The organism is Acaricomes phytoseiuli DSM 14247 (assembly GCF_000376245.1).
GTDB lineage: Bacteria > Actinomycetota > Actinomycetes > Actinomycetales > Micrococcaceae > Renibacterium > Renibacterium phytoseiuli.
Genome location: NZ_AQXM01000050.1, coordinates 1 through 57,671, shown reverse-complemented (window position 1 = coordinate 57,671; position 57,671 = coordinate 1). Strand labels below are relative to the sequence as shown.

The 57,671-nt window shown below is 62.2% G+C and carries 48 protein-coding genes (1 of these 48 running past the window's edge); 18 read left to right on the top strand and 30 right to left on the bottom strand.

The features are described 5' to 3' along the window. From C501_RS0104370 to C501_RS0104350, 5 genes are all read right to left on the bottom strand, one after another. Positions 1-1,381 carry the start of an aconitate hydratase gene (locus C501_RS0104370; RefSeq protein ID WP_026174602.1) on the bottom strand. The gene continues 1,478 nt to the left of window position 1, outside the view, so the window shows 1,381 of its 2,859 coding nt (coding positions 1-1,381); it begins with the start codon at positions 1,379-1,381; its stop codon lies beyond the left edge, outside the window. A gap of 113 nt (positions 1,382-1,494) precedes the next feature. Then, positions 1,495-3,993 carry an HAD-IC family P-type ATPase gene (locus tag C501_RS0104365; RefSeq protein ID WP_245532404.1) on the bottom strand — a complete coding sequence of 833 codons (2,499 nt, stop codon included), beginning with the start codon at positions 3,991-3,993 and terminating at the stop codon, positions 1,495-1,497. Positions 3,994-4,070: 77 nt separating this feature from the next. Further along, positions 4,071-4,760: a class I SAM-dependent methyltransferase gene (locus C501_RS12495; RefSeq protein WP_043568215.1), complete on the bottom strand. Its 690-nt coding sequence runs from the start codon at positions 4,758-4,760 to the stop codon at positions 4,071-4,073. A 39-nt stretch (positions 4,761-4,799) separates the two neighbouring features. Continuing rightward, entirely contained in the window at positions 4,800-6,188 is a 1,389-nt protein-coding gene (locus C501_RS0104355) for a class I SAM-dependent RNA methyltransferase (protein ID WP_018134412.1), read from the bottom strand. Then, positions 6,185-8,209 (bottom strand): APC family permease, encoded by a 2,025-nt coding sequence (locus tag C501_RS0104350; RefSeq protein WP_018134411.1) that lies wholly within the window; start codon positions 8,207-8,209, stop codon positions 6,185-6,187. Before C501_RS0104350 ends, C501_RS0104355 begins: the two co-directional genes overlap by 4 nt. A 28-nt stretch (positions 8,210-8,237) precedes the next feature. Between C501_RS0104350 and C501_RS0104345 the strand changes: the two genes are divergently transcribed. Both C501_RS0104345 and C501_RS0104340 read left to right on the top strand, forming a co-directional pair. Continuing rightward, the gene (locus tag C501_RS0104345; protein ID WP_026174599.1) at positions 8,238-8,915 is read left to right on the top strand and encodes a potassium channel family protein; all 678 of its coding nucleotides are present in this window, start codon (positions 8,238-8,240) and stop codon (positions 8,913-8,915) included. Further along, on the top strand, positions 8,912-9,649 hold the full coding sequence (locus C501_RS0104340; protein ID WP_018134409.1) for a potassium channel family protein: 738 nt from the start codon (positions 8,912-8,914) through the stop codon (positions 9,647-9,649). Before C501_RS0104345 ends, C501_RS0104340 begins: the two co-directional genes overlap by 4 nt. A gap of 7 nt (positions 9,650-9,656) precedes the next feature. On the opposite strand, the gene C501_RS0104335 is transcribed toward C501_RS0104340, so the two are convergent. Genes C501_RS0104335 through dut form a run of 4 tightly spaced genes read right to left on the bottom strand, consistent with a single transcriptional unit; the run spans position 9,657 to position 12,215 of the window. Continuing rightward, complete coding sequence (locus tag C501_RS0104335; protein WP_018134408.1) at positions 9,657-10,451, bottom strand: DUF3159 domain-containing protein; 795 nt, start codon at positions 10,449-10,451, stop codon at positions 9,657-9,659. Next, on the bottom strand, positions 10,448-10,837 hold the full coding sequence (locus C501_RS0104330; protein ID WP_245532403.1) for a hypothetical protein: 390 nt from the start codon (positions 10,835-10,837) through the stop codon (positions 10,448-10,450). The genes C501_RS0104335 and C501_RS0104330 overlap by 4 nt, the downstream gene beginning before the upstream one ends. 9 nt (positions 10,838-10,846) lie before the next feature. After that, positions 10,847-11,632, bottom strand: a complete 786-nt coding sequence (locus C501_RS0104325; protein ID WP_043568197.1) for a DUF3710 domain-containing protein — start codon at positions 11,630-11,632, stop codon at positions 10,847-10,849. A 55-nt stretch (positions 11,633-11,687) separates the two neighbouring features. Next, entirely contained in the window at positions 11,688-12,215 is a 528-nt protein-coding gene (gene dut, locus C501_RS0104320; RefSeq protein ID WP_018134405.1) for a dUTP diphosphatase, read from the bottom strand. Positions 12,216-12,288: 73 nt separating this feature from the next. On the opposite strand from dut, the gene C501_RS0104315 reads away from it, so the two are divergent. After that, positions 12,289-12,804, top strand: a complete 516-nt coding sequence (locus C501_RS0104315; protein WP_018134404.1) for a DUF3093 domain-containing protein — start codon at positions 12,289-12,291, stop codon at positions 12,802-12,804. A gap of 67 nt (positions 12,805-12,871) precedes the next feature. Here C501_RS0104315 and C501_RS0104310 read toward each other — a convergent pair whose 3' ends face one another. Beyond that, positions 12,872-13,171 (bottom strand): DUF4193 domain-containing protein, encoded by a 300-nt coding sequence (locus tag C501_RS0104310; RefSeq protein ID WP_018134403.1) that lies wholly within the window; start codon positions 13,169-13,171, stop codon positions 12,872-12,874. Between the two features lie 546 nt (positions 13,172-13,717). Here C501_RS0104310 and sepH point away from each other — a divergent pair. Continuing rightward, positions 13,718-15,262: a septation protein SepH gene (gene sepH / locus C501_RS0104300; protein ID WP_018134401.1), complete on the top strand. Its 1,545-nt coding sequence runs from the start codon at positions 13,718-13,720 to the stop codon at positions 15,260-15,262. A 38-nt stretch (positions 15,263-15,300) separates the two neighbouring features. Here sepH and C501_RS0104295 read toward each other — a convergent pair whose 3' ends face one another. From C501_RS0104295 to C501_RS0104280, 4 genes are all read right to left on the bottom strand, one after another. Then, the gene (locus tag C501_RS0104295; protein ID WP_018134400.1) at positions 15,301-15,981 is read right to left on the bottom strand and encodes a thymidine kinase; all 681 of its coding nucleotides are present in this window, start codon (positions 15,979-15,981) and stop codon (positions 15,301-15,303) included. Continuing rightward, complete coding sequence (locus C501_RS0104290) at positions 15,974-17,227, bottom strand: alkaline phosphatase family protein (RefSeq protein ID WP_018134399.1); 1,254 nt, start codon at positions 17,225-17,227, stop codon at positions 15,974-15,976. The genes C501_RS0104295 and C501_RS0104290 overlap by 8 nt, the downstream gene beginning before the upstream one ends. Positions 17,228-17,244: 17 nt before the next feature. Further along, on the bottom strand, positions 17,245-17,913 hold the full coding sequence (locus tag C501_RS12490; protein WP_156807620.1) for a DUF5998 family protein: 669 nt from the start codon (positions 17,911-17,913) through the stop codon (positions 17,245-17,247). Between the two features lie 113 nt (positions 17,914-18,026). Beyond that, entirely contained in the window at positions 18,027-20,789 is a 2,763-nt protein-coding gene (locus C501_RS0104280; RefSeq protein WP_018134397.1) for a bifunctional acetate--CoA ligase family protein/GNAT family N-acetyltransferase, read from the bottom strand. 161 nt (positions 20,790-20,950) lie between these two features. Between C501_RS0104280 and C501_RS0104275 the strand changes: the two genes are divergently transcribed. Further along, positions 20,951-23,536 (top strand): DNA gyrase/topoisomerase IV subunit A, encoded by a 2,586-nt coding sequence (locus tag C501_RS0104275; protein WP_018134396.1) that lies wholly within the window; start codon positions 20,951-20,953, stop codon positions 23,534-23,536. Between the two features lie 35 nt (positions 23,537-23,571). Here the strand turns inward: C501_RS0104275 and C501_RS12485 are convergent, their stop codons facing one another. The 5 genes from C501_RS12485 to C501_RS0104250 all read right to left on the bottom strand — a co-directional run bounded on the left by C501_RS12485 (position 23,572) and on the right by C501_RS0104250 (position 30,917). Beyond that, positions 23,572-24,114, bottom strand: coding sequence for a GNAT family N-acetyltransferase (locus tag C501_RS12485; RefSeq protein WP_018134395.1), 543 nt, complete (start codon positions 24,112-24,114; stop codon positions 23,572-23,574). 45 nt (positions 24,115-24,159) lie between these two features. Continuing rightward, entirely contained in the window at positions 24,160-24,633 is a 474-nt protein-coding gene (locus tag C501_RS12480) for a DoxX family protein (RefSeq protein WP_018134394.1), read from the bottom strand. Positions 24,634-24,729: 96 nt separating this feature from the next. Next, positions 24,730-28,119, bottom strand: coding sequence for a thiol reductant ABC exporter subunit CydC (gene cydC, locus C501_RS0104260; RefSeq protein WP_245532405.1), 3,390 nt, complete (start codon positions 28,117-28,119; stop codon positions 24,730-24,732). A gap of 46 nt (positions 28,120-28,165) precedes the next feature. Further along, positions 28,166-29,194 carry a cytochrome d ubiquinol oxidase subunit II gene (cydB, locus tag C501_RS0104255; protein ID WP_018134392.1) on the bottom strand — a complete coding sequence of 343 codons (1,029 nt, stop codon included), beginning with the start codon at positions 29,192-29,194 and terminating at the stop codon, positions 28,166-28,168. A 58-nt stretch (positions 29,195-29,252) separates the two neighbouring features. After that, a complete protein-coding gene (locus C501_RS0104250; protein ID WP_018134391.1) occupies positions 29,253-30,917 on the bottom strand; it encodes a cytochrome ubiquinol oxidase subunit I in 1,665 nt (554 codons plus the stop codon). A 218-nt stretch (positions 30,918-31,135) separates the two neighbouring features. Here C501_RS0104250 and C501_RS0104245 point away from each other — a divergent pair, with 218 nt between their 5' ends. Both C501_RS0104245 and C501_RS0104240 read left to right on the top strand, forming a co-directional pair. Further along, a complete protein-coding gene (locus C501_RS0104245; protein ID WP_018134390.1) occupies positions 31,136-31,516 on the top strand; it encodes a BlaI/MecI/CopY family transcriptional regulator in 381 nt (126 codons plus the stop codon). A gap of 84 nt (positions 31,517-31,600) precedes the next feature. Beyond that, positions 31,601-32,587 (top strand): M56 family metallopeptidase, encoded by a 987-nt coding sequence (locus tag C501_RS0104240; RefSeq protein ID WP_018134389.1) that lies wholly within the window; start codon positions 31,601-31,603, stop codon positions 32,585-32,587. A 51-nt stretch (positions 32,588-32,638) separates the two neighbouring features. Here the strand turns inward: C501_RS0104240 and C501_RS0104235 are convergent, their stop codons facing one another. Continuing rightward, the gene (locus C501_RS0104235) at positions 32,639-34,750 is read right to left on the bottom strand and encodes a DNA gyrase/topoisomerase IV subunit B (protein ID WP_026174596.1); all 2,112 of its coding nucleotides are present in this window, start codon (positions 34,748-34,750) and stop codon (positions 32,639-32,641) included. A gap of 259 nt (positions 34,751-35,009) precedes the next feature. Here C501_RS0104235 and C501_RS0104230 point away from each other — a divergent pair, with 259 nt between their 5' ends. Both C501_RS0104230 and C501_RS12475 read left to right on the top strand, forming a co-directional pair. After that, positions 35,010-35,243, top strand: a complete 234-nt coding sequence (locus C501_RS0104230; RefSeq protein ID WP_026174595.1) for a DUF7455 domain-containing protein — start codon at positions 35,010-35,012, stop codon at positions 35,241-35,243. Between the two features lie 174 nt (positions 35,244-35,417). Beyond that, positions 35,418-36,113 carry a VOC family protein gene (locus C501_RS12475; protein WP_018134386.1) on the top strand — a complete coding sequence of 232 codons (696 nt, stop codon included), beginning with the start codon at positions 35,418-35,420 and terminating at the stop codon, positions 36,111-36,113. 60 nt (positions 36,114-36,173) lie between these two features. Here C501_RS12475 and C501_RS0104220 read toward each other — a convergent pair whose 3' ends face one another. From C501_RS0104220 to C501_RS12470, 3 genes are all read right to left on the bottom strand, one after another. Continuing rightward, positions 36,174-37,703 carry an RNA polymerase sigma factor gene (locus tag C501_RS0104220; protein WP_083906535.1) on the bottom strand — a complete coding sequence of 510 codons (1,530 nt, stop codon included), beginning with the start codon at positions 37,701-37,703 and terminating at the stop codon, positions 36,174-36,176. 223 nt (positions 37,704-37,926) lie between these two features. Then, positions 37,927-39,426, bottom strand: a complete 1,500-nt coding sequence (locus tag C501_RS0104215; RefSeq protein WP_083906534.1) for a DUF4192 family protein — start codon at positions 39,424-39,426, stop codon at positions 37,927-37,929. Positions 39,427-39,596: 170 nt separating this feature from the next. Then, a complete protein-coding gene (locus tag C501_RS12470) occupies positions 39,597-40,586 on the bottom strand; it encodes a proteasome assembly chaperone family protein (protein ID WP_051064465.1) in 990 nt (329 codons plus the stop codon). A gap of 188 nt (positions 40,587-40,774) precedes the next feature. Between C501_RS12470 and C501_RS0104205 the strand changes: the two genes are divergently transcribed. The 4 genes from C501_RS0104205 (at position 40,775) to C501_RS0104190 (ending at position 46,374) form a co-directional block, all read left to right on the top strand. Beyond that, positions 40,775-42,379 carry a leucyl aminopeptidase gene (locus C501_RS0104205; RefSeq protein ID WP_026174594.1) on the top strand — a complete coding sequence of 535 codons (1,605 nt, stop codon included), beginning with the start codon at positions 40,775-40,777 and terminating at the stop codon, positions 42,377-42,379. Between the two features lie 215 nt (positions 42,380-42,594). Then, positions 42,595-43,995, top strand: a complete 1,401-nt coding sequence (gene lpdA / locus C501_RS0104200; RefSeq protein ID WP_018134381.1) for a dihydrolipoyl dehydrogenase — start codon at positions 42,595-42,597, stop codon at positions 43,993-43,995. Between the two features lie 62 nt (positions 43,996-44,057). Beyond that, on the top strand, positions 44,058-45,860 hold the full coding sequence (gene sucB, locus C501_RS0104195) for a 2-oxoglutarate dehydrogenase, E2 component, dihydrolipoamide succinyltransferase (RefSeq protein ID WP_018134380.1): 1,803 nt from the start codon (positions 44,058-44,060) through the stop codon (positions 45,858-45,860). Between the two features lie 160 nt (positions 45,861-46,020). Beyond that, the gene (locus C501_RS0104190; RefSeq protein WP_018134379.1) at positions 46,021-46,374 is read left to right on the top strand and encodes a hypothetical protein; all 354 of its coding nucleotides are present in this window, start codon (positions 46,021-46,023) and stop codon (positions 46,372-46,374) included. A 141-nt stretch (positions 46,375-46,515) separates the two neighbouring features. On the opposite strand, the gene C501_RS14810 is transcribed toward C501_RS0104190, so the two are convergent. Beyond that, the gene (locus tag C501_RS14810; protein WP_281098854.1) at positions 46,516-46,638 is read right to left on the bottom strand and encodes a hypothetical protein; all 123 of its coding nucleotides are present in this window, start codon (positions 46,636-46,638) and stop codon (positions 46,516-46,518) included. A 213-nt stretch (positions 46,639-46,851) separates the two neighbouring features. Between C501_RS14810 and C501_RS0104180 the strand changes: the two genes are divergently transcribed. Continuing rightward, positions 46,852-47,781: a TIGR01777 family oxidoreductase gene (locus C501_RS0104180; protein WP_018134377.1), complete on the top strand. Its 930-nt coding sequence runs from the start codon at positions 46,852-46,854 to the stop codon at positions 47,779-47,781. A gap of 37 nt (positions 47,782-47,818) precedes the next feature. On the opposite strand, the gene C501_RS0104175 is transcribed toward C501_RS0104180, so the two are convergent. The 4 genes from C501_RS0104175 to C501_RS0104155 all read right to left on the bottom strand — a co-directional run bounded on the left by C501_RS0104175 (position 47,819) and on the right by C501_RS0104155 (position 52,090). Further along, positions 47,819-48,931 carry an ABC transporter permease gene (locus C501_RS0104175; protein WP_018134376.1) on the bottom strand — a complete coding sequence of 371 codons (1,113 nt, stop codon included), beginning with the start codon at positions 48,929-48,931 and terminating at the stop codon, positions 47,819-47,821. After that, positions 48,928-49,881, bottom strand: coding sequence for an ABC transporter ATP-binding protein (locus tag C501_RS0104170; protein ID WP_018134375.1), 954 nt, complete (start codon positions 49,879-49,881; stop codon positions 48,928-48,930). The genes C501_RS0104175 and C501_RS0104170 overlap by 4 nt, the downstream gene beginning before the upstream one ends. A gap of 106 nt (positions 49,882-49,987) precedes the next feature. After that, positions 49,988-50,707, bottom strand: coding sequence for a response regulator (locus C501_RS0104160; protein ID WP_018134373.1), 720 nt, complete (start codon positions 50,705-50,707; stop codon positions 49,988-49,990). Positions 50,708-50,749: 42 nt separating this feature from the next. Continuing rightward, entirely contained in the window at positions 50,750-52,090 is a 1,341-nt protein-coding gene (locus tag C501_RS0104155; RefSeq protein ID WP_018134372.1) for a sensor histidine kinase, read from the bottom strand. Between the two features lie 139 nt (positions 52,091-52,229). Between C501_RS0104155 and lipB the strand changes: the two genes are divergently transcribed. The 3 genes from lipB to C501_RS0104140 all read left to right on the top strand — a co-directional run bounded on the left by lipB (position 52,230) and on the right by C501_RS0104140 (position 54,895). Then, positions 52,230-52,937 carry a lipoyl(octanoyl) transferase LipB gene (gene lipB, locus C501_RS0104150; protein WP_018134371.1) on the top strand — a complete coding sequence of 236 codons (708 nt, stop codon included), beginning with the start codon at positions 52,230-52,232 and terminating at the stop codon, positions 52,935-52,937. A gap of 56 nt (positions 52,938-52,993) precedes the next feature. Continuing rightward, positions 52,994-53,986: a lipoyl synthase gene (lipA, locus tag C501_RS0104145; protein ID WP_026174591.1), complete on the top strand. Its 993-nt coding sequence runs from the start codon at positions 52,994-52,996 to the stop codon at positions 53,984-53,986. A gap of 117 nt (positions 53,987-54,103) precedes the next feature. Then, positions 54,104-54,895 carry a DUF4191 domain-containing protein gene (locus tag C501_RS0104140; RefSeq protein ID WP_018134369.1) on the top strand — a complete coding sequence of 264 codons (792 nt, stop codon included), beginning with the start codon at positions 54,104-54,106 and terminating at the stop codon, positions 54,893-54,895. A 33-nt stretch (positions 54,896-54,928) separates the two neighbouring features. Here C501_RS0104140 and C501_RS0104135 read toward each other — a convergent pair whose 3' ends face one another. Beyond that, entirely contained in the window at positions 54,929-55,381 is a 453-nt protein-coding gene (locus C501_RS0104135; RefSeq protein ID WP_026174590.1) for an RDD family protein, read from the bottom strand. Positions 55,382-55,553: 172 nt separating this feature from the next. Here C501_RS0104135 and glnA point away from each other — a divergent pair, with 172 nt between their 5' ends. Beyond that, the gene (glnA, locus tag C501_RS0104130) at positions 55,554-56,978 is read left to right on the top strand and encodes a type I glutamate--ammonia ligase (protein ID WP_018134367.1); all 1,425 of its coding nucleotides are present in this window, start codon (positions 55,554-55,556) and stop codon (positions 56,976-56,978) included. Between the two features lie 458 nt (positions 56,979-57,436). Here the strand turns inward: glnA and C501_RS0104125 are convergent. Further along, positions 57,437-57,671 (bottom strand): integrase core domain-containing protein (locus C501_RS0104125; protein WP_018133936.1); only part of this gene is annotated, 235 nt, incomplete at its 5' end.

Below are 57,671 nucleotides of genomic sequence, written 5' to 3'. Positions count from 1 at the left end.
TGACCTTCACCGGGTCGGAGTGCCGGCCGAAGGCGCCGCTCGCAGCGGATTCCTTGGGGTTGGCGAGCCGGGGCTCCTCAGCATCGTGCGCTTGGCTGTCCGCGCTGAAGGCCGGTGCGTCGGACGCCGGGAAGCTCTCCTCCAGCGCCTCATCGATGCTGCCCGCGGCCGGAACGCTCTCGCCCTGCCGGACATAATTGTGCAGGTCCTTGCGGAACTGCTCTTTGGCGTCGGTGAGCTCGATCCGGTCCTGCGGGCGCTTCGGCCCCGCGATGGAGGGCACCACGGTGGAGAGGTCGAGTTCGAGGTACTCGGAGAACCGGGGCTCATTGGCGGAATCGTGCCAGAGGCCCTGCTCCTTAGCGTAGGACTCGACGAGCGCGATGCTGTCTTCGCTGCGGCCGGTGAGCCGCAGGTAGTCCAGGGTCACGTCATCGATCGGGAACATTGCCGCAGTGGAGCCGAATTCCGGGCTCATGTTGCCGATGGTGGCCCGATTCGCGAGCGGAACTGCGGCAACGCCTTCGCCGTAGAATTCGACGAATTTGCCCACGACTCCGTGCTGACGCAGCTTCTCGGTGATGGTCAGCACGACGTCGGTCGCCGTGGCCCCTGCCGGGATCGAGCCGGTGAGCTTGAAACCGACGACCCTCGGGATCAGCATGGATACCGGCTGGCCGAGCATCGCGGCTTCGGCTTCGATGCCGCCGACGCCCCAGCCCAGCACGCCGAGGCCATTGACCATCGTGGTGTGCGAGTCGGTGCCGACGCAGGTGTCCGGGTAGGCCCGGAGGGTTCCGTCTGCATCTCTGGTCATCACCACGCGGGCCAGGTATTCGATATTCACCTGGTGCACGATGCCGGTTCCCGGAGGCACGACCTTGAAATCATCGAAAGCCGTCTGGCCCCAGCGCAGGAACTGATACCGCTCGCCATTGCGCTGGTATTCGATCTCCATATTGCGCTCGACCGCATCGGCATTGCCGAAGACATCGATCTGGACTGAGTGATCAATGACGAGTTCCGCCGGCGCTAGAGGATTGACCCGAGTGGGGTCGCCGCCGAGTTCCGCGACTGCTTCGCGCATCGTCGCCAGATCGACGACACAGGGCACGCCGGTGAAATCCTGCATGATCACGCGAGCCGGCGTGAACTGGATCTCGGTGTCCGGCTGGGCGTTCTGATCCCAGTTGGCCAAAGCCCTGATATGGTCCGCCGTGATGTTGGCGCCATCTTCGGTGCGCAGCAGGTTCTCCAGCAGCACTTTCAGGCTGAACGGGAGGTCCTGCGCGCCCTCTATCTCGTTGATCCGGAAAATCTCATAATCGGTCCCGGCGACTTGCAACACGCCTTTGGATCCGAAGCTGTCCACAGTACTCACTACGGGACTCCTCTCGCCTCAGCTTTTATCTTTGTCTCGCGAGTCCCCAGTTGCCAGTTAGGCAAACCTAAAAAGCGACCTCTCCGGTATTTATTAACGAATCCGGGGCCGGTTCATTCCCGTTCCGAGACAGCACCCCGGCGCTTCAGTATCCGGTAAAGGATCTCTATCGCGATACCACCCAGGGCGACGATGCCCAGAGTTACCGCTAGCAGCTGGCCACCCGGCACCTCCAGGGCGAAGAACCTCCGGGCGAAGGGCGCGAGGAAGACCAGGATGGTCAGCAGCAGCATGGAGCCGACGATCAGCAGCCGCCAGCGGTCGAAGGGCCTGGCCAGAACCGACAGCACCCAGAGCGAGAGCAGCAGGATCGCCAGCGTGCTCGCGGTTCTCGCGGTGTCCAGCTGAACCTCCGCGCTCAGTTCCGGAGCCAAAGAGTATCTGGCATAGCTGTAAACGCCCATGATGCAGGCCGAGATGATCATGCCGGCCGGAATAGAGAACCACAGCACCCTGCGCAGGAAACCCGGCTGGTAACGCCGTTTATTGGGCAGCAGTGCCAGGAAGAACGCCGGAATGCCGATAGTCAGAGCACTCGTGATCGAAAGCTGCCGCGGCAGGAACGGGTACTGCCAGAGCAGGATGCCGATCACCAGGGAGATCGTAATCGCCTGGGCCGTTTTAGTCAGGAAAAGATTGGCAACGCGCTCCACATTGGCGATGACCCTGCGCCCCTCGGCGACGACCCCGGGCATCCGGGAGAACTGGCCGTCCAGCAGTACCAATCGGGAAACCGCTTTCGTGGCAGCGGCGCCGGAACCCATCGCGATGCCAATATCGGCATTCTTCAGCGCGAGCGCATCGTTGACCCCGTCACCGGTCATCGCAACGACATGTCCGCGTTTCTGCAGAGCCAGGACCATGGATTTCTTCTGCTCCGGAGTGACCCGCCCGAAGACCTGCTCGCGTTCCAGCACCTCCCCCAGCGCATCGATATCTTCGGGCAGCTGGCGGGCATCATAGCCCTGGCTCACATCTTCGAAACCGACCTCGCGCGCTACTGCGGCAACGGTTCTGGGGTTATCTCCGGAGATCACTCGCAGGCTCACGCCCTGCTCCCGGAAGTAGGCCAGGGTCTCCACCGCATCCGGCCGTACTTTCTCACGGAAAGTCAACAGCGCCACCGGAACCAGTCGAGCCGGAAGAGTTTCCGTTCCCTCGGCTCCGGCGAGCGAATTCTCGGTATGCGCCAGCACCAGGACGCGCAAGCCGCGTTCAGCGAGTTCGCTCCCCTCGGTCAGAGCCGCCGTGTGACCCGGGCCGGTTTCATCGAGCACCATCTCCGGGGCACCAAGAACCCAGCTCCCCGGGGCGATCGAGCCAAACGATACCGCACTCCATTTCCGGGCGCTGTTGAACGGTATGGAAGCGACGGGCTCGGCGGGGACCCCCTCCTGATAGGCGGAGGCCAAGCATGCCGCCGTAGCGTTGGCGTTCTCATCCGCGCCGATCCAGGCCAACACCCGGCGCCAGCCTTCGCGCTCGGCGAGCGGACGCTCCGTATCGAAGATGATTTCGCCCTCAGTGAGCGTGCCGGTTTTGTCCAGGCAGACCATATCGACCCGGGCCAGGCCCTCAACTGCGGGAAGCTCCTGGACCAGTACCTGGCGCCGCGCCAGCGAGACTGCAGCCAGGCCGAAGGAGATGCTGGTCAGCAGCACCAGCCCCTCAGGGATCATCGCGACGATGGCCGCTATCGCGGAGACCACGGCCTCTTTCCAGAGGCCGTTCTGCAGGGCGTTGCCCCAGCCTCCTTTGGCCTGCATCTGGCTGTTCATCACCAGGAGGATGATCGGGATCAGCGCCCAGGTGATGTACACCACGATCTTGTTGAGCGAATTGCGGATCTCAGAATTGACCAGCGAGAACCGCTTGGCTTCAGCGGTGAGTTTCGCGGCGAAAGACTCGACGCCGACCCGATTGACCCGCACCCGGGCCGATCCGGCCACGACCGCAGAACCGGAGAGCACTTCGGCTCCGGGATCCTTGGCGATCGGATCCGATTCTCCCGTCAGCAGAGACTCGTCGATTTCCAGACCATCGACGCTGAGCACCACAGCGTCCGCCGGGACCTGGTCCCCGGTGCGCAGCACCAGGACGTCGTCGTAGACCACTTCGGCCACCGGGATCTCGCTGATCTCCCCGGCACGGACTGCTCGAGCCCGCGGCGCGTTAAGTACCGCGAGCCGGTCCAGAGTGCGTTTCGCCCGGTACTCCTGGATGACGCCGATGGCTACATTCGCGATCACGATGAAACCGAAGAGCGCATCCCGCCAGCTACCCACGATGAGCACCACGACCAGGCAGATGCCCAGCACAATATTGAAGAGGGTCAACAGGTTGGCCCGCAGGATCTGCCCGAGGGTACGGCTGGAATCGTTGGGGATTTTATTGCCCAAGCCAGCGGCATGGCGTTCAACCACCTGTTGGGCATCGAGGCCGTGATCAATGAGATCGGCATCTGCCAACGGAGTAAGACGGGTTTTGGCTGCGGTGATCTCGGCGAGCTGGGCTTGATTCTTCGCCTCAGCATGGCTCAGTGAATTGGTCATGATGATCACTACTTTAGACAAGCTCTCGGGTGTTGCTGTCATCCCCCGGGATGAACTTCTGGTGGGGGAACTCAGACCTAGAGTGGTGAGGCTACGGCCGAGCCCCGCCGGGCGATCATCGCACCGTGCGAACGCTGGCCCGGGTCTTTCCTGATGCTGGTCTGACACAGCTCGAGACCGGAAGCGGTGAGCTCTTCGTGAAGCTCGGGCATCGACCACCGATATGCGGTGATGACGGCGTGTTGGAAAGACTCTGTTTGTTCCCCGTCGAAATAACCCAGGAGAAGCAAACCTCCTGGCCGTAATGCACGCGCGAATTCGGCGAACACGAGATAGAGCTGCGGTGGCGGAGTATGGATCAGTGCGTACCATGCCAGGATTCCACCTAAGGATCCGCTAGGAACGCCCAGCTGCTGCGCCGAGGCCAAGCGGAAACCGACCTCGGGGTATTGCGCGCGGGAATGAGCCAGGAACTCCGGGACGATATCGACTCCGCACACCTGAGTCACCGGCTGCCCCGCAGCGGTCTCTGAAATGTTCTCTGCAACACCGCTGCCATGCTGCTCCTCCAGTGGACGGCGCAGCGCACGATGCAGGAAAGCCGTCCAGTGTCCCGGCCCGCAGCCGACGTCAAGCACCGGACCGTGCAACTGTGCCGCCCAAGTCGATATCAGCGAGATATCGGCCGGATGCATCGCCGTCACGGCACCGAGCTTCTCGACATATTCCTCAGCCCGCGCAGCATACGCGCGCTGCACGCGATCCATGGATTCATCCTGAGAGGCGATCGGTGACACATCCTCGGTTCAGTCGCCCGGCACCAGCAGGGCGACGGTCTCCAGATGATGGGTGTGCGGGTAGAGATCGAAGGCCCGCAACTGCTTCAGCTGCCAACCAGCCTCAGCGAAGTACTTCACATCCCGGGCGAAGGAGGCCGGGTCACAGGAGACATAGACCACCCTTCCGGGCTTGCTGGAGGCGATTTGGCGGACCACGGCGCGGCCCGCACCCGCTCGTGGCGGATCCAAGATCACGGCGTCCAGACGGCCGCCGAGCTCGCTGACAGCGCTGCGCAGCACCCGGTCGACCCGCCCGGGGCGGACCATCACCTGCGTTTCAGCGCGGAAATTGCCCCGCGCATCCTTGCTGGTCACCGGTGAGCCTTCGATCGAGAGCACTCGCCCTGCAGGGCCCACAAGATCAGCGAGCAAGGCAGTGAACAGGCCCGCACCCGCATACAGATCCGCGGCGCGCTGACCGGCTCCCAAGCCGTCAGTAAGCATCGATCGCACGGCTTCGCTGAGCAGTTCCGGTGCGGAGCGATGAATCTGCCAGAACCCCTCTCCGCTGACCCGGAAATAACGTCCGCCAACGTTTTCGGAAACCCAGCTCCGTCCGCGCAGCCGGTGCATCCCGCGGCTCGCCGATTTATGCGCAGCAGAAGTACCATCCGGCAGTTCCGCTGCCACCCGGGCTGCGGCGGAGCGCTCCCCGGCGAGCAGCACGAAGGCCTCGCCGCCGGCCTCCCCTCCGGGGGCCGTGAGATCGATACGCTGCACGCCATGCAGATCGAGGCCGTGCAGATCTCTGGCCAGCTCCCGGATCGCCGGAACCGCCAGCGGCATATCGTCAACCGGCAGGATCCGCTCCGAGCGATGCGCATACATCCCCAGGCGACCCGCCGGGCTCACCGTGAATCCGGCTCTGGTGCGCCAGCCGAGGCCATCGGTCGGCCCGGGATCCGGCACTGGTTCAACCGACGCACCTGCAACCGGGACATCTTCAACCGGAATATCCCATTCCTGGCCGGCCAATCTGCGCAGCTGCTCGGCAAGCACCTGCGCTTTGAGCCGGTGCTGTTCCAGCAGCGCGATATGGCCGAATTCAGCACCACCCACCGGCACACCGCCGGCGGCGTAAGCCAGCTGGGCATCGGCCGCGGGCCAGAAATGCGGTACCCGATGCGGTGAGCTCTCCAGAATCGTCGCCGCATCGGCACGCCAGAAGGCGGCCCCGGGGTCGGCCTCGGTCACAGCCGCCAGAACCCGCTCCCCCGGCAGAGCATGCCGGACGAAGACCACTCGGCCTTCATAACGTGCCACGCAATGCCCGCCATGGGCTACTGGGCCGACGGTCAGCTCGATCCGATCCGGCACCGACGCGGCCGGCTCGCCTCCGACGGCGGCGCCGTTCATTCCAGCTCCTGGAAACGGCGCGCTCCCGCAGAGGATTTGAGCTGCCAGGGCACCGAGGCAACCATGACTCCCGGTTCGAAGTGCAGCCTGGTCTTGATCCGCAACGCGGTCTGGTTGTGCACCAGCTGCTCCCACCATTTGCCCACCACGTACTCCGGGATGTAGACCACCACAAGATCCCGCGGCGACTCCCGGCGAATGTTCTTGACGTATTCCATGATGGGGCGGATCGTCTCCCGGTAGGGGCTGGCGAGCACCGTCAGCGGAACCGTGATCTGCAGCCGCTCCCAGTCCGCCACGGTGGTCGCGGTCTCCTCCGCATCGATATCGACCATGATGGCATCGAGCTGAGAGGGCCGGGATGCGCGGGCATAGGCGAGTGCCCGCAACATCGGCTTGCGGACATGCGATACCAGCAGCACCGCGTGCACCCTCGTGGGCAGCGCCCGGGCCGCAGAGGTGTCCTCGCTGACCGCAAGCTCCCGGGCCACATTCCGATAGTGCACGTGGATGCTCCACATGATCATGAAAAGCACCAGCATCGCGAGCAGAGCGATCCAGGCGCCTTGCTCGAATTTGGTGATCAGCACGATCAGCAGCACCGATAGCGTCATACAGAACCCCACGGTGTTGATGGTGCGGGATTTGAGGATGCGCCGCTTCCGCGCGCGATCCTTGACGAGCTTGAGCTCCCGGCCCCAGTGCCGGATCATACCCAGCTGGCTCGCCGTGAAGGAGATGAAGACACCCACGATGTAGAGCTGGATCAGTTTCGTGACGTCCGCGTTGAAGGACGCGATGAGCACGATCGAGGCCACCGCGAGTGCGAGCACGCCATTACTGAAGGTCAGGCGGTCGCCCCGGGTGCGCAGCTGGCGCGGCAGGTAACCGTCCTGCGCCAGGATCGAGGCGAGCACCGGGAACCCGTTGAACGCGGTGTTCGAGGCGAAGACCAGGATCGTGCCCGTGGCCGCCACGATCAGGAAGAAGGGAATGGATGCCAGCCCGAAGATCGTCGCGGCGATCTGCGAGATCGCCGGGTTCTGGATGTAGTCGGCCGGCGGCGGCTGACCGTTGATCAGGAGTTCAGTCGCGGGATCCTGAACGATGCGGACACCCGTGGCATTGGCCAGGAACATGATCCCGCCGAGCATGGAGATCGCAACGACGCCCAGCAGGAACAGAGTGCTCGCCGCATTCTTCGATTTGGGCTTGCGGAACGTCGGCACACCGTTGCTGATCGCCTCGACTCCGGTCAGGGCTGCGGCGCCGGAGGAGAAAGCCCGCAGCAGCAGGAAGGCCCCGGCGAGGCCGACGAGGCCCTGCTCGTAGGCGGGTACCGGGACGATCTCGAACTGCGCGCTCGGTGCTTGACCGAGCGTTCCGGTCACCGCCTGAACCAGGCCCACGGCGCTCATGCACAGAATGCAGATCATGAAGATATAGGTGGGGATCGCGAAGAAACTGCCGGCTTCGCGGACGCCCCGGAGATTGACGAGGGCGAGGACCGCAACGCCGGTCAGCGCGATCCACATCTGACTGCCGTGCAGCACCGGGACCGCGGTGGCGAGGTAATTGGCTGCGGCGGAGATCGACACCGAGACGGTCAGCACATAATCCACGAGCAGAGCCGAGGCCACAGTGAGCCCCGCACCCTTCCCGAGGTTCACATTGGCGATCTCGTAGTCGCCACCGCCTGAAGGGTAAGCGTGCACGTTCTGCCGGTAGGAGGCGATCACCGTCGCCATGACGATCATCACGGCCAGGCCGACCCAAGGCGAGATGGTGACCGCGGTGGCCCCGGCGAGAGCCAGGGTCAGCAGGATCTCGTCCGGTGCGTAGGCCACCGAAGAGAGCGCGTCAGAAGCGAAGACCGGCAAGGCGGTGCGCTTGGGGAGCAAGGTCTGAGCCATCCGGTCGTTGCGGAACGGCTTCCCTACGACAACGCGTTTCAGGGCGTTGAAAAACGTCAGCACCTCCCTACTGTATCCCCAGCTAGAATGAGCACCGACATCGTCCATCCGGTCTTTCGTTCAGGAGGAGCTCCCTGTGGCGCACTATGTGATTATGGGTTGCGGCCGAGTCGGCGCGACTCTGGCTCAAGCACTTGAGGATTCGGGGCACTCCGTAGCGGTGATCGACCAGGATGAGCGGGCCTTCCGCAGGCTGCATCGTGGCTTCGCCGGCCGCAAAATCACCGGTGTCGGTTTCGACCGGGAGACCCTGCGTCAGGCGGGTGTCGAAGAGGCTTATGCTTTTGCCGCCGTCTCCAGCGGAGATAACTCGAATGTCCTGGCCACGCGTGTGGCCAGGGAGACTTTCCACGTAGAGCATGTCGTGGCCCGGATCTATGATCCGGGCCGGGCCGAGATCTATCAGCGCCTCGGCATTCCCACGGTGGCCGCGGTGCGCTGGAGCGCCGACCAGGTCCTGCGCAGAATCCTTCCGGAACAGTCCATCGCCGGTGATTACCGAGAGCCTTCGGGCCGGCTGATCCTCGCCGAGGTGCCTTTGCATCAGGGCTGGATCGGTAGTTCGCTGAGAGCCATCGAGCAGACCAGTGGATCCCGGGTGGCTTTCCTGACTCGCTTCGGCGAAGGGATCCTGCCGGGCGAGGAGACCAGCTATCAGCAGGGCGATACCCTCCATGTGATGCTCGAGCTGGCGCGTAAGGCCGAGATCGAGAAAATACTCACCAGCGCACCGAAAGCCGAGGAGGCATCGTGAAGGTCGTCATCGCCGGAGCCGGCAGCGTCGGCTCCTCCATCGCCCGGGAGCTGCTCGCACATGGGCACGAGGTGCTGCTCATCGACCCCAAACCTGAGGTCATCGGGCGCAGCGGGCTCCGCGGGGCGCGCTGGCTCGTCGGTGATGCCTGTGAGATCTCCACGCTACGCGAGGCCCAACTCGATGAGGCCGAGGTCGTGGTCTCCGCGACCGGTGATGACAAGGTGAATCTGGTGGTCTCCCTGCTGGCGAAGACCGAGTTCGGGGTGGGCCGGACCGTGGGCCGGGTGAACAACCCCAAGAACGGCTGGATGTTCGATGACTCCTGGGGCGTCGATGTCGCGGTGAACACGCCGCGGCTCATGACCGCACTGGTCGAGGAAGCCGTGGAGATCGGCGATCTGGTGCGGTTGCTGACCTTGCAGACGGGTGTTTCTTCACTCGTCGAGTTCACGGTTCCGGAGGATTCGGAAATCGTGGGCTCACGAGTCGGCTCCATCGCCTGGCCCGCGGACACCACGCTGGTGGCGATCCTGCGGGACGAGGCGCCGATCACGCCGAGCATCGACGATGTCATCGATAGCTGGGATGAGCTCTTCTTCATCACCACGATCGCCGCTGAGGACGAGCTGCGTGCGGTGCTCTCCGGCGGCTACGAGCCCAGCAGCACCGAACGCGAGGCTGCTGCGGCGGCTGAGAACGAGCAGCTGGGCCAGGAAGACGACAGCCTCTAGCTAACGCCTAGCCCCGGGGCTCCTCGGCTGCTTGCCGGTTCTCCTTGGCAGCTTCCTCGCTCGTGATGACCGCTGCCGGGCGGGAGACCATCCAGGCGAGCCAGAGCGCGAAAGCGTAGAGCGGGACCCCCATAGCCAGTCGGGTGGCCCCCAGGGCCGGCAGGTTCCCCGCTAGGAACAACGGGTACTGCACTACGAGCCGCAACACGAAGAGAGTCACCATAATCCAGGCGGCCAAAGTGTAGGCCCTGAGCCGTTGCGGATTGCTGCGCCAGCGGACTTCCTCACCGCGCAAGAATCCGAAGAGGATGCCGGTGATCGGCCAGCGCACCACGATGCTCAGGAGCAGCACCGTGATCGATACCAGGTTGGTGATGAAGCCCGGGATGTAGAAGTCCAGGGCCTTACCAGTGCTGCCGGAGAAAAGCGCGCAGATCACGATCCCGGCCAGCCCCGAGAACGACTGCATGAGCGAACCGCGCTGAATCAGGCGTAGCACCGTGAAAATCACGCCGACGCTGACCGCTAAGACCAGGGAGAGAATCAGATTCTGGGCTGTGATAAAGCTGACTAGGAAGACGAGCCCGGGCAGGATCGCCTCCATCAGGCCCCGCCAACCACCGACCACGGCTCTGAGGTCGATATGCCCTTGCTCGTTCCGGCTCAGACCGGAACGGCTGGCATATGTTTCAGCGAGTTCCGCGAAGTTCGGGCGCTGTGCACTACCCTCTGCACCGCGCTGATCCCGCGGCTCGGGCTGATTTTCCGAACCGCCAGGCGGCGGGCCTGCTGGCGTGCTCATCGGCGGTTCCCTGAACGCCGCTGAGGCTCAGTATGGCTGATGATCTCGTAACGGGGGTTGAAAACCGTGGGCAGCCCGTCCCGTTGCAAAAGCATCCCTTGAAAGCGCAAGGTGGTGCCTGTCGCGATTCCGGGTACGGCGCGCTGCCCCAGCCACACCAGACGCAGCCGCAGCTTCCCCGCACGGTGTGCAGGGGCCTCTGAATCCGCATCGCTCGCTTCGCTCAGAATCGCCGAGAACTCCGGCGGGGCATTCACGGGCTGGAACGTAATCGATTCCACATAACCGCGACACAGCACTCGGCCTCTTGCCGGTAGCTGATCGAAGCGGCAGAGCACCGCGGGCTGCGGTGATACTGAAGTGCGTCTCGTCATAGCCTCGTTCATTCAGCCGATCTAAGTAATCTCCGGACCACGGCGAGGTGGTTCGAAACCCGGTTTCTGCTTTTCCTCGGACTCTTCTGATTCTGGCGCCTCGCCCGACGCACCGCCGGCTACCGCGTCCTTCGGCAGCCGCAGTGGCAACAGATCCCGTGGCGGCATAGGAGTGTCATCACGGACCACCACAGTTGACCGGAAGAGTCTCTCCAGTTCCGCTGCAGCCTCACGATCCACTGCGGCGGGACCGCCGAGCACCCCGCGCAGGAACCAGCGTGGGCCGTCTACGCCGATGAAGCGCGCTACCCGGTACCCGGCGGAGCCGTCCATCGCCTGCGCCGGGAGTTTCGCGAGGATCTCGGTGCCGAACGTTCCCTCTAAACCTTCAGTGCTTCCGCCCTGCGCTGCGACGGACTGGCTGATTTGCTCCTGGATCTCCAACCAGAGGCCTTCACTACGCGGAGCGGCAAAAGCCTGCAGCTGGAGGCTTGAACCGTCCAGGTCCAGGGTCACGGCGATCACCCGCTGGGTACTCTCCTCGATCTCCAAGCGGAGCTGCAGTCTTTCATGCGGGGCTATCCGCAGCGCGCCTAAATCAAGGAAAGCCGTTACGGCGCTGACTTCATCGACATCGAAAGGGCCGTGGCTGCTGCGCTCATAGGCGGTATCCGCAGGATCGGGCAGTGCGCTCAGGTCAATGAGACCCGCAGATTCATAAGCAGAAGGAGAATCCTGCTCCTGACGTTCTGAATGCGCGACGGAATGATCTTTCGTCGCCTGGCGCTTGCGGCGTCCGAATGCCATCTGGGTCACTCCTCGGAGAATCGAAACGAAATCAGGAAGTAAACATCAAAAAAAGCTACTGTGTCTCGGTAGTAGCGAACCCGCCGGTCGAGCCGAACCCGCCTGCGCCGCGTACTGACTGCGGCAATTCGGATACCGGTACGAACTCAGCCAGCTCAACCCGCTGGATCACCATCTGCGCAATTCTATCTCCGCGGCGCAAGCTGATCGAGCTGCTGCTGTCAGTATTCAACAAGGTCACAGCAATCTCGCCGCGGTATCCGGCGTCCACGGTCCCCGGAGCATTAACGATAGTCAGGCCGTGTTTGGTGGCGAGCCCGGAACGGGGATGGAGCAGGGCGACATAGCCTTCCGGCAGAGCGATGGCAACCCCGGTGGGCACGAGCACCCGCTCCCCTGGTGAAAGGTCAACATCTGCCCTGGCCCGCAGATCCGCACCGGCGTCTCCGGGGTGCGCATAGCTGGGCGGCTCGAGATCGGGATCCAGCATCTGCAGTTGAATCGGGACACTGGCTGGGGTAGCGCTCCCTGCCGCAAGTAGATTCTCGGCACCGGGCCCTGTTCTCACGTGCTCCTCCATCATTAATCCCACCTCATCCGAGCCACTCCATGCCGACTCGACCTGCTACCACTCTAATGGCTGGCAGAATAGCCTTATGCCCGAGAATGAGAAGCCCACGGTAGAGGCACCAGATTCATCCAGTACGGAAGCCCCGCAACCGGCTGATCCGATGGAAGCGCCGCTGTACACCGAAAAGCTCTGGCCTGCTATCTGGATCTGGATCGTCGTCGCGGGCATATCCGCGGCGGGGATCTTCATCCTCGCCCCGCTCAACCTCGTGGCGGGGTATATTGCAGCCGGAGTGCTCTTCGTCCTGCAAGCCGGCTTCCTCATCCTCAGCACTCCGCGCATCGCGGTGTATCGGAACACTCTGACCGTAGGCCGTGCGACGATCGAGCGCAGATTCATCGGTTCCGTGGAAGGCTTCCGCGGCGATGCCGCTGGGCTCCAGCGAGGGCCGAGGCTCAACGGCCTCGCTTTCCTTTGCCTCCGCGGCTGGATCGACCCGGTGGTGCGGCTGGAGATCGTGGATCCAGCCGATCCCACACCGTACTGGTTAACCTCAACGAGACGGCCAGAACAGCTCGTCGCTGCCCTGACCGCCCCGTAGGCGTCCGGCTGCACCAGCCGGAATCTCATACACTTATGCCGTAGCTATGCCGGAACGCTCTGCAGGATCAGCCTTCGCAGTCCTTGCAGTACTTCAGGCCGTTCTTCTCCAGAGCAACCTGCGAACGATGCCGTACCAGGAAGCACGAAGCGCAGGTGAACTCATCAGCTTGCGCCGGCAGCACCCGGACCATCAGTTCTTCGCCGGAGAGGTCGGCACCCGGCAGCTCGAAACTATCCGCCGCCTCCGCCTCGTCCTCATCAACCGCCGCGGACTGCTTATCGGTTCGCCGAGACTTCAACTCCTCAATCGAGTCTTCACTGAGTTCGTCATCGGTTTTCCGCGGCGCATCGTAGTCAGTCGCCATAATTCTTCGCTCACACTCCGCTTCTCATCATCGATGCTGCTTGATGCAGCACCGCCAGATCTGCCGGCTTGGCCATTCGTCTGGTCAGTCTTGCTTGCCCGAGTCCCTGCTCAAGTTCTTGCCTAGATTGCCCCAAGATTCTCAAGCCACACTGGATCAACGCCTTGATCATCATTTTTGTGCCCGGCACCGGGAGATTTTTCCTCAGATTCTTCCCAAAAGCCAGTCAGAAAAGGATATTTAGCAATGATTATCCTCACAGCGGACACTCGTACCCTGCATTCTTAGCTGGATCCAGGGTTTGCCACAGCATCTGACTGCTGCTTCAAGCCGGTGCTCCTTTCTGATTCCTTCCCGCGGCACGAGATCACTGGTGCTACGAGATCAGGCAACCATACAACATCCGCCACGCCTGCGCGGGTGATAGGAATTCCCCCTGAACAGTGGCAGAGTAACCGTGAGACGGCTGGCAGCTGAACTGGCAGGAAGGCAAGGCCGAGAGCCTGTCCAGCACACGGAGTCGACAGAGCAGGTGACGGAGAAGGCATGCAAGATCTGCGGTTGGTAGGCGTCCAGGAGGACGGCGGGCACCTTCTGCTCAGCGGCCCTGGCGGGGCGGTGTTCCGTCTGCGTATCGATGAAGCTCTGCGGGTAGCGACGTCCAGGCCTCAGCACCGCGTGCAGGTTGCGACAAAACCTGCCCCGGATGATGCGCAGAACCCCGCGGAACGGCTGTCCCCGCGCGATATCCAGAATCGGATCCGCAGCGGCTCAACAGCAGAAGAAGTCGCCGGGGCCTCTGGCCTGCCCGTTGCGCATATCCGGAGGTACGAAGGCCCCGTCCTGGCTGAGCGCGCGCATATCGCACAGCAGGCTCAGGAAGTGCCGGTTTCCGATGCGGTCCCCAGCCACGACGGATATCGATCGGCTTTCGGCGATGATCCGGCGATGCTCCAGGAAATGGTCTCCCATCGACTAACCTCGCTTGGCGTGGGCCTCGATTCACTTACCTGGGACGCCTGGCGCCGCCCTGACGGATTGTGGACGGTAGTGGCAGAGTTCGATGCACGAGCTCCCGCTGCCCGCAATATCGGTGAGGCCCCGCCCGCCCAGTGGACTTTCAACCCGGCGCGAAAGACCCTGCAGAACATGAACCGCTGGGCGCAACTGCTAAGCGAGATCGAGCCCCTGGACAAACCAGTGCCCGCCCGACGCCTCAGCGCGGTAACAGACCAGCCTTTCGACTTCGAGGCGAAATCAGGTAAGACAGGTAAGAGTGAAGTAACCCACTCCAGTCCGAGGCCCGAGTTCGACCCGGTAGCAGAATCTTCCGAACACTCCGAACAGGTTGGCGAGCAAGAGGGTACGGAAAAGAAAGACACCGGAAAAGAAGAGCCGAAATCCGTTTCCTTGCTTGAGCTCCTCCGATCACGACGCGGCCAGCGCTTAGGCGCCGACGAAGAGGAAGATGACGCACTGGCGCTGCTTCTCTCCGAAAACAGTGCGGAATCGCAGCCCGATGATGCAGTGGCGGTAGAAGACGCAGAGCATTCGATGCGCGGCTCGGAACGGATCGCTTCCGTCACTGACTTTGCAGCCGAAACGGCGCAGGAGCAATTCTCCGCCACCGTCGAGGCCCCCGCAGAAGAATCGGACGCCCTGGAAGATGCCCAACCGGGGGCAGCCCAGCAGCAGGCTTTCTTCGCGCCGCTCAGCCTCGCCCCTGAACCCGATGACGAAGCAGTCGCGCCGCTGCCACCGAGTGCGGGTCAAGAATCAGGACCTAGCGCCAACGACACTCTGGAGATACCCCGGCACGACTCTGGCAAGGAAGGGGCATTCAACCTTGCCGCTCGGCAAAGCGAAGAGGACACGAGTGCTCCGCCCACCCGGGAGATCACAATTTCGGGCGCGCCCCGGCAATGGGAAGAGAAGCCATCCGCAGCCCCAGAGTCCGCCGAATCCGCGCAGGAGGGACAGGCCGCGTCAGATGAAAATGAACAGGAGTCTGCCGGAACGGAACGGCGCAAGCCGAAACGCTCCAGCGTGCCCAGCTGGGATGAGATCGTCTTCGGGACCAAAACAGATTGAACTTCCGGCGAAGCTCGGCTGCTGATCTATCTAGTAGTTCAGTCCGACTGACCCAGCTCGGGCTTTGCGGAAGGCTCCCAGGGAAGCAACTGATCCTGCTCGAGCATCTGCATCGATCCGGCCTTGGTCACCCTACGCATGTAGTGCTTACGACATAACGTCTCATAGCTGAGTTCTACCGTGCTGCCGTCATTGATGTCCCCCACCATCACCTGGCTGCCCTCTACCACCATGGTGCCGCCCACTGTCCGGGCGTTATGCGTGGCCCGCTGACCGCACCAGCACAGCGACTCCACCTGAAGCGGGCGCACCCGGTCCGCGAGCTCGATCAGACGCTGCGAGCCGGGGAAGAGCCGCGCTCGGAAGTCCGCGGTGATCCCGAAGGCAAAGACATCGATGTCCATCTCATCGACGATCCGGGCCAGCTGGTCGACCTGCTCCGGGGTGTAGAACTGCGCTTCATCGCAGATGAGATAGTGCACTGGCGCACCGTCCATCCGGTACTGCACTACGGTGGACCAGAAATCGCTCTCCGGAAGCACCTCGATAGCGTCGGTGCGGAGCCCCAGACGGCTGGAGATCTGCGCGTCCCCCGCGCGGTCATGGCAGCTGAAGAGCAGCCCGGCTCGGCCGCGGACGCTGTGATTATGATCCAGCTGCAGAGCCAGCGTCGACTTCCCGCTATCCATCGTGCCCGAATAGAAGATCAGCTCAGCCACGTCCGCTTGTCCTTCCAAAGCCCTGTGTCCTTGTCCCCTTGCGCTTGGCCCGGCTCTGCCCGGCTCCCCCTGGCACACTTTCTGGCAGTGGGATCTGCAGCAGGGGGACCTCCCGCTCGGCCCTGGTCGTGGACCCGTGCTGACCAACTACCTCAAGGGGCCGCTCTCCCACTCGGCGCACATCGTAGAGCGCTAATGGTTCCTGGGCCGCGATGAGCAGATCTCCGATTCGCGGCACCACCTCGGCGCGCACCGGGCCGAACCAGCCAGCGGCCACGACTTGCTGACGGCTGAGAACCCTGATCTTGGAACCGAAAGCACCGCGCCAGGCTTCTGCGACACGATCCTGATCGGCCCCGGGCTCCAGGTGCAGCTGCACCAGTCGGGGCTCTCCTGCGGTATGCCGCACTCCTGCGATGAGTTCAGGCGATGCTGAATAGTCGATGCGCTGCCGAGCCGGTACGTCGATCATTCCGTGGTCGGCAGAGAGCAGCAGCAGGGTCTCCGGCGGCAGCTGGGCAACCAGCCGCCGCACAGCGCCGTCGAGTTCTTCGAGCTCGTACTCCCAGCGCGGCGAATCGAGGCCATCGCGATGCCCGGCCACATCGAGTTCGGGCCAGTAGAGGTACAGTAGGGTCGGCGTGCCCGATTCACGGGCCGCATGCATCGCACTGGCCGCAGCAGCGGTGCGAGCGAATCCAGTGTTACCCCCGATGAATCGGCTGCCGCGCAGCGCCGCCCGGGTCAGCGCGGAGGTCTCGAAGCGGGGCAGGCTCACCGTAACAGCATCCGCGAAACCACGAAGCTGTTCGAAGACCGTGGGAAAAGGCTGCCAGCTCGCTGGATCAACTTTGGCATCCCAGCCACCCAGGAGGTTCACCACTTTATCCTGGGCCGGGTCGAGAACATCGTAACCCACCAGTCCGTGCTGGCCGGGTGGCAGACCCGTGCCGAGGCTGGCCAACGAGGCAGCCGTCGTCGATGGAAAAGCCGAGAAGAGCCGCCGAGAAGTGCCGCTGGCGAGCCCCTGGCTGAGGACTTTGCTCAGGAACGGCGCATGCCCTGCTTTGCGCTTGAGTGCCGCTAGGCCGAGTCCGTCGACCAGGATCACGCAGATCCTGTCCGAAGCAGGCAGGCCCAGGAGATTAGCGGCATCCGGAGCGCCCATAGCGGCAGCCGCGCTGGGCAGCAGGGCGGAGAGCGATGAGCCCGCAGCCCAGCTCACGGTGTCGGGTGAAGCAGTCACGTGGTCGAGGCAGTCACTCAGCGATGATGGTTGCGGCCGAGTCGGCTGTTCACGCTGGGAGCGCTGGAGAGTCTGGTGGGCTCTGACTGGCCGGCGGTACGCCCATTGCGCTCGCGCAGAATCCGTGCGAAGCGCTGCGCTTCGGTCACGGCCAGGGGGCCATCGGCCTCGGCGCTGATTCGCAGTGCGATGTCTTCCTGGGCAACGGTGCCGCTAAACCCGTGCTCTGCCTCGCACTGCGGATCCGCACAGGAAACCGGGACGAGGTCGAACCGCTGACTGCCCGACCAGCCCAGCGAAAGCGTCAGCTCAAGGGCGGAATCGGCCGGCTGGTAGTCCTGCGGCTGCGCATAGATATAGCTGAGCACCACAGAGCGGATCTGCGCCACCGGAATCACCTCGGTGGAAATCTGCGCCATCATCTGGGCACCGGTATCGTCCATGCACTGGTCATCCACATGCGCTATCACCAGAGCGGTCTCGGTGAGCGCCAAAGCGGTGATATGCCGATGCACTTCATTCCGGTCGAAATGCGTTTCCAGATGCACCAGATGCGCCAGGCAGGCCTGCCCATTGAGGGAATCCCGGAGCACATCGGAGATGAGGGCCGGGTAAAAACCGGCCCGCTGCAAAGCTTGCTCGAGCGTTTCCACTGGGACGGCACTGGACTTCTGACGGAAAGTCATACGAAAAATCTCCAAGTTCACAGTTGATCCTCGGGCCATTCTCCCACACGTTGCCTTTAACGTTGCTGTTAACATCCCTGTTAACCTCACGGTCAACCTCGCCGGTAAGCGCCTCAGGCAGTCCAGGAGTTCATCGCCCGTCGGGCGCTGTCGATCCGCTGCCTGGGGTCGGCCAGCCGGATCACGGCAGAGAGCACCGTAGCACCCCGAGGCGAGACCAGAACAGGATTGAGCTCCAACCAGGCCACTGCGGGAAGCACATCTTTGAGCACCGCCACCCTGGCTGCGATGTCTTCGAGTGCGGCCGTATCCGCAGCCGGCAAGCCGTGGTATCCGAAGAGTTTCGCCGCGGCACGCGGAGCTCGGATGAGCTCGGCGACGTCGGCACTCGACAGTGGGGGCACCCGATGCGCCCAGTCATCAAGCAGGTCCGAGGCGTCCCCGGTCAAAGCGAAGGAGATCACGGGCCCTAAGAGGGGATCCTCCAGCGCCCGGATAACGCATCCCTGCCCCAGAGGGGCCATCGCCTGGACCTCCAGAGTCGAGCTGCCGGAACGCAGCAAAGGCCGTAAGGACTCGCGCATCTGCGGAATATTCTCCCGCAGCGCCTTCTCATCGCCGATGTTGAGCCGGACCCCGCCCAGATCCAGCCGGTGCCGCAAGGCCGGGTCATCCGCTTTGAGCGCCACGGGCCAGCCCAGGCGGTGCGCTGCAGCCACGGCCTGATCCGGGGTCTGGACCGGTATCGATTCCAGGACCGTGATGCCGAAGCAGGAAAGCAGCTGAGCCGACTGCTGGGAACTCAGCGTATGCAGTTCGTCCCCGGAGAAATCCTGGCTCCACGTCGTGACCAGTTCCTCGGCACGGCTGATATCAATGGTGTCCGGACGTTCGAAAACGCCTTGTTCCCGCGACAGCCAACGCGCATAACGGATCAGTGCCACGAGCGCGGCAACAGCCGCAGCGGGGCTGGAGAAGCCCGGGATCTGCCCCGCGTCCGTGGTGAGGATCCCCGTGGTGGTCTGCATCCGGTCGAGGACTCCGCTGAAGCTGAGGACCACCGTGGCTTCCTGATCACCGGCGGTTTCGGCAACGATGCGCGCGAGTTCCTGAGGGCTATGGCGACGCCCCGGCATCAGGGCTACGATCACGGCATCAGGGCGGCTCACCGTGCCCATCGAACCGGCGCCCATCGATGCCGTTTCGCCCCGTGGTGCACCCTGGAATGCGGCTCGCAGCAGCTCCTGCAGGCTAATCGCCGCCTGGCCGCGCTCCGCCTGCTGCTCGGGTAAGGCTGCGCCGGGCCCGGGATCCGCGTCGACATCGCAGCCGGCCCAGATTCCCAGCAGTTCTAAGTCATGGGCTTCTACCGCATCACCGACCACCCTCGCCATCGCCTGGGAGTTACTGACCACCGCGACTCTTCCGCCGGCCGGAAGCGGCTGGGTCACCGCGAGCTGAGCAACATCGCTGAGCTCATCGATGCTGCTGACCCGGATCACTCCAGACTGCCGCAGCATGGCGTCCAAAGCCCCGGCGGGCGCCTGAGTGGTGCGCACCGCATGGCCTGGTGGCAATCGCAGCCCCAGGGCGTCCGACTTCGCCACGATCACCGGCTTGGTCCGGGAGAGCCTGCGGGCCAGGCGCGAGAATTTACGGGGGTTGCCGATAGATTCCAGGTACAGGGCGCAAGCCCCGGTCTGCGCATCGTCTTCCCAGAACTGCATCGCATCGTTACCCGAAATATCGGCCCGGTCCCCGGCTGATATCGCCGTCGACAAGCCGATCTCTCGATGCATCAGCGCGGCGTGCAGGGCTGCTCCGATGGCTGCGGACTGGCTAAATACGGAAAGCGGGCCGCATCGCGGCAAACCCGGTAGCAGCGATGCGTTGAGCGAGACCTCCGGCCGGGTATTGATCAGACCGAGCGATGCCGGGCCAACGATCCGCATCCCCGCGGACCGGGCTTTGCGGATCAGTTCCCGCTGACGTTCCAGCCCCGCCTCCGCCGCGTCAGCGAAACCGCTCGTGGCGACGAGCGCCCCGCGCACTCCGCGGTCGATGCATGCTGTAATAGCCGCTTCCACCTCGGCATAAGGAACGTCGACAATAGCCAGATCCGCTGACTCAGCGGGCCCCGAGCCACTGTCCAATCGGAAGATCTCACCGGTATAGCCGCCAGCCAGCAGATGTTCCTGGAAGAGCGCGGCTCCGTCCTCGCCGATCAGCATGATGCTCTTCGGGTTCAGCAGGCCCTCAAGACTGCGCGCCTCAGCCCGATGTTCCCGACCTTCCATGACTTCCCGGGAGCGTTCCGTGGGGTCGATATCGAAACTCAGGCTGATCAGCCCGTCGTCGAAATGGCGGCTGACTTCATAACCTGCCTCAGCGAAAACGGTCAGCATCTTCCGGTTGCCGGGCAATACCTCGGCGCTGAATCTGGTGACCCCGTTCTCCCGGGCCGCAGCGGCCAGGTGCTCAAGCAGGATCGAGCCTATCCCCCGGCCCTGATGCGCATCGGCGATGTTGAAGGCCACCTCGGCCTGTTTCAGGTCTGCCAGCCGGTCATAACGGCCGATGCCGATGATCTTGCTCGCTACCGTGATCACGAAAGCCACACGGTTCCGGTAGTCCACCTGGGTAAAACGGCGCAGCTCCCGGTCGCTCAACTGCGACTTGTGGGTGAAGAATCGCATATAGATCGAATCCGGGGACTGACCGAGATGGAAGTGTTGCACGCCTTCGGCATCATCCGCGCAGATGGGGCGCACATGCGCGGTCGCACCATCGCGCAGCACCACATCCGCCTCCCAGTGATGCGGATATTGATGCGGATATTCATCGCGATATCCAGGATTTACGGACTCAGAACCCATAGACTTCACTGTAATACCTGATACTTGCCTGACCCCGGCCGCGGCGCAGTGAATCCTGCCGTAGCAGCGACCGATGGATCACCTGATGATTTGAAGGACCACGACGCAGTATGCCTAGGCGCACCTCTAAGAGCTCTTCTGCAGCACACCCGTCTTCGGATATGTCCGAGGACTTCACCGAGAACATCGTCGATATCGACGTTTCCAGCGAAATGAAGAGCTCATTCCTGGAGTACGCCTATTCGGTGATCTACTCCCGCGCTCTACCCGATGCCCGGGACGGGCTCAAACCGGTGCAGCGCCGCATCCTGTACATGATGAGCGAGATGGGCCTGCGCCCGGACCGGGGCCATGTCAAAAGCGCCCGCGTGGTCGGCGAAGTCATGGGGAAGCTGCATCCGCACGGCGACAGCGCGATCTACGACGCCATGGTGCGCATGGCCCAGGATTTCTCACTGCGCCTGCCGCTCATCGACGGTCACGGCAATTTCGGCTCACTGGACGCCGGCCCGGCGGCCCCTCGCTACACAGAGGCCAGACTCGCAGCACCAGCGCTCACCCTGACCGAGCACTTGGACGAAGACGTTGTGAACTTCGTCCCCAACTACGACAACCAGTTCATGCAGCCCGAGGTTCTGCCCGCTGCCTTCCCGAACCTCCTGGTCAACGGCGCCTCCGGGATCGCGGTGGGCATGGCGACCAATATGGCCCCGCATAATCTCCGTGAGGTGATCGCCGGAGCGCGGCATCTGATCGCCAATCCTGAAGCAACACTCGCGGAGCTGATGAAGATCATCCCCGGGCCGGATCTGCCGTCCGGCGGCCGGATCGTGGGCCTAGACGGGATCCGGGACGCCTACGCCACCGGAAGAGGCTCCTTCCGCACCCGGGCCAAGGTCGACGTCGAGCAGCTCACCGCCCGGCGCACCGGGCTGGTGGTGACCGAGCTGCCCTATATGGTCAGCCCGGAAAAGGTCATCGAGAAGATCAAGGACGCGGTCAGCGCGAAGAAACTGCAGGGCATCTCCGATGTGACCGATCTGACCGACCGCCATCACAAGCTCCGGCTGGTGATCGAGATCAAGAACGGCTTCAATCCGCAGGCGATCCTGGCCCAGCTGTACAAGCTCACCCCGATGGAGGATTCCTTCGGAATCAATAATGTGACCCTGGTGGACGGCCAGCCGCAGACGCTGGGCCTGCTGGAGCTGCTCCGGGTGTACACCGCGCACCGAATCGATGTGGTGCGCCGCCGCACCAGCTTCCGGCTGGGCAAGAAGAAGGACAGGCTGCACCTGGTAGAAGGCCTGCTCATCGCGATCGTGGATATCGATGAGGTCATCCAGATCATCCGCAGTTCCGATGAAGTCGCCGCGGCCCGGGAGCGGCTGATGGCCATCTATGATCTGTCCGAGGTGCAGGCCGGCTACATCCTGGAACTGCGCTTGCGTCAGCTGACCAAGTTCTCTCGGATCGAGCTGGAACGCGAACAGGAGGAACTGCACCAGCAGATCGCCGAGCTGGAGCGCATTCTGGGCTCCGAGGAAGTGCTCCGCCAGCTGGTCTCCGACGAGCTCGGCGAGATCGCAGAGAAGTACGGCACAGCTCGGCGCACCGTCCTGCTCGAATCCGAGGCAGCACCAGCCCTAGCAGGCAAAGCGCTATCCGCAGAGCCGACCGGCAAAGCAGGCCAGGACAAAGCGGCTATGCCGCTAGAGGTCGCCGATGAACCGTGCTGGGTGCTGCTGAGCAGCTCCGGGCAGATCGCCAGAACCTCGGATCAGCAGCCCTTTGCGGAATCCGGGAGCCGGGCGAAGCACGACGTCTTCCGCGCTGCTCTGGCGAGCACTGCCCGCGGCGAGGTGGCTGCCGTGACCTCGACAGGGCGGATGCTGCGGTTGCAAGTGGTCGATATGCCGGTATTGCCGCCGAGCAGCGGGCTACCGAACCTGTCCGGCGGCGTTCCCGCGCAAGAGTTCCTGAGCCTGCACAAGGGCGAGGCCCTGGTGAGCCTCGTGCCCATCGACGCCGTGATCGCCTTGGGCACCGCCGCAGGTGTAGTGAAGCGGGTGAATCCGGAGTACCCGCTCAACCGTGAGGAATGGGAGGTCATCGCGCTCAAGGACAAGGATCGGGTGATCGGAGCCGGTGTCGCGCAAGACGCCGATGAGCTGGTCTTCATCACCTCCGGTGCCCAGCTGCTGCGCTTCTGCGCCACCGCCGTCCGTCCGCAGGGCAGGACTGCAGCAGGAATGGCCGGTATCAAACTCGCCAGCGGTGATGCCGCGATCAGTTTCGATGTCGTCCGTTCCGTCGACGGTGCAGCCGATCCGACAGCCGTCGTGGTGACCATCGCCGGGTCCAGCTCTGCCAAGGGCCTACCGGGGACCAGCACCGCCTCCGCCAAGGTGACGGAGTTCGCCGAGTTCCCGGCTAAAGGCCGGGCTACCGGTGGTGTGCGGGCGCACCGCTTCCTCAAGGAGGAGAACACTCTGCTGCTCGCCTGGGCCGGCGCTGGCCCGGCGAAGGCCGCCTCATCTGCCGGAGTTGCCCGGGCCCTGCCCTTGGAGCACGGACGGCGGGATGGTTCTGGGGTTCCGCTGTCGCAAGGCGTCGACGCACTGGGGCCCAGCGTATCGACCGCGGGTACGGGAGCCACAGATGCCGCGGCCATCGAACCCGCTGCGACTGAAGCACCAGAACCGGTGATCGAGAACGACGACAACGGCCAGGGCACTCTGCTCTAACCCGACACCAGGCTCTCATCCAGAGCCGGCGGCGGTCAGCACCAGTCAGTGGCAAAATACACATCGGTGAATTCACCGTGATCCACATCGAGTTCCGGGTGACGTTCAAGGCCTGCTTTGAGCGCGGTCTTCTGAGATCCGATATTGCTGGCTACAGTATGCGCGATCACCGGCAGCGGAGCGAGAAGGCTTTGCGCCCGAGCTACGGCGAGCCGGGCGCCTTCGGCGGCATAACCCTGGCCCCAAACGTCTGGACGGTAGCGATAGTAGAGATTGAGCGCGGCCCTTCCGTGGACCGTGCGATGCGATACCCCAGTAAAACCTATAACCCGCGCAGGGTTCTCGCGTTCCGCCACGACCCACACACCGAAACCATGGTCCGACCAGTGCTGGAGCATCTCCTCGAAGCGCTCAGCCGAGTGCTCCGCATCGGTGAGTTCGGGCCTGGGGTGATGCAGATTCGTCGCGGGGTCCGTATGGATCTCCAGCGCGACTTCAAGGTCACTGCTTACTGGGCGTCTGAACAGCAGCCGTGCGGTATAAAGCGCAGACCACTCTCCGAGGTCCTGGAGCGTCACTGTCTGATCCTAAATCCTGAAAGTCTGCTGTAGCAGCATCAGCCATCAGCGACGGTGGGCTGAGCCCGATCGCTGCTTCCGGAAGATCAGTCGATCACCGGCGATGCGACCCGCACCGAGAAGCGCGACGAAGAGCAGGAGGAGGATCAGTAGCCATTCCGCGCTGTAGAAGAAGTTACTGAAGAACGTCACCGGCTGCGGATACTGCGCCAACAGTGCCGGTACGATCTCCGTCACGGCAGCGCCCACCATCACCGCGGCAAGCACCACCGCGGACACCCGGGTGAGCACCCCCAGGATGAGAGTTACCCCTAAGATCAGCTCAGTCCAGGCCGTGACAACGGATAGGAGCTCGGGAAAAGGGATACCCGCGCTGACGAAGGTCGAGGCGAACCATTCCGGTTCCTGGACTTTCCTGACGGCCCCGGAAGCGAACATGAACCCTACGCTGACGCGGGCGATCAGCAAAAGGACGTCGGTGAGTACAGCAGCGGACGAAGAGACAGAAAGTTTATTCATTCCACAATACGGTAACAGCCGCGAACTGGGTCTGTTGCGGCTATTCGGAACTATTTACGCCTCTTTCGTGCGATTCCGCCCGGCTTCCACTCATCTTCACCCGGTGCGAAGAAGCCCGCGGTTGCCGGAATCCTGCCCCAGATCCAGGAGGATGTCCCCGGGGGCGATCTCTTCTTGCCGGTGGGTCACGAGGATCACGGCTCGGTCCGCTAGCCCGCGGCGCAGGTCGACCATCAGCGCCCGCCCCCCGGGTTGGTCCAGATGCGCTGTGGGCTCATCGAGCAGCACCAGCTCGGCATCAGTGAGCAGAGCCCTTGCTACGGCGAGCCGCTGCCGCTGTCCGCCGGAGATCTCCCCTCCACCATCGCCGATCAGAGTGTCCAGGCCCTCGGGAAGAGTTGCCAACCAGTCGCCGAGACCGACCCTGCGCAGCACCGAAAGCATCTCCGCAGTGTCTGGCGCCTCGGCCGCGTCCCGGGCCAGGGCCAGGTTCCCGCGGAGCGTGGAACCGAAGACATGAGCCTCCTGCGGGCACCAGGCGATCCGGCCGCTGACGCCCAGCTCGCCTGCCATCACGGGGGTGAAACCGAGGATCGTCGCCAACAGGGTGGACTTCCCCGAACCGGAGAGGCCGGTGAGCGTCAGCCAATCCCCCTGGCGGAGGTCAAGGTTTATCGGCCCGGCGACTACGGTGCCCCGGTTGGCTGAATCAGTGCTGGCTGAACCGGTCGGGGTGGGCCAGCCCACTTCTAATTCCTCAGCCGTCAGCACGCGCCCTGTTGCGGCGGGCTTCACCCGGGGCAGCGCCGGAGCGTTCGTCTCTGCGATGAATCTTCTGGTGAGTTTGCGCAGCAAGGGCCATCGCGCGGCCGCGGCGGGCAGCTGCCCGAAGGCGTCGCCGATACCCAGCATGAGCAGAACCATGGCGACCAGGATCTCCGCGGATACCGACCCTCCGGCGACGTCCGGTGCCACAACGAAAACCAGCCCGAGCGCACCGTCGGCGGCCGTCAGAGCGAGCAGTCCTTGGGCCACCCCGGCTCCGTGCGCGGCCCGCTGAGCTGCTTCGGTAGCGACACGGTCCGCGCTGGCGACGCGATCTAGGAGCGGCTGCTCCACCCGGTTGGCCCTGAGCTCACCTGCTGCTGCGAGCAGCACAGTGAGCCTTCGCAGCATCTCAGTACGTGCACGCTCCTCGCGCAGCGCGGATCGGCGTTCAGCCCACCAAGCCACCACCGGTATCAGCAGCAGCGCGGAGCAGAGCACCAGGATCATCACTGCCGCCCCCTGCGGAAGCAGTAAGAAAATGCTGAGCAGCAGCGCGATAGCGGATAGCGCCGCTACTACCGGGGGGAGGATCACTCTGGGCGCTAGGTCACGGGCGTTGTCCACATCGCCGATGAACCCACTAAGCACCTGATCCCCCCGGCGCAGCTCTCGCCGGGCCGGCAAGGTCCGGGACAATCCGTCCCAGAGGCGGCTACGGAGCCAGTTGGCGGCATCCAGCACCACCGAGTGCGTGCAGAGCCGCTCAACGTAACGGGAGACCGCGCGCAAGATCCCGAAGAACCGCACCCCGACGATCGCCGTGAGTAAGAACAGCACAGGAGGCTGCTGACTGGCCCGGACGATCAGCCAACCGGACAGCGCGGCCAGCGCGAGCGCACCGAGGGCAGCCAGGACGCCGAAGAACATCGAGCCCAAGGCCATCGGACGCCAGGGCCGCAGCACGGTCATCCAGAGCGAGGGATTCTTCGCCGACGCAGAGGTACCGATGCTTTCAGTGTGCTCGGCAGCATCGCTTCCGGCACCAACGCGCCGGTTCTCCGCCGGGTGGTCGTCATGCTGTGCAGGACTTTCGCCCTGGGGGTGCACTGCTGCGGGTTCGCTCAGCTCGATCAGCTGATCCGCGAATGCGATCAACCTCGGGTCGTGGCTGACTGCCAACACCGTAGCTGTCCCCCTCAGGGTGAGCAGGAGCTCTTCGACGGTCCGGGCGCTTTCCGCGTCGACATGCGCCGTGGGCTCGTCGACGAGCACCAGCCGCGCCCCCTGCTGCGCTCTGACCAGGACTCTGGCCAGAGCGAGTCTTCGGAGCTGCCCGGGGCTGAGCGAACCCGGATGCTGGTGGCCGAGCCCTGCCAGACCAACCTCGTGCAATGCGAGGTCCGGATAGGCAGCACCCCAGAGCAGCAGCTCCGCGCAGACCGTCTCTTCGGTGGTGTCCGGCTCCTGGGGTAGGAAAGCCAAGCTCTCGCGGTCTAAGCCCCGGATGTCTCCACTGATCTCAGCTGGAGTGGAGCCCTGATACACGGTGACCCCGGCGAGAACCGCCAGAAGTGTTGATTTGCCGCAGCCGCTCGGCCCGGTCACCACGGACAACCCGGCGGACGGCAGCTCGGCATCGAACTGTTCCAGAGCGGGGCCTTTGCGTCCCGGATAGCGCACGGAAAGGCCTCGGATCGAAATCGCTGCACCGCGGCCGGGTTTCTCTTCTGAATCACTTACGGACGCCGGCTCTCGCTGATCCTCCGGGCCGCTGCGCTTGAGTTCTGGCTCGATCCGCCGCATCGCCTCCCGGCCATCGTCGCTCGCGTGGAAGGCCGCGCCCAGCTCGCGGAAGGGCAGGTAGCATTCAGCGACCAGGATCAACACGAGGAGACCGGTGCCCAGATCCACTTGCCCATAGATCAGCCGGATGCCGATGAATACCGCCACTACCGCCACCGAGATGGTCGCGATGAGTTCTAAGGCGAGTGCAGAGAGAAAAGCGACTCGCAAAGTGCCCATTGTGGTTTCACGGTATCTGTCCCCGAGCCGGTCCAGCCCCGCGCGGAGCGCGTCGGAACGGCCCAGGCCAACGACAACGGGAAGTCCTCGGGCCAGTTCGGCGAGCTGCCGGGAGAGCCTCAGCAGCGCCCCGGTCGCAGCGCCGACCTGCTCCTGAGTGAACCAGCCAATCAGGATCATAAAAAGCGGGATGAGGGGCACCGTGAGCACGATGATCAGCGCACTGACCCAGTCGGCGAGCAGGATCCGGGTGCCCACGACGAGGGGTATCGTGGCCGCGGTGACAAGCGCCGGGATGAACTGCGTGTAGTAGCCGTCCAGCGCGTCGAGGCCGCGTGTCGCCAGCACGGCAGAGCCCTGATCCGCCCCTCCTTGCCGGACCCACTTCCGGCTTAGCTCAGAGCGGAGCTGTTCTTTGACGCCCAGCGCGGTGCGGCGTGCACTCGCCTGGATCGCCCAGACCGTCCCGGCCCGGACCACGGCGGCCAGCAGCCCCCAGGCGAGCCAGTTCAGCGGCGAGCGCCCGTTGATGGCTTCCATCAACGCTCTAGTCAGGGCATCTGCGAAGAGTACGAGCGCCGCGGCTTTGACCGCGTTGAGCAGACCCAGGAGGTAGAGACCGCCCCGAACGTGCCGCGGAATCGGCGGAAGCACGCCCGAGCCATCGGAGAGCATCTGCTGCCATCTCGCTTTCATCTGCGGCACACGCCACCTACCATTCACGGAATCATCAACCCCGGAATCATGACGGGATGCTCTGAGCGCTGACCCGCTTTCTAAAAACCCAGTAGGTCCAGCCCTGGTAGACCAGGACAAGAGGCACGCCGAAGAGCGCCACCAGGCTCATCACCGTCAGGGTATAGGGAGAAGCCGAGGCATTCTGCACCGTGAGATCGAACTGGGCGGAGATCGTCGACGGCAGGACGCGTGGGTACATGTTCAGGAAGATCGATACTACGGCAGTCACCAGGAATATCCCGCTGCTCAGGAAGGACCAGCCTTCACGGCCGCGTTGTGCTGCCAGGAAAGACCACAGCAGAGACAGCACGGAAACCCCGATGAGCCCCCAGGCTAATGCTCCGGCAAGCCCCTGCCCGTCAGCAGTCAGCGCTACCAGAACCGCCCAGAGCACTAACGGCAGCGCCGCGATACCGACACCACGGGTATACCATCGGCGGGCCCGGTACCGTACCTCCCCATCCGTTTTCAAGGCAAGGAAAGAAGCAGCATGAAGCAGGGAGAAGCACACCACGGCAAGACCGCCGATCAAAGCGTAAGCATTCCACCAAGCAAAGGCCCCGCCGACCCGATCCCCGTTCTCGTTTAACGGCAGGCCGGTAGAAGTCAAGGCTAGTGTTGCGCCGATCCCGAAAGCACTCACCGCTGAACCGAGCGCGATGCACCAGTCCCAGACATTACGCCAGCGGGCTGAGTTCACCTTACCCCGGTATTCGAAGGCAACCGCCCGGACGATTAAGCCGAGGAGCACGAAGAGCATGGGCAGGTAGAGCGTTGACAGCAGTGCCGCATACCAGAGCGGAAACGCCGCGAAAGTAGCTCCGATAGCCGTGATCAGCCAGACTTCATTGCCGTCCCATACCGGCCCCACAGTGTTGAGCAGCACCCGGCGCTCGATATTGTTCCGAGCGAAGAGCTTCATCAGCATACCCACGCCGAGGTCGAATCCCTCGAGGAAAAGATACCCGATCCACAGCACTGCGATGAGCGCAAACCATAAGGTCGGTAGCCAGGAGACTGATTCGGCTTCCACGGGTTCCTCAAGATTGATCGGGGTGATCGAACTTCTTGATTGGACTAGGGGCGGGACGTCAGTACGCGAATGCTAAGACGTCATCGTCTTTTTTCTGCTGGTCATCCGGATCAGGATCCTCTGAATCCTTATCCTGCGGTGATTCCAGCAGCTCCGGCATCGCTTTCGGCACTCCGCCACGGGCATAGCGCATGAGCAGGAAGATCTCGACTATCAGCAACATGCCGTAGACGGTAACGAACGCAATCAAGGAGAAAATGAGCTCTGCGGCGCTGACACCGGGAGACACCGCGCTCGCCGTAAACATGAAGACCTGGTCTATTCCGGTGAATTGCGGATTAGGCGCTACCACGAAGGGCTGCCGCCCCATCTCGGTGAAGATCCACCCGCCCGCGTTAGCGCCGAAGGGCGCGAGGATCCCGAAAACCGCCAGGCGCATCAGCCAGGCTGAGCGCGGCACGGTGCCCTTTCGGGTGATCACCAGTGCTATCGCGGCAGCGAAAGCGGCAAGCGCACCGAAGCCGATCATGATCCGGAAGCCCCTGTACGTCACTTCCATGACGGGAACGTATTGGACCGGCTGGCCAGCACGGTCCCCGTAGATCTCAGGGTTGTCCGGCAGGTTGGTTCCGTATCTCTCCTGGTATTCAGGGATCAGAGAGTTCACGCCCCGGATCTCAGTATCGAAATCACCGTGGGCTAGGAAGGACAGCAGCCCCGGGACCTCGAAAACCGTGGTGACCTCGTTGCAGTCCCTGCTGCCAAGATCGCCGACGGAAAGCACCGAGACGCTGGTTCCGTTCTGGCAAGCAGCCTCAGCCGCGGCCATCTTCATCGGCTGCTGCTCGAACATCAGCTTGGCCTGGAAGTCACCGCTGATCGCAACTCCTGCGAAAGCGAAGACCGCGACCACCGCACCGATCCGCAGTGAGCGGAACCAAACCTTGTGATCCGTCGCGTCCCGATCGGGGTGAACTGTGCCATCAGCCGCGATCCGGTCTCCGACGCGCAACACGGTCTTCTTCGAGTTACTCTTTCGAGATTCGCCTGCTCCTTCAGGCGTCAGCGGCACAGCCTCCAGCCGGTCGATACCGAGCATGCGCCGCTTCCACAAGTGATACCAGGCGATACCGAGCAGGAATCCTCCCGCGACGGACAGGGCACCGAAGATCGTATGGGGAAAGGCTACAAGCAGCGTGCTGTTCGTGAGTACGGCCCAGATATCGTTGAGCCGTGGCCGGCCATCGACCATTTCTATGTCGACCGGATGCTGCATCCAAGAGTTCGCGGCCAGGATGAAATAAGCGCTGATGACCGATGCCAAGACGGCGGCCCAGAGGCAAGCCAGATGGACTTTCCTGGATAGCCGTTTCCAGCCGAAAATCCATAAGCCCAGAAAGGTCGACTTCACGAAGAACGCCAGCAGCGCTTCCATCGCTAGCGGTGCGCCGAAGACATCCCCGACGAAGCGGCTGTATTCACTCCAGGCCATCCCAAACTGGAATTCCTGGACGAGGCCGGTCACCACGCCCAGAATAAAGTTGATCAAAAAGAGCTTGCCCCAGAACTTCGTCATGCGTAAGTACTCGGCTTTGCCGGTCCGCACCCAGAGGGTCTGTAGGGTAGCCACGACTAGGCCTAAGCCGATGGTCAAAGGAACCATGAAGAAGTGATAAACAGTGGTGATTCCGAATTGCCAGCGTGCAATCTCGAGAGCTTCCATGACATCCTCTGGCTACGACCAAAGCACTCTTCTACGTAGTGTAGAAAACTTATCTACACCCAGTTTAGGGCACTTTTTGAGCATTTATGGGCATATGAACGGATGTGCAGAACATCTTCTACTACATGTAGAAACTGGGCCCCGGGCGCGGTATCCTGGGAATCACGGCATAGGCTGCTTCAGCTAGGAAGCTGCCCCGGAAACGGTAAGGATAGAGCATGGCGACACTGGGCGAACTGGAGCGATCTGTGATGGATTTGCTGTGGCAACAGCCCGACCCGCTGACCGCCAATGAACTGCGCGATCTCCTAACCCACACTCAGAATCCTCCGACAGGGCGAGCAGCCAAGGAACTAGCCGTAACCACCGTACTCACGGTACTGTCCCGCTTGGAGAACAAAGGGCTCGTGGAGCGCGAGCGGAACAGCCGACCGCATCACTACCAGGCCGTAACCAGCCGGGAAGAGCACACCGCGGAACTCATGCACGAGGTACTCGGCTCGGCTCCGGACCGGGAAGCCGTGCTGGCTCGATTCATCGGATCCGTATCCTCAGAAGAGGCCATTACTTTACGCAAGCTGCTCATCGATAATCACTGACGACGATTAAAAACCGCTGACAACCACCGAACGCTTCGCACCCGGCCGAAACGACCTGGCAGGCCTGGTAGATACTGGTAGATCATGAGCACTGATACGCTCACGCTGAGCTCCTGGATACTGGCTGTCCTCGCGGTGATTCTCGCCTGGCCGGCCCCTACCCTGCTCTCCAGGGCCAAATGGCCGCGCCGCTCCCCCGCAACCGCCATGATCCTCTGGCAGGCGATCGGGCTCGCGGGCGGACTATCCATGATCAGCGCCATGCTCATCTGGGGTTTGGCCCCCCTGGGGCCGAATGTGATCTCCGCGGTCATGGCGCTCATAGATATGACGACGGGCTCTGGGGACGTCAGCGGTCTGAGCTTCTGGCATATCTTCGCACTCTCCGCTGCCCTGCTACTCGGCGCGCATCTGCTCTTCACGCTCTTGCTCACCTATGTGCGCATCGGCCGCCAGCGCAGAAGGCACCGGCAGCTCCTGCGGTTGCTCTCCTCGCCTGCAGCGGAGCCGGGAACAGTCGTGATAGATCACGCAGCCCCGGTGGCCTATTGCCTTCCCGGGGGTGCCCGCTCCGTAATGGTGCTCTCGGCAGGGCTGCTCGATCTGCTACAGGAGGAAGAACTCGCCGCGGTCCTCTCACATGAGAGAAGCCACCTCAACCAGCGGCATCACTTGCTGCTCTGGGCCTTCGCCGCCTGGAAATCCGCGCTGCCCTGGCTGCCCACATCCAAACTCGCTCAGCGCTCCGTGAGCGAGCTGATCGAGATGCTCGCTGATGATGCCGCCCTGCAAAGCGTTTCGGAACCTACGCTGGCCCGCTCGATCATCATGGTCGCTTCCGGAGCCGCCGACCCGAGGAACCCCGGGGGCCAACAGGTACCCGAGACTACGGTGCCCGGCAGCATTCAGGTGGCCACCAAGGATCTCGAGCGCACCACAGCGGCTAGGGTGGAACGTCTCATCAACCCGCAGCCGCCCCTGCCAGCACTGGCCAGAGCCACGATCCTGACACTCTCATCAGCCCTGCTGATCATCGCGCCGGCGGCCCTGCTCATCATCCCTGCGCTCTGACTCCGAGGTTTCAGACTCCGCTCCAGGACATCAGGTTCTGAGCAAAAGGGATCAGGTATCGATGCGCTCCCGGTCCAGCTCGGCAGAACCTGCGATGATGAACTCTTTACGCGGCGCCACATCGGAGCCCATGAGCAGCGCAAAGGTCTTTTCCGCGGTTTCAGCATCGGCAGCGGTGACCCTGCGCAGGGTACGATATCGCGGATCCATCGTGGTTTCCGCGAGCTGCCCGGCATCCATCTCACCCAGCCCCTTATAACGCTGAATCGGTTCCTTGTAGCGCTTCCCGGTCTGCTCCAGCTGCAGCAGCAGCGCCTTGAGCTCCTGTTCGGAATAGGTGTAGACGATCTCGTTCGGTTTCGAGCCGCCATTGATGACCTCGACCCGGTGCAGCGGCGGAACCGCTGCGAAGACCCGACCCGCATCAACCATGGGGCGCATATACCGGAAGAACAGGGTCAGCAGGAGCGTGCGGATATGCGCGCCGTCGACATCGGCGTCCGTCATCAGGATCACCTTGCCGTACCGGGCCGCCGAGATATCGAAGGAGCGGCCAGAGCCAGCCCCCACGACCTGGATCAGCGCGGCGCATTCAGCGTTGGAGAGCATATCCCCCACAGAGGCCTTCTGGACGTTGAGGATCTTGCCGCGGATCGGCAGCAACGCCTGGAAGTCCGAGGACCGGGCCAGCCGGGCGGTGCCCAGAGCACTGTCTCCCTCCGCGATGAACAGCTCCGTGCGTTCTGTGTCTTCGGATCGGCAATCCGCCAGCTTCGCCGGAAGCGAGGAAGTCTCCAGGGCGTTCTTCCGCCGCTGCGTCTCCTTGTGCATCCGGGCGGAGATCCGGGACTTCATCTCCGCAACGACCTTCTCCAGCAGCAGCGCCGATTGTGCTTTATCGTTGCGGTTGCTGGAGTTCAGCCGCGCCCCGAGCTCCTTCTCCACGACTTTGGCCACGATGCTGCGCACCGCCGGGGTGCCGAGGATCTCTTTCGTCTGACCTTCGAACTGGGGCTCCGCGAGCCGTACCGTGACCACTGCGGTGAGCCCCGCCAGGACATCGTCCTTCTCAACCTTGTCATTACCTGCTTTGAGCTTACGCGCATTCGATTCGACGCCCTTGCGCAGGGTTTTCAGCAGGGCCTGCTCGAAGCCTTCAAGATGCCGCCCACCCTTCGGCGTGGCGATGATATTGACGAAACTGCGGATAGTGGTCTCGTATCCGACCCCCCAGCGCAACGCGATATCCACCTCGCAGTCACGCTCCACCTCAGTCGGGGTCATATGGCCGTTGGCGTCCAAGACCGGGACGGTCTCCTTGAAGCCCGCGTTGCCGTGCAGTCGCCAGATATCAGTGACCGGGGTATCCACGGCGAGAAAGTCGACGAATTCGGAGATGCCTCCATCATGCTGGAAGACCTCCTCATACGGGCCCGATTCACCAGGCGTCCCGGGCAGGCCGCGTTCATCGCGCAACACGAGCCGCAGTCCGGGCACCAGGAAGGACGTCTGCCGGGCCCGGGTCACCAACTCGTCATAGGAGAACTTGGCATCCCGGGTGAAGATCTGCTGATCCGCCCAGTAGCGAATCCTGGTTCCGGTGATCCCGCGTTTGGTGCTGCCCGTGATGGTGAGTTCCGATTTTTCGAGGAACGGTTCGAAAGCGACATCGGGGCTCAACGAACGTCCGGAGTCTTTGAACCGCCCCGGCTCGCCACGGCGGAAAGACATCTGGTACGTCTTGCCGCCCCGGTCCACCTGGACGTCCAGACGGGCGGAGAGCGCGTTGACCACGGAGGCGCCGACCCCGTGCAGGCCTCCGGAAGCAGCGTAGGATGAGCCGCCAAATTTACCGCCAGCATGCAATTTGGTGAGTACCACTTCGACACCGGTCAGACCGGTCTTCGGCTCGATATCGACGGGGATTCCCCGGCCGTCGTCCTGGACTTCTACAGAGTTGTCCTTGCGTAGGATCACCGTGATATTCCGCCCGTATCCAGCCAGCGCTTCATCCACGGAATTATCGATGATCTCCCAGAGGCAGTGCATCAGGCCGCGTGAGTCCGTTGAGCCGATGTACATACCCGGGCGCTTGCGCACCGCTTCAAGTCCTTCCAGGACTGAGAGGTGACGAGCGGTGTAATCAGATTTCGTTAAGGCCACGGGCGGCCATCTCCTTCGATTCGTGCCATCGGCAAAGGGGGCGATAAGCCGACCCGATTGCCGCCTTTCAGAGTATCCTGGCTCGGCGCCTTCGTCACGAAGCCATGCCGGTAGGAGTGGGCAGCCCACCGGTGTTGACCGATCAGCCGAAAACCACCTCCGCTATACGCGCACAGCGAAAGACACCCAGCCTGGAGTAATTTAGCGGCGAATGATGGTTGTATTAGTAGTACCAAGAGCACGAGCCAAGGAGGACATGATGGCGACAGCAACTGTGAGTCGTGAACTCAATGCCCTAGACCGATGCGACCGTTGCGGAGCGCAAGCGTATGTTCGAGCCGTTCTGGAATCTTCCGGCGGTGAGCTGCTCTTCTGCGCCCACCACGCCCGTGCAGTGGAAGCGACTTTACGGCCGCTGACTTCTGAATGGCATGACGAGACTTCGAGGCTCCTGGAGAAAGAAGACGCAGAACGCGTACTCAGCCAGGACTAAGGCTTCCACCAAATTTTCTCAACCAGAAAGACCTCAAAGTTCCACATTTTGTCTTCGGAACCGCGGTCGAATGCAGGTGAGGATCATTAAGCGGCTTGCGGCAAGGGACTCCTTGCCGCAAGCCGCTTAATGCACTTAAATCTCTCAGAAACCTCCCGGAGCGATGAAGGCTTGATGGAAAACGACACGCGCCCCCTGGTGGAGCAGAACTGCCTGACCGGCAACGAGACGCTTATCCCGGTTCTGCCTTGCCACGACGCCGCTGAGACTGCCGGGTTCTACAGTGCACTCGGCTTCAACACCGTCTGGGACCAGCGCAAGCCATATCTTTATCTCGCGTACGCCCTGGGGCGCATCGAATTGCATTTTGGCGCCCCACCTGCCGGTTTCGATCCAGAACGTGAGGATACCGGAGGTGCACTGATCATGGTGGATTCGATCACCCCGTATCATCGCGCATTCGCCGCTGGGTTGAAGCAGCATCTCGGCAAGGTGCCACAGCAGGGGCGTCCTAGGCTAACCAGGCTCCGGGATGGCGCCAAACGATTCACTCTGGTCGATCCGAGTGGTAACAATCTGATCGTCATCCAGCGCGATGAGCCGGCAAAGCTGGACTACGGCGGCTCACCGGAGTTAGCCGGGCTGTCCCGGGTGCTGGACAATGCGCGGATCCTGCGTGATTACAAGCAGGATGAGCTACAAGCGATCAGAGCGCTCAAGTCCGGCCTCAAACGACACGGGGCCGCAGCGAGCAGCGGGGAACGACAGGAAGCCTACCGAATGCTCGTCGAGCTCTCTGTGGACCTGAACCTCACCGTGAATGCCGAGCACTGGCGCAATGAGCTTGCCGCAGAGCCCGTGGAGAACTGAGAGTCCGCGGCCAAAGAAAAACTCCCTTGGTCAAGAACTGCAAGCCACTCCGCGTCTCGTTTAGTCGAGGTAATCGCGCAGCACCTGGGAACGCGATGGGTGGCGGAGTTTGGACATGGTCTTAGACTCTATCTGCCGGATGCGTTCGCGGGTGACCCCGTAGACCTTGCCGATTTCGTCGAGAGTCTTCGGCTGACCATCGGTCAGACCAAAGCGCATGGCGACTACGCCCGCTTCGCGTTCAGAAAGCGTATCCAGAACAGAGTGCAGCTGCTCCTGGAGCAGCGTGAAGCTTACCGCATCCGCCGGCACGACTGCTTCCGAGTCCTCGATGAGATCACCGAATTCGGAATCGCCGTCTTCGCCCAGTGGCGTGTGCAGTGAAATCGGTTCCCTGCCGTATTTCTGCACTTCGACGACCTTCTCTGGGGTCATATCGAGTTCCAGTGCGAGCTCTTCGGGAGTCGGTTCACGGCCCAGGTCCTGGAGCATCTGCCGTTGCACCCGGGCCAGCTTGTTGATGACTTCAACCATATGCACCGGGATACGGATAGTCCGAGCTTGATCCGCCATGGCGCGGGTAATGGCCTGACGGATCCACCAGGTGGCATAGGTGGAGAACTTGAAGCCCTTGGTGTAGTCAAATTTCTCTACCGCACGGATCAAGCCCAGGTTGCCTTCCTGGATGAGATCCAGGAAGAGCATGCCGCGCCCGGTGTACCGCTTAGCCAGAGACACCACGAGCCGCAGGTTGGCTTCGAGCAGGTGGTTCTTCGCACGCCGGCCATCGTGAATCACCCACTGGTATTCCCGCTTCAGCTTAGGAGATATCGAACCGTCATCGGTGGCCAGCTTCTCCTCGGCATAGAGCCCGGCCTCGATACGGAGGGCCAGATCGACCTCTTGCTCCGCGTTGAGCAGAGCAACCTTGCCGATCTGCTTGAGATAGTCCTTGACCGGGTCTGCTGTGGCTCCTGCCGACATAACCTGCTGCACCGGAGCGTCGTCATCGTCGGCATCGGAGAAGACAAAGCCGCTACCGGTGCCGCTAGCTACCGCAGTGGTTTCTTCGCCTTCAGCAGGGAGCTCGTTTTCAGCCGACTCCTGCGCACTGTCGACGACCTCGGTGCTGTTCTCGGCTTCAAGCTCGATGCTGCCGGTGGGTACTTCTACCGGCTCTGCCGCAGTCTGCTCTTTCTGAGCTTTTGCTGTCTTTGCCTTCGCAGTGGTTTTCGTAGCGGTCTTCTTGGCGCCCGTGCTGCTCGCAGCCTTCTTAGCACCGGTTACGGCCGCTGACGCGCTGCTCTTGGCAGCGGGGCTTTTAACAGCTGTGCTCTTCGAGCTGGCGCTCTTGGCCGTGGCGCTCTTCGTTGAGTTCGCGCTCTTCGAGCTGGCGCTCTTGGCCTTGGCCGTTTTCGAGGTCGCGGAGGACTGAGAAGCTCCGGACTGCTTAGCCCCTGACTTAGCAGCCGTTGCCGACGCCGAAGTCTTCCGAGTACGGGGGCTGCTCTTCGTCGCGGCAGATTCCTCGGACTCAGTTTTAGCGGTGCTGGTTTTCCGTGCAGTTGGAGACACTGATGACCTTTCCATACGACCCTTGTGGTGGTACCTGCGGGCAACACCACTATGACCCTGTCAAGTCCGCGTTGGTATTAACTACCTTCACAATCTGCAGGGTCCGTAGTTAAGACAACTCGCAGATGAGCCGAGATGTTCCCTCATGCGATGAAAAAATTGAGAGAAGCCTCGTTCAGGCAATCATGCGCGAACCCAACCGGGTCGTGCTGCCATTGTCGCATGGAACAGTCCTGCTTTAACAATTCGTGTCGACCTGTTGTGAGACGGTTCCGGAATGCTTTTCCTCAGCGGGCATCATCGTCGCCCATTGACTGACCAGACCATTATCGAAAAGTTGCTTGAACAGCACTGCCAATCGGTAGTCCGGGACCTGGCCCAATGCCGCCAGAAGGTAACCGCGGCAGTGGCCTCCACGTCCCCGACACCATTCCAACCAGGCCAAGATCGTCAAAGCCGCGGCCAGCGACTCACGTAGAGCAGCAGCAACTAACCCATACTCTCCTCGCTGCGCTAAGAACCTGCACATGAACTGCAGAGCCTCTATACATCGGAGCACTCTGGCGTGCTCGGGAGCCTGGCCGTTGAAGCATCGTTGTGCCTCGCTCACATTCAATCCGGCCCGGTCGCTCGAAATCCCGAAGAGCAGTTCTCCGAAACTCATCGGAAGGTTCTTTTTAGCGCTGGCGGACCCCCGGCTATGCGCTTCTGGACCTACCTCATCTGCATCTGCCCCGAAGTAGCCGGTCAGTGCGCCTCGACCGCCAGCCGTAGCGATCAGCACGGCATCACGTATAGCTCGGTCCCCCAGACTCGCGGCAAGGTAGCCCAGCAGTTGCGGATTGTCCTGGAACTTACGGTTACCGTTCAGGATGCCCTCCCAGAGGTCGAGCGCCTCTTGACGCCGTTGTTCAAGGGCGTTGAGGCTTTCAGTGAAGCACGGAGCAGCCTTCAAGAAGGCGACCTTAGCCGTTCTCCGGTAGCTCAAACTCAATCCCGGCCAGCCATTCAGCAGCTCATCGAGGACGTTCGGCTGCTGCTGCGATACTGCTCCATCTGACCGGTAGTCGCTCCCCTGGCTCATCAATGCCAGGTTGACCCGGCTCGTCCGGACCATTGCCAACGGATAGCCGCCCAACGGACAACAGCGCTCGTCACGGCATAGATAGTCTCTCCACCAACGGGCACCGACCCACCAGCTGCCCGTGAGGGAGTGCCCTTCGGAGGCTAAGGCGATGGCGAGCCCGGCCATGAAATCGTCATATCCGGGGTCCCTTTCATCCGCCCAGTCGATACCAGTGAATAACAACGCTGCCACCCCTGCCCCATCACCGGTTTCAGGACTAGCCGACCGGAGCGACCTCAGTTGGCGAATAATCTGGCTAATCACCGCGTTCACGGGGGAACCCTCCGGTGCACTCAACTTCGGCTTCACTGGTCGAGCACCGACACTGGGCGGAATATCCAAACGTAGACAGGCTGCGACCCGAGGCGGCTGGGCCCGGGAAGATGAAGACGCAGAGGGAATGTCCCCGGGGTTCTCTAGTACGAGCAGCACTATCGAAGACTCCGGCCAGAAACCCAGGAAGTGCGGTACACAGGCGATGAGGTCTTCTGGTGCTTCCGCGACAACCACGGGCGGGAGCTGGGAGCGGAGGCAACCCTCCTCTGTTGCCCGGGCGGCAGCGGCTCCGATTGCACTCTCAGTTTTTTTCTTTAAGGCTTCGGCTCTGTTCATCAATCCAGACTGATGCTTAAGAAACCGAGCAACCAGAGCCGCTCAATATAATGTGGACATTCAGGCCTGATAGAAGTACTGTGCAGGAAAAGTCCTGCACAGTACTTCTTAAGTCATCCGCCGATCAGCAGAACAGGTCTGCTTGTTCCGAGCCAGCTCCCGCCGCGGACTCAGGATTCCTCAGAAGGCTCCGAATCGGAGCTTTCTGATTCGTTGAGAGTCGCCAGGTAAGATTCGATATCCGCAGCCAGCTCTTCGACGTCAGGAAGTTCGTCTGCGGACCCTCCGGCAGCAAGCAGCGAGCGCGGAGCCTGTCCGGCGGTGCGCTCATCGTAATTCTGCTCTAACCGGCCCACCACACCCTGAACTTCAGCCGAAGCCTCGACCTGAGCAGTGATCTGCTGCTCCACAGCCCGCCCCGACTCCCGCAGCCGTTCGCTCGGGAGCATCAAAGCGGCCGCTGCCCCCAGGTACTCGAGGGCTGCGACAGCAGCACCGGGGTACTCGGCTTCGGCCAGATAATGCGGTACGTGCACAGCGTAGCCTGCGACATCTCTGCCGGCTTCGATGAGCCGCACTTCCAGAAGGTGCCCTATACCGGAGGGAAAATTCACCGTGGTCTGCCAGGAAGAAATACCCTGGATCAGCTCCGGTTGATTGCCGTGCACGGTCACCCCGATGGGCCGGGTATGGGGTACCGGCATCGGAATAGCGTGCACCCAGGCCACGAGCGAAACGTCCAACTGCTCCACTAGCCCGATCACGGCTGCGCTGAAGCGCTCCCACTGCAGATCCGGTTCATTGCCGGTCAGGAACAGAAAAGGCCTGCCTAAGCTGTCCAGCATCCGGTACAGCACAAGACGAGGCTGCTGGTAATCGGCAAGATGATCTTTGACGAAGCTGATCTGCGGTCTGCGGGAGCGGTAGTCTATGAGCTGATCCACATCGAAGATCGCAATGACTTCTGCTTGCAGCTGATCCAGCAATTCATCGGAAACCTGTCTCACAACCTGGCCCGCATCGGAGAATCCGGTGAAGCCCATGAGCAAAGGCAATCCCGACCAGTCGGCCTGCCCTATTGATTCTTCCTCCCACCACGCCTGGTTCATAGCGTAGAGCGACTCGGGATCCTTAAACGGCTCATACACAATATCTGACATCAGGCACCTCCTATTTCTCACTCTAATGGCCTTCAACGCATCCGGGTGGTCAGACATTCCGGCATTCCGCAGGTGCCCTCAGCACCGCGCGAGGCACTACGATCAGGAGGGAAGTCTATAGAGAGTCAGACGGGCGGGCGGAGCTCCCAACCAGCCCGGATCACGATGCGAGCAGTGAGGTTCACTTTATGCCTATGAACGATGTCGTTTCACTTCAAGTATCCGCAGCGGCAGCAAGATCGCTCCCCGGCGATGCGCTGGTGATCGCGGTAGCGAAAGGCCCGGACGGCCCGGTGCTGACGAGCCATCCGCTCGAACCGGCTGAGGCAGCCGCGCTCAGCGACTCCCTGGAGCTTCTCGGTGTCACAGGTGCCGCCGATGAGCTGCACCGGCTGCCCGGTCTTGACGGCGTGAAGGCTTCTGTTCTGGTACTCGTCGGATTGGGCCGGGTCACGGACACTCCCGATGCTGAGACCTTGCGCCGCGCAGCAGGGTCTGCTGTCCGTCAGCTGGCCGGCCTCAACCGGGTAGTCCTGGCGTTGCCAGCGCACGATGCAGCGCAGCTCACCGCAGTTGCAGAAGGCGCCGCACTGGGTGCCTACCGGTACAGCAAACCGCAGAGCAGCTCGGAAAAAGCACCTGAGGCCGCAGCTAAAGCGCAGAAGAAAGGCCCGGTGCGCGAAGTTGTCATCGCGAGCAAGGTCAACCAGCGCACTGCTAAGACCGCGCTGACTCGCGCTGAGATCGTCGGCAAAGCGGTCAACGCCGCCCGGACTCTGGTCAATGAGCCGCCGAACCGGCTGTACCCAGAGACTTTCGCCGAGGCGAGCCGGGAGTTGGCCAAGGGATTGCCGGTGAAGGTCACCGTCTATGACGAAAAGCGGTTGGAGAAAGAGGGCTATGGCGGTCTGATCGGCGTCGGGAAGGGGTCGGTCAACCCGCCTCGTCTGGTCAAGGTCGAGTACGCCCCCGCGAAATATGGGAAGCCTGGCAGCACTCAGCACGTGGCGCTGGTCGGCAAGGGCATCACTTTCGACAGCGGCGGCCTGTCGCTCAAGCCGCCGACGGGGATGACCACGATGAAATGCGATATGGCCGGAGCCGCCGCGATTCTGACCGCTACTCTGGCCGTGGCGGAACTAGGCCTGCCGATCCGAGTCACCGCATGGCTGTGCCTGGCCGAGAATATGCCTTCGAGCACCGCCGGCCGTCCGTCCGATGTCATCACCATCTTCGGCGGCAAGACTGTCGAAGTGCTCAACACCGATGCCGAGGGGCGCCTCGTGATGGCCGATGGCCTAGTCGCAGCATCTCAGGAACACCCCGATATGATCCTGGACGTCGCCACGCTGACCGGCGCACAGGCCGTCGCGCTCGGCAATCGCTACTCCGGGGTGATGGGCGATGAGAAGGTGAGCCGCCGCGTCCAGGAAGCCGCGGAAGCTGTCGGCGAGCTGTTCTGGATGATGCCCATTCCGGAAGAGCTGCGGCCGAGCCTGGATTCGAAGGTAGCCGATCTTGCCAATATCGGCGAGAGAATGGGCGGGATGATGACCGCGGCCGCCTTCCTCAATGAATTCGTGGGCACTGCGAAGAAGACGAAGCCGGCGAAAAAGGAAAGTGCAGGAAACAAGGAATCGGAAGAGGCTCAAATCCCCTGGGCTCATCTGGATATCGCCGGCCCCGCCTTCAACGAGGGCTCGCCCTATGGTTACACGCCCCAGCAGGGTACCGGAGTAGCAGTCCGGACGCTGTTGGGCTTCGTGGAGCGCATCGCTCCGCTCAATAGCTGATCTTCAGTCGACGTGTTCGTGCTGAGCCGTGAGTCTGCGGCTCAGCATCGGGCACGTGAATCGCAACACAAAGATCCGCTGACAACCTGTCACAGCTGGAGTGGCGGGATGTGGAACGCTAAGGTAAAAGCTGAGAAGTAACTTCATCTAGCGATCAATACGGTGGTGTACGGGAAAACCCGTCGAAGCCGGTTATGACAAGAGGGAGCGCCTACGTGAGCGACCAGGCAGCAGAGCAAGAATTCGACATTCTCATCCTCGGCGCGGGGAGCGCCGGCTACGCTGCTGCTCTGCGAGCGGTGCAGCTGGGCATGACCGTAGGCCTGGTGGAGAAGAGCAAGCTGGGCGGGACCTGTCTGCACAACGGCTGCATTCCGACCAAAGCCCTGCTGCACTCCGCCGAGCTGGCTGACCATGCCCGGGACTCCGCGAAGTACGGGATCAATGTCGAGCTCAAAGGCATCGACATCGATGCCGTCATCGCCTACAAGGACGGCATCGTCGCCGGTAAGTACAAGGGCCTGCAGGGTCTCATCAAGTCGAAGAAGAACATCACCGTCATCGAAGGCGAGGGCAAACTCACCTCGCAGGACACCGTCACCGTCTCGGACGCCGAGGGCAAGCAGACCGCTTACCGGGGTAAGAACATCATTCTCGCGTCGGGCTCCTACGCCAAGACGCTGCCCGGGCTGGAGATCGGCGGCCGAGTCATCACCTCAGACGCCGCACTGGAGATGGATTACATCCCGAAGAGCGCGATCATCCTGGGCGGCGGCGTGATCGGCTGTGAGTTCGCCTCGGTCTGGAAGTCCTTCGGCGTCGACGTCACCATTGTTGAGGGCCTGCCCTCCCTCGTACCGAATGAAGACGCGACAATTATCAAGAACCTGGAGCGGGCCTTCAAGAAGCGGGGCATCAACTTCTCCACCGGAGTCTTCTTCGACAAAGTCGAGCAGAACGACGACGGCGTGAAAGTCACGCTCGCCGACGGCAAGACGTTCGAAGCCGAAGTGCTCCTCGTCGCCGTAGGCCGCGGGCCGAGCACCGAAGGCCTGGGCTACGAAGAAGCCGGGCTGCCGATGGATCGCGGTTTCGTGCTCGCCAACGAGCGGCTACACACCGGTGTCGGCAATATCTACGCGGTGGGTGACATCGTCCCCGGCCTGCAGTTAGCCCATCGGGGTTACCAGCAGGGCATCTTCGTCGCCGAGGAGATTGCGGGCCTGAATCCGGTAGTAGTGCAGGACGTCAACATCCCCAAGGTCACCTACTGCGAGCCGGAGATCGCTTCGGTCGGCCTGACCGAGAAGGCAGCGCAGGAGAAGTTCGGCGCAGACAATGTTCAGAGCCAGGAATACAATCTGGCCGGCAACGGCAAAAGCTCCATTCTCGGTACCGGCGGCATCGTCAAGATGGTGCGGGAGAAGGACGGACCCATCGTCGGTGTTCACATGATCGGCGGCCGGATGGGTGAACAGGTGGGCGAAGCCCAGCTCATCGTCAACTGGGAGGCGTACCCGGAGGATGTCGCTCAACTCGTGCACGCTCACCCGACGCAGAATGAGTCGCTGGGTGAGACCGCATTGGCCCTCGCCGGCAAGCCTCTGCACGGCTGAGCCGCACCTAACCAGACCACGGATGAACAACGAACAGATGCTTGAAAAGGAACGGGGACGAGATGTCTGAATCCGTCAATTTGCCGGCTCTCGGTGAAAGCGTCACCGAAGGCACGGTGACACGCTGGCTGAAGCAGGTCGGAGACCGGATAGAGGTCGACGAGCCTTTGCTCGAGGTCTCCACCGATAAGGTCGACACGGAGATCCCCTCCCCCGTCGCCGGGGTGCTCGAGGAGATTCTGGTGGCTGAGGATGAGACCGCTGAAGTCGGCTCGCCTCTGGCCAAGATTGGTTCGGGCGAGAACAGTGAGCAGAGCAGATCCGCTGGCGATTCCGCAGCCGCTGCCGAAGATCCGGAACCGCAGGCGAGCTCCGCGCCCGCTGCGGAGGAGGACGCTCCTGCCGCAGAATCGGCTTCCGCGCACAGCGGCGAATCCACGCAGAACAGTGACTCCACGGAGTCCTCTCAGGACAGCCAGGAAGTCACGCTGCCGGCTCTTGGCGAAAGCGTCACCGAAGGCACGGTGACACGCTGGCTCAAGGCCATCGGCGATACCGTGGAGACCGATGAGCCGCTGCTCGAGGTCTCCACCGATAAGGTCGACACGGAGATCCCCTCCCCCGTCGCCGGAACCCTGCTCGAGATCAAAGTCGCTGAGGACGAGACCGCTGAAGTAGGCTCCGTCCTCGCGTTGATCGGCTCCTCCTCCGGCTCAGCTGCGGCCTCTGAGACTGAGAAGAAGTCCGAGCCTAGCGCTCCAGCAGCGGAGCCGAAAGCCGAGAAGAAGCCTGAGCCCGCGCAAGCAGCTCCGGCGCAGACCGCCGCAACTGAGCCGGCAGATCCGAAGTCCGTACCAAAGGAATCAACGGAAGAAGCTAAGGATTCCGGTAGCTCAGCCGGCGCCGGCTCCAACTACGTCACTCCCCTCGTCCGGAAACTGGCCAACCAGCAGGGCGTTGACCTGAGCAGTGTCAGCGGCACCGGCGTGGGTGGAAGAATCCGCAAGCAGGATGTGCTCTCTGTGGCTGAGGCCGCGTCGAGTCAGCAGGCTGCGCAGGCTTCTTCTGGTGCTGATTCTTCAGGTTCTTCAGGATCGGATTCTTCCGGTTCCGCCAAGGCGGCGGCCCCCGCATCTGCGCTCCGGGGCACCGTGGAAAAGGCTCCGCGTATTCGTCAGGTCATCGCCCGGCGGATGCGCGAGTCCTTGGATACTTCGGCACAGCTGACCCAGGTTCACGAAGTCGATATGACTCGGATCGCGAAGCTGCGCAATGCCGCGAAAAACACCTTCCAGGCGCAGAACGGCGGTGTGAAGCTGACCTTCCTGCCGTTCATCGCCAAGGCGGTGGCGGAAGCGCTCAAGCAGCACCCCAAGCTGAACGCGTCGTACGACGAGGAGAAGCAGGAAGTCACGTATCACGATGCCGAGCATCTGGCGATCGCGGTGGATACCGATCGCGGCCTACTGGTTCCGGTGATCTCCGACGCAGGTAATCTCAACTTGGCCGGAATGGCTGGGAAGATCGCCGATGTCGCGACACGGACCCGGAACAATAAGATCGGCCCGGATGAGCTTTCGGGCGGCACCTTCTCAATCACCAACTTCGGTTCGGTCGGAGCGCTTTTCGATACGCCGATCATCAATCAGCCTCAGGTGGCGATCTTGGGCGTCGGCACCATCGTCAAGCGCCCAGTTGTCGTACCCGGCGCTGAGGGCGAAGACACCATCGCGATCCGGCAGATGATGTACCTCTCCCTCACCTATGATCACCGTTTAGTCGATGGTGCGGACGCGGGCAGGTTCCTGCAGACGCTCAAAGCACGCCTGGAAAGCGGGGCTTTCGAGGCTGATCTGGGCCTCTAGAGGCGGTTCGCAGCATCAAGAGCTGAAGAGCTGAGGGTCGGATGTCATGAGAGTGACATCCGACCCTTAGTCATTTCCGGTGCACTGGCTGGCTTAACATCTCCAAAAAGATGCAGACATGCTGTCAGCAAGTTCTTTCTACATCCCGTAGAATGAGTTCATGGATTTTGTTAAATACTTTCTGGTCTTCTTACATATCCTGGGAGCCGCAGCGATCGTTGGCGCCTGGTTCGTGACCTTCAAGAAACCCACCGTCCTGCCAATTCAGCTCTGGGGCGCTATCCTGCAGTTAGTCACCGGCCTGGCACTTGTGGGCATCGCGGGCGCAACCCGGGATCCCAATATCAACTACATCAAGATCACCGTGAAGCTGGTGATCACCATCGCGGTTCTCATTCCGGCCATCATCGGTTACCGGAAAGCGCAGAAGGGCGAACCGGTCTCCACCGGCCTGGCCCACGCTGTCGGCGGAATGGCAGTAATCAACATCGCCGTCGCCACGCTCTGGAGCTGAACCGGAACGGCCCTACAGACAATAGAACGCCGAAGAGTTGGGCGCCTCCCGAAGATTCGGGAGGCGCCCAACTCTCTGTGTCTGAAGCAGTTAGATCATTCATCGCCACAACACAGTTGAGGATCGGGCTGAGTCCGTGGCTCAGAAGTCGACCGTGACGATGGTCCAGCAAAAAGCAAACAAAACGATCACCGCGAAACTCAGGGCGAAGAACGCCTTGCCCGAGGTGTTCTCCAAAGTCCCGGAAGCAAGAATTCCCATCATGATGACCGCAGGAAGGATGAAAAGGAACGATTGATCTGAAACCCACCGCACAACTTCCAAGACTGGCCTTCCGTATGATTTCCTCCTGCTGTTCCATGCCGAATGCCCTCGACAATGGCAGCAGGATTCGCTCAGAACACCCTACAGGAGAGCCTCTGAATTCCATATCCCGAGGCCATAGCCAGAAATCACTCAAGATGATCCAATGGAGGCATGCGGATACTGATCTCCGGAGCTTCCGGAATGCTCGGCACGGCAATAGCGAAGCTGGCCCGCAGCCACGGCCATGACGTCATAAGCCTCGTGCGCCGGGATTCGCACAGCCCCCAAGAAATCAGCTGGGATCCTTCTTCCGGCTCACTCGACCCCGTAGCACTCGAAGGCGTAGACGCGGTGATCAATCTCTCCGGCTCGCCCATCTTGGAACCACCGCGGCGTTGGACCAAGAATTTCATCGAGAACCTCTACGACTCACGGCTCGGCCCCACCCGCACCCTGGTCAAAGCCATGCACCAAGCCGCGAATCCGCCACGGGTGTTCCTGAGCCAATCCGGTAAGGATTACTACGGTCAAGGCGGCCCATACACCGAGTCCTCTCCAGCCGCTGAGTACGTGCAACAGCCCGGAGTACTCAACGATCTCTGCCTGCACTGGGAAGAAGCAGCTGAAGCTGCCCCGGAACAGACCCGTACCATCACGATGCGCACCGGAGTGGTCTTCGGCCCGCAAGGCGGGGCGCTGGCCAAACTCCTAACCCCTTTGCGGCTGGGCCTCGGCGGGAATCTGGGCAGCGGAGAACAGCACTGGCCCTGGATCGCACTGCCGGATCTCGCGGCGGCTGCGCTGTTTCTCTTAGATCCAGGATCCGAGGGCGCAGAAGTCCGTGGACCCGTAAACTTCTGCGCCCCCGAAGCCGCTACCGTTCAGCAGATCGTCAAAGCTCTCGGCACCGCCCTGAACCGGCCGACGTTCTTCACCGTACCGGCTTTCGCGCTGCGTGCCGGCCTGGGCAAAGCCGCAGATGAGGTGCTGCTCGCTGACACTGTGACAGTTCCAGCAGTACTCAGTGAAGCGGGCTTCGACTTCCGCTACCCCACGGTTACCGCAGCAGCGGACTGGATTGCCGCGGAGCTGCGCAGCTGACAGATCCAGACCCCGTACGAGCCCAGCCCGGTCCCGACTAGCCTCGGTTGGCTATGGCCTGCCGGAAGGAAACCCGGGCTCCGGTGCGCAGCAGCGAACTCCGGTAGAGCTTCGCGCCGAAAAGCAATGCCGCAGCAGTAGCCAGTATCACCACGGTCAAGGCGACGAATGGCTCCCAGAGCATCGCTTCCCCTGTGAAGAGCCGCAGCGGCATCGCCAGAGGAGCCGAGAAAGGCACATAGGAGAGAATCGTCATTACCGTGGGGTTGCTATTGAAGAAGATCACCAGGAAATACGGGAACAGGATCAGCATCATCGCCGGCGCTGTCGCGGACGCCAAGTCTTCCTGACGCGACACCAGCGCGGCTAATCCGGCATACAGCGCCGCGATCATGACGAAGCCGAAGATGAAGAAGACCACGAACCAGATCAGGCTCGGGCCGACCTGGCCGAAGAGATTGTTTTGCTGGCTGATCACCAGACCGGCTCCCGCAACGAGCACCGTCAGCAGCACCTGGGCGAACGCCAGGAGGCTGTTGCCGAGGATCTTTCCAGACATCAGCACCCGTGCACTGACCGTGGCGAGCAGGATCTCCACGACTCGGGTCTGCTTCTCTTCTACGACGCTCTGACCGATAGTCGTAGCGTAAGTGACCGTACTCATCATGAAGACCAGTGCGAACCCGAGCGCGACGAAGTAGCGCAGCATACCGCTCTGGTTATCGGCTTCCAGAACGGTGACGGCAGGCGATACGCTCAAGGCCGCGATCACCTCTGCCGGAGGCGAACCTTTGGCGATGACCGATACTCCCGGAATCGGGCGCCCCGGATCGGGCAGCACCACAGCATCCACCTCGCCGTTGAGCAGCTGTTCCCGCCCGGCGTCGGCATCGGCCACCGGAATGGCTACGAGTGAGGCCGATTGATCAACGACATCGGCTGCGGTACCCACCACAGCGACTCTGGTCTCACTGGTCTGGGAGCCCATCATGCCACCGAAAAGCACCCCGCCGAAGACCACCGCCAAGGTGATCAGCGCGGAGAGGATAAAAGCCTTGCTGCGCAGCCTGATCCGGATCTCGCGTTCTGCGACGATCCACACCGACTGGGGTGCGCTCATGGTGTCTGCGTCCATTCTGGTCGTACTCATGCGATGACCTCCTTGAAAATCTCTGCGAGCGTCGGCTGCACCGGCGCGAATCGCCGCACCTCCGAGCGTCGAGCCGCCTCGGCGAGAACCCGCTGAGCGGCCTCGGAAGGTGCCTCGAACCGGGCGTACCCGCCATCGAATTCGGCGACCTGCACCCCTGGCTCCTGACGAATCCAGCCGATGTCCCCCGCCACCTCGATCTCATAGGCGGATCCCGAATACTCGGACCGCAATGCTTCCCGTGAGCCGGCGGCGCGGATCGTGCCATCCGCCAGGATCACCACATCGTCGCAGAGCCGCTCGACGACATCGAGCTGATGCGAGGAGAACAATACGGGGACTCCCGTCCGGGCGTAGTCCTGCAGTACTCCCAGAACGGTTTCAACAGCCACCGGGTCCAGGCCGGAGAACGGCTCGTCGAGCACCAGGAGCTCGGGGTCATGGATCAGAGCTGCCGCGATCTGAACCCGCTGCTGATTTCCAAGTGACAACTTCTCCACGAGGTCTTTGATCCGCTCGCTGAGCCCGAGCCGTTCGATGAGTTCCGCCGTTCGGCTCTTGGCCTCGGCGGGGCTTAGCCCGTGCAACCGGCCGAAATACTCCAACTGCTCGCCCACCTGCATTTTGGGATACAAGCCACGTTCCTCCGGCATATAGCCGAAGCGCCGCCGCGCAGCGGTCTGCGGTTCTTCACCACCGAAGCTGACCTCGCCCCGGTCCATGCTCAGGACGCCCAGGATGATCCGCATCGTCGTAGTCTTACCGGCCCCATTGGCTCCTACGAACCCAGTGAGCCGTCCGGGTTGAACGCTGAAGCTGACGTCTTGTAGCACCGGCCGGCCGTTGAAAGCACGGGTTACTCCTTCCAGCGTGAGGGTTTTACCCCCTTTTTCGACGCCCCTGGGCCTGGGCTCTGGGCTGCTGAGGTGCGTCTCGTCCTGTGTCTGCATGCTGTCAGACTATGCGCCCGAACGCTTCATCTGCATCCGGCGCAGGAGTGATTTACCGCCTCCCCCGAAAGGAGGAGAGCCGGCCGGAACTGCATCCGGTGCAGACCTAGGCCTCGCCCAAGTCGAGGCCGTGCTCATAAGCGAAGATCACCGCATGAACCCGGTCTCGCAGCCCCAGTTTCATGAGCATCTTCGAAACGTGCGTCTTCACGGTCGCTTCGCCCACGAAAAGCGCTTCCGCGATCTCAGCATTCGACAATCCGTGCGCCACATAACGGAGCACTTCGGCCTCTCGCTCGGTCAGCAGTTTCAGTGCATCCACATCACTATTGGCGCTGGATTGTCTACTGACCGCCCGCCGGATGACTCGTCGAGTCACCTCAGGCGCCAGGAGCGATTCTCCCGCCGCGGCCTGCCGAATGCCTTCGATGAGCCGCTCGGGGCTGGTGTTTTTCAGGAGAAACCCGCTTGCCCCCAGGGTCAGCGCGGCGAAAAGATAGTCGTCTCGATCGAAAGTAGTCAGCATCAGCACCGCGGGCCGCTGCGGGAGCCCTGCTAACCGCCGGGTGGCCTCAAGGCCATCCATCCCCGGCATCTGTACATCCATGCAGACGACGTCGCAGTCGATCATCGTCAGCTCGTGCAAGGCCGTCTGCGCATCAGCGGCATCACCGACTACTTGGAAGCCGGGTTCGGTCTCCAGGATCACCCGGAATCCGGTCCTTACCAGACCTTGATCATCGACCAGGTAGATCCGGATCGGTGCAGCGCCGGGCGCTGCGGGGTCGGGCAATGCGTTGCTGGGCTCAGGCGTTCGCTCGGCCATCACAGGTCACCTTTCATGGGTGCGATGCTTTCAGACAGCACCTCAACCACTTTCATCTGCCTTGGCTGGAAGCCTGGCGCGTACTAGAAAACCGCCCCTGTTCTTCGGCCCCGTCGCAAGCTCCCCGCCAACAGCGTGGACGCGCTCGCGCATCCCCCTGAGTCCCAAGCCGCCCAGAGTATCCGATGCTGCTGCTCGGCTGTTCTGGCCGCCGTTATCGCTGACCTCGACCTCGACCTCATCGGTGAGGTAGCGCACTGAAACTCTTGCAGAAGCGCCGTAGCCGGTATGCTTCCGGATGTTGGTCAGCGCTTCCTGCACGACCCGGTATGCCGTGTAATGAACCAGCTGAGGGATATCCCGGGGCTGCCCGACAATACGCAATTCCACCTCTTGGCCCACCGCTCTGGTCTCCGACACCAGATTCTCCAGGTGTTCGATCCGCAATGCGTTGAGCGCCTCCCCCACCTCCGCCGGTGCCCCTGCGATCTCCAGGTGGTCATCCTTACGCAGCGCGGTCAAGAGGATGTGAAGCTCTTCGATCGCTTTCCGAGCACTTTTCTCCACCGATATCAGCGGCTGCTCAGCGCGTTCCGGCGATACCGCAAGCAGCCGGCGCGCGGCAGCAGCCTGGATACCCATGGTGGATACATGATGCGCCACGATATCGTGCAGTTCCCGGGCTATTCGGACCTGCTCCAGGGCCACCGCCTGCTGCACATTCCGCTCCCGGGCAGCAGCGAGCTCTGCTGTTCTGACCGTGAGTTCAGCATCCCGTACCGCTGATCGGAAAGCGGCCTCTCCGAAGAAAAAGGCAGCACCGAAGTACAACAAGTTCATCAGGATCGAGATGAGGCCCCAGGCCCAGAATTCAGAGACGCCCAGAGACGCCACCGGATTGGCCTGGTTCATCATTTGGAGACCGAGAGTCCCCAGAAGCCACCCGAACATGCCGATGATGATGGCCAGCCGCAACCAGAAAGCGGCTCTGCGATGCCGGGCCCAGGCACCTATCGAATAGAAGGCCAGGAAGACCACGATATTGCTGAAAATCTGCTCAGGAAGTCCGGCCAGCTGCCCCGCCACGAAGGTTACGGTCACGATCAAGCCGACGATCATCGGAAACCGTCTCCGCCAGCTCAAGGGCAGAGTCAGCAGAGGCGCCCAGAGCAGGGGGTACCACCACGTCTCGGCCCCTCCCCCGAGGAAACCAGCCCGGGTGTAGAGCCAGTTGCTCAGCAGCGCTCCAGCGAGCAGTGCGAGAGCGACTACCGCGTCACGGCGGAGGTACCCGGGAGCTGGCCGCGGCCGCTGCCAGTCCCAGCGATTGTCGCTATAACGGCTTCCTTCTGAGGTGCGCGGGCGCCAGCGGAGTTCAGCCATGGCACTTACCTTAGTCGGCTACGGCCTGCCTAGCCCGCTGTGACGCGACGTCTTGAACCTCTCCTGCGCTTCCCCTCGAGCTGTAGCGGGACGTATCAGCAATTGGGGTCAACGCCCCTCAGAGGACTACGCTGGAGTCATGACACTCGAGTTCTCTGACCTTGGGTTCGCCCCTGACTATGTCGATTATCGTCAGGCATGGCACAGGCAACGCGAATTGCATGATGCCGTCGTCGCCCGTACCGCCCCGGATACCATACTCCTTCTGGAGCACGCCTCGGTCTATACCGCGGGAAAGCGGACCGAAGCGCATGAACGCCCCTTCGATGGCACGCCCGTCGTCGATGTCGACCGCGGCGGGAAACTCACCTGGCACGGGCCCGGGCAGCTCGTCGGATATCCGATCATCAGGCTCCGCGATCCGCACGCCATTCGTGAGTATGTGACGATTCTGGAAGACGTCCTGATCGCGACTCTCGCCGAGTACGGTGTCACCGGGGAACGCGTCGAGGGCAGAGCGGGGATCTGGTTGCGCGCAGACACTACGGAAAACGACTCGCTCAAGAGCCAGGATCGCAAGATCGCCTCGATCGGCATCCGGGTGCACAATGGCGTCGCGATGCACGGCTTCGCCCTGAATTGCAATAATGATCTGGCACCTTTCGCTCAGATCATCGCCTGCGGGATCAGCGATGCCGGAGCCACGACGATCAGCCGGGAAACCGGCCGTGATGTGAGCCCTGCCGAAGCAGCCGCCGTGGTCCGGCGCGAAGTGGCTCTGCGTGAAGCAGAGCTCATAGGCCATGCAGCAGCAGATCAGACCCTTCCCGAAGGAGCGCTTTCGTGAGTGCCACCCCTCCCCTCGACCCCAGCAGCGCACCGGTAGTTCCCGAAGGCCGCCGGATGCTGCGCGTAGAAGCCCGCAACGCCCAGACTCCGGTGGAGCGCAAACCCGCCTGGATCAAGGCCAAAGTAGAGATGGGCCCGGAATACGTCGGCCTGAAGAACCTGGTGCGCAAAGAAGGCCTGCATACCGTCTGCGAAGAAGCCGGCTGCCCCAATATCTTCGAGTGCTGGGAAGACCGGGAAGCGACGTTCCTGATCGGCGGAGCGCAGTGCACTCGGCGCTGCGACTTCTGCCAGATCGACTCCGGTAAACCATCACCGCTGGACCGCTTCGAGCCGACCAAGGTGGCGCGCAGCGTGCAGTCCATGAATCTGCGCTATGCCACTGTCACCGGCGTCGCCCGGGATGATCTCGAAGATGAGGGCGTATGGCTCTATGCCGAGACCATCCGCAAGATCCATGAGCTCAATCCGGGCACCGGAGTGGAGATCCTAATCCCGGATTTCTCCGGCAAACCGGAGAATATCCAGGCGATTTGTGAGGCCGAGCCCGAGGTCTTCGCGCACAATGTGGAGACCGTGCCCCGCATTTTCAAGCGGATCCGGCCGGCTTTCCGGTACGAGCGCTCCCTGGATGTCATCACCCAGGGTCACGAGTTGGGCATGGTGACCAAATCGAACCTGATCCTGGGCATGGGCGAAACCCGTGAGGAGATCTCCGAGGCCCTGCGGGATCTGCATGAGGCCAAATGCGATCTCATCACCATCACGCAGTACTTGCGCCCCAGCGAGCGGCATCTGCCGGTTGACCGCTGGGTCAAGCCGCAGGAGTTCGTGGAGATCCGCGATGAAGCAGAAGAGCTCGGTTTCCTGGGTGTGATGAGCGGGCCGTTGGTGCGATCCTCCTATCGGGCGGGGCGGCTCTGGGCGACCGCGATGCGCAAGAAGGGCCGGGACATCCCCGCCGAATTAGCGCATATCGCCGAAGGCATCGAGGAATCCGGCAACACCCGGCAGGAAGCAGCCAGCCTGCTGCAAGCTCAGAGCTGATCAGCACCCGGTAGCTTTCTTCCTTTTTTCGAACATCACCCGGTAGCTGCCGGGTGATGTTCTTTCTGAGCGGAGGCGGGCGCCCGGCATCCATGCAGCGGATAGAATAGAGACACTATGGCCAAGAATTCCGATCCCCGCCCCCACTCTGCCGAACAAGCCCCTCAGGAGCGCAGAGGCCTCCTGCGGCGCAAGCCCCAAAACGAGCAGGCTGCAGGCAAGACGAAGCAGCCGAAGAAACCGGGCCGCTTCAAGCAGATGGTGGAGATCTTCAAGATGACCCGCCGCCACGACCCGTCCGTGGTGTGGCTGATGCTCCTGGTCTTCTTCGGTGCGATAGCGGTCAGCCTGGCGATCGGCCAGTTCGTCTTCAACGGGAACTGGATCACGGGCCTGATCATCGGCATCCCGCTGGGTCTGCTGGGGGCGATGATCGTTCTCTCCCGACGCGCTGAGCGCGCGGCCTTCGCGCAGATCGAAGGGCAGCCCGGAGCTTCTGGGGCCGCTTTGAGCACCTTGCGCCGGGGCTGGATCGTCGAGGAACAACCGGTGGCGGTCAATCCGCGGAGCCAGGATGCGGTCTTCCGCGCTATTGGCCGGGCCGGCGTCATTTTGGTGACCGAAGGGCCGTCGCACCGGGTCAAGAGCCTGGTGCAGTCCGAGCAGAAACGGCTCTCCCGGATTCTGCCCAATGTGCCCATTCACGTGATCGAGAGCGGGCGCGAAGAGGGGCAGGTGCCGATCAGCAAAGTCACCAAGGCCATGCGCAAGCTCAAGAAGCAGCTGACCAAGGCCGAGGTGAACGCGATCTCCAAGCGCATCGCCTCGCTCGGCACCAAGCTGCCGATCCCCAAGGGAATCGACCCTTACAAGGTGCGCCCGGACCGCAAGGCCGCCCGCGGCCGGTAAGCCAATAAGCAGCCAGAAGCACGCTTCGGCCGTCTAGCGACGCAGCAGAACCGTTCCTCTGGCCCGATCATGCAGGCCACGATGGTCAGCGTCGACGATGATCACTGGCAGCACGAGAAGCAGCAGTACAGCCCGTACGAGAGCCGCTAAGGGACCCGCTGGCCGCAGCTCCTTGCCGTCCGGCGAAAGCCGCACGACATGAATATTCATTACCCGGTGCCCGATGCTGTACCCGAGGGTGCCGATGAGCAGAACCTGTTCCAGGAAGAAGATCGCGCTGGTGGCCCAGGGATTGCCGTCGAACAGAAACCCGCTGATGAGCATCGCGATGGCCCAGTCGATGCAGATCGCCACGATCCGCCGCCCCGCCCGGGCGATCGAGCGGGGGCCGCTTTGCGGCAGCCCGAGGCGCTCCCCCGGATACTTCGAAAGATGCGAGGCGTCCGGGCCGGACATCCATGAGCCTAGATCGCTGCGATTCACCACTTCACCAGGATACCGGTGTTCGACTTGACGACCATCGCTGCCTCGAGTTGCTGGCCGGTAACCTGCCAGAAACGTTCCAGATATGCCTGGGAAATCGCATCTGCTTATGCTAATAACAGCTAACGGCGAGATCCTCGCTGTGGCTCGATGTCGAGATGCTGAAGGAGCATAGATGTTCAAGAACGCGGACGAGGTCCTCAAGTTCATCAAGGACGAGGATGTGAAATTCGTCGATATCCGGTTCACTGACCTGCCAGGGGTGCAGCAGCACTTCAACGTCCCGGCAGAGACGGTGGACGAGGACTTCTTCGTCAACGGGCAGCTGTTCGATGGTTCTTCCATCCGCGGCTTCCAGGGCATCCACGAATCCGATATGCAGCTCATTCCGGATCCGACGACGGCTTACCTGGACCCGTTCCGGCTCGAGAAGACTCTGGCACTGAATTTCTCCATCGTCAACCCGCGTACGGGCGAACCGTACCACCGCGATCCGCGTGGAGTCGCCGAGCGCGCTGAAGCCTACCTCGCCTCCACCGGCCTGGCCGATACGGCGTTCTTCGCTCCGGAGGCGGAATTTTACGTTTTCGATAATGTCCAGTACGCCTCCAACCCTCAGGGCTCTTTCTACAAAGTGGATTCCATCGAAGCCCCCTGGAACACTTCCCGTGCGGAAGAAGGCGGAAACCTGGGCTACAAAACCCCGTTCAAGGGCGGGTACTTCCCCGTAGCTCCCCAGGATCATGCAGCAGATCTGCGAGATGCCATGGTCGTCGCGCTCAATGCATCCGGGCTCGAGGTAGAGCGCGCGCATCACGAAGTAGGCGCTGCAGGGCAGGCCGAGATTAACTACAAGTTCTCCACCCTGGTCAACGCTGCTGATGATCTCCAGAAATTCAAGTACATCATCAAGAACACCGCCTTTGAGTGGGGCAAGTCTGCCACGTTCATGCCCAAGCCGATCTTCGGCGACAACGGATCGGGCATGCACTGCCATCAGTCGCTCTGGAACAACGGAGAGCCGCTGTTCTACGACGAGAAAGGCTATGCCGGCCTGTCCGATATGGCCCGCTGGTATATCGGCGGTCTACTCAAGCACGCTTCCGCAGTACTGGCCTTCACCAACCCGACCATCAACTCCTACCGTCGTCTGGTCAAGGGGTTCGAAGCTCCGGTCAATATGGTCTATTCGCAGGGCAACCGGTCCGCAGGGATCAGGATCCCGATCACCGGGACCAACCCCAAGGCAAAGCGCATCGAATTCCGTGCACCGGATCCCTCTTCCAACCCTTACCTGGCCTTTGCCGCCCAGCTCATGGCCGGTTTGGACGGGATCCGCAACCGGATCGAGCCGCCCGCTCCGGTGGATAAGGATCTCTACGAGCTGCCGCCCGAGGAGGCTCAGGACATTCCCAAGGCGCCTGCTTCACTGGAGGAGGCCCTCGCCGCGCTGGAGACCGATAACGAATTCCTCCAGGCCGGTGACGTCTTCACCCAGGATCTGATCGACACCTGGATCGAGTACAAGCGGGAGAATGAGATCAAGCCGCTCTCACTACGGCCGAACCCCTATGAGTTCGAACTGTACTACGGCGTGTAAGGTCGCCCTCCGGGGCGCTACCAGCCGTACGAGCGTGTAGAACGAATAACGCTCGGCTAGGGGAAGAGGTAGGGGCTGTGACTGGAGAGTCACAGCCCCTACCTCTTTTTCGCCTTCTAGCGGTATTGAGAGCTGGAGGTTAGTGACACCTTGTTCTTACCCAGACGCTGGCGGCCACCTATTAACTCCGCTGTGAAGCCGGCGGTAGTTATCGTTGGATGTTCCAAACCGTGATCACGGATGAGCGGGGCATCATCGCTGGTAAATTTGCGGGCTTAGAGTAGCTCCTCAACCAGGGACTTTGATAACGCTCCACTTCCCGTTATGGCGAGGAGTGTACGGTTTGATCTTCTGGTGTCGCGTTCTTGATCGGCGGACAATCGGGCGTCAACAACATCACACCCCGCAGCACCGGGGGGTCTGTCCCGGGTTTGGTTGACAGTTGGGGTTTGGGGTGATCAGGCCGCTTTCGCGTCCGTGTAGATCGTCTCAAACTCTACGGGAGTGAGTTTGCCGAGGCCGCGTTGCCGGCGTCTTCGGTTGTACTTCGTTTCGATCCAGGAAACGATCGGGAGGCGGAGGTCAGCGCGAGTGTTCCAGCATCTCGTGTTGAGCACGTTCTTCTGAAGCAGGCTGAAGAAACTCTCCATGCTCGCGTTATCGCCAGCTCCGTAGGACCGGCCCATGGAGCCG

Coding starts and splice junctions, on each gene's coding strand:
- C501_RS0104325 (WP_043568197.1), bottom strand. CDS start 11,632: ATGGCATTCGGACGCCGCAAGCGCCAGGCGACGAAAGATCATTCCGTC.
- C501_RS0104230 (WP_026174595.1), top strand. CDS start 35,010: ATGGCGACAGCAACTGTGAGTCGTGAACTCAATGCCCTAGACCGATGC.
- dut (WP_018134405.1), bottom strand. CDS start 12,215: ATGATGGAGGAGCACGTGAGAACAGGGCCCGGTGCCGAGAATCTACTT.
- sucB (WP_018134380.1), top strand. CDS start 44,058: ATGTCTGAATCCGTCAATTTGCCGGCTCTCGGTGAAAGCGTCACCGAA.
- lipA (WP_026174591.1), top strand. CDS start 52,994: ATGCTGCGCGTAGAAGCCCGCAACGCCCAGACTCCGGTGGAGCGCAAA.
- C501_RS0104335 (WP_018134408.1), bottom strand. CDS start 10,451: ATGAGCACGCCAGCAGGCCCGCCGCCTGGCGGTTCGGAAAATCAGCCC.
- sepH (WP_018134401.1), top strand. CDS start 13,718: ATGCAAGATCTGCGGTTGGTAGGCGTCCAGGAGGACGGCGGGCACCTT.
- C501_RS0104170 (WP_018134375.1), bottom strand. CDS start 49,881: ATGCAGACACAGGACGAGACGCACCTCAGCAGCCCAGAGCCCAGGCCC.
- C501_RS0104315 (WP_018134404.1), top strand. CDS start 12,289: ATGCCCGAGAATGAGAAGCCCACGGTAGAGGCACCAGATTCATCCAGT.
- C501_RS0104245 (WP_018134390.1), top strand. CDS start 31,136: ATGGCGACACTGGGCGAACTGGAGCGATCTGTGATGGATTTGCTGTGG.
- C501_RS0104275 (WP_018134396.1), top strand. CDS start 20,951: ATGTCCGAGGACTTCACCGAGAACATCGTCGATATCGACGTTTCCAGC.
- C501_RS12480 (WP_018134394.1), bottom strand. CDS start 24,633: ATGAATAAACTTTCTGTCTCTTCGTCCGCTGCTGTACTCACCGACGTC.
- C501_RS12495 (WP_043568215.1), bottom strand. CDS start 4,760: ATGGATCGCGTGCAGCGCGCGTATGCTGCGCGGGCTGAGGAATATGTC.
- C501_RS0104330 (WP_245532403.1), bottom strand. CDS start 10,837: ATGAACGAGGCTATGACGAGACGCACTTCAGTATCACCGCAGCCCGCG.
- glnA (WP_018134367.1), top strand. CDS start 55,554: ATGTTCAAGAACGCGGACGAGGTCCTCAAGTTCATCAAGGACGAGGAT.
- C501_RS12490 (WP_156807620.1), bottom strand. CDS start 17,913: ATGACTTTCCGTCAGAAGTCCAGTGCCGTCCCAGTGGAAACGCTCGAG.
- C501_RS0104220 (WP_083906535.1), bottom strand. CDS start 37,703: ATGGAAAGGTCATCAGTGTCTCCAACTGCACGGAAAACCAGCACCGCT.
- C501_RS0104240 (WP_018134389.1), top strand. CDS start 31,601: ATGAGCACTGATACGCTCACGCTGAGCTCCTGGATACTGGCTGTCCTC.
- C501_RS0104215 (WP_083906534.1), bottom strand. CDS start 39,426: ATGAACAGAGCCGAAGCCTTAAAGAAAAAAACTGAGAGTGCAATCGGA.
- C501_RS0104180 (WP_018134377.1), top strand. CDS start 46,852: ATGCGGATACTGATCTCCGGAGCTTCCGGAATGCTCGGCACGGCAATA.
- C501_RS0104205 (WP_026174594.1), top strand. CDS start 40,775: ATGCCTATGAACGATGTCGTTTCACTTCAAGTATCCGCAGCGGCAGCA.
- C501_RS0104160 (WP_018134373.1), bottom strand. CDS start 50,707: ATGGCCGAGCGAACGCCTGAGCCCAGCAACGCATTGCCCGACCCCGCA.
- C501_RS12470 (WP_051064465.1), bottom strand. CDS start 40,586: ATGTCAGATATTGTGTATGAGCCGTTTAAGGATCCCGAGTCGCTCTAC.
- C501_RS14810 (WP_281098854.1), bottom strand. CDS start 46,638: ATGATGGGAATTCTTGCTTCCGGGACTTTGGAGAACACCTCGGGCAAG.
- C501_RS0104190 (WP_018134379.1), top strand. CDS start 46,021: ATGGATTTTGTTAAATACTTTCTGGTCTTCTTACATATCCTGGGAGCC.
- C501_RS0104365 (WP_245532404.1), bottom strand. CDS start 3,993: ATGACCAATTCACTGAGCCATGCTGAGGCGAAGAATCAAGCCCAGCTC.
- cydC (WP_245532405.1), bottom strand. CDS start 28,119: ATGAAAGCGAGATGGCAGCAGATGCTCTCCGATGGCTCGGGCGTGCTT.
- C501_RS0104155 (WP_018134372.1), bottom strand. CDS start 52,090: ATGGCTGAACTCCGCTGGCGCCCGCGCACCTCAGAAGGAAGCCGTTAT.
- C501_RS0104355 (WP_018134412.1), bottom strand. CDS start 6,188: ATGAACGGCGCCGCCGTCGGAGGCGAGCCGGCCGCGTCGGTGCCGGAT.
- C501_RS0104310 (WP_018134403.1), bottom strand. CDS start 13,171: ATGGCGACTGACTACGATGCGCCGCGGAAAACCGATGACGAACTCAGT.
- C501_RS0104175 (WP_018134376.1), bottom strand. CDS start 48,931: ATGAGTACGACCAGAATGGACGCAGACACCATGAGCGCACCCCAGTCG.
- lipB (WP_018134371.1), top strand. CDS start 52,230: ATGACACTCGAGTTCTCTGACCTTGGGTTCGCCCCTGACTATGTCGAT.
- C501_RS0104250 (WP_018134391.1), bottom strand. CDS start 30,917: ATGGAAGCTCTCGAGATTGCACGCTGGCAATTCGGAATCACCACTGTT.
- C501_RS12475 (WP_018134386.1), top strand. CDS start 35,418: ATGGAAAACGACACGCGCCCCCTGGTGGAGCAGAACTGCCTGACCGGC.
- C501_RS0104350 (WP_018134411.1), bottom strand. CDS start 8,209: ATGGACGATGTCGGTGCTCATTCTAGCTGGGGATACAGTAGGGAGGTG.
- C501_RS0104140 (WP_018134369.1), top strand. CDS start 54,104: ATGGCCAAGAATTCCGATCCCCGCCCCCACTCTGCCGAACAAGCCCCT.
- C501_RS0104280 (WP_018134397.1), bottom strand. CDS start 20,789: ATGGGTTCTGAGTCCGTAAATCCTGGATATCGCGATGAATATCCGCAT.